This window comes from Frigoribacterium sp. CFBP9029, assembly GCF_034045305.1.
In the GTDB taxonomy this organism is placed as follows: domain Bacteria; phylum Actinomycetota; class Actinomycetes; order Actinomycetales; family Microbacteriaceae; genus Frigoribacterium.
In genome coordinates, this window is the sequence record NZ_JAXCWB010000006.1 from 111056 (window position 1) to 166750 (window position 55695).

The 55695-nt window shown below is 72.4% G+C and carries 53 protein-coding genes and 2 tRNA genes (2 of these 55 only partly in view); 21 read left to right on the top strand and 34 right to left on the bottom strand.

The annotated features are described in order from the left end of the window. From SOM11_RS10060 to SOM11_RS10080, 5 genes are all read right to left on the bottom strand, one after another. On the bottom strand, nucleotides 1–322 hold the 5' portion of the coding sequence (locus SOM11_RS10060; protein WP_192060728.1) for a response regulator. 377 nt of this gene lie to the left of the window's left edge; only the first 322 of its 699 coding nucleotides appear in the window; its start codon is at nucleotides 320–322; its stop codon lies beyond the left edge, outside the window. Then, nucleotides 319–2883, bottom strand: coding sequence for a sensor histidine kinase (locus tag SOM11_RS10065; RefSeq protein WP_320477927.1), 2565 nt, complete (start codon nucleotides 2881–2883; stop codon nucleotides 319–321). Before SOM11_RS10065 ends, SOM11_RS10060 begins: the two co-directional genes overlap by 4 nt. Before the next feature lie 186 nt (nucleotides 2884–3069). After that, nucleotides 3070–3159: transfer RNA gene (locus SOM11_RS10070), tRNA-Ser, on the bottom strand. Nucleotides 3160–3493: 334 nt separating this feature from the next. Beyond that, nucleotides 3494–5218 carry a glycoside hydrolase family 13 protein gene (locus SOM11_RS10075; RefSeq protein WP_320477928.1) on the bottom strand — a complete coding sequence of 575 codons (1725 nt, stop codon included), beginning with the start codon at nucleotides 5216–5218 and terminating at the stop codon, nucleotides 3494–3496. A 303-nt stretch (nucleotides 5219–5521) separates the two neighbouring features. Beyond that, a complete protein-coding gene (locus SOM11_RS10080; protein ID WP_320477929.1) occupies nucleotides 5522–6196 on the bottom strand; it encodes a TetR/AcrR family transcriptional regulator in 675 nt (224 codons plus the stop codon). 51 nt (nucleotides 6197–6247) lie between these two features. On the opposite strand from SOM11_RS10080, the gene SOM11_RS10085 reads away from it, so the two are divergent. Continuing rightward, nucleotides 6248–6721, top strand: a complete 474-nt coding sequence (locus tag SOM11_RS10085) for a GNAT family N-acetyltransferase (protein ID WP_192060732.1) — start codon at nucleotides 6248–6250, stop codon at nucleotides 6719–6721. A 716-nt stretch (nucleotides 6722–7437) separates the two neighbouring features. Here the strand turns inward: SOM11_RS10085 and SOM11_RS10090 are convergent. After that, nucleotides 7438–8742 carry a mannosyltransferase family protein gene (locus SOM11_RS10090; RefSeq protein ID WP_320477930.1) on the bottom strand — a complete coding sequence of 435 codons (1305 nt, stop codon included), beginning with the start codon at nucleotides 8740–8742 and terminating at the stop codon, nucleotides 7438–7440. Nucleotides 8743–8871: 129 nt separating this feature from the next. On the opposite strand from SOM11_RS10090, the gene SOM11_RS10095 reads away from it, so the two are divergent. Next, nucleotides 8872–9825: a manganese catalase family protein gene (locus tag SOM11_RS10095; protein WP_192060734.1), complete on the top strand. Its 954-nt coding sequence runs from the start codon at nucleotides 8872–8874 to the stop codon at nucleotides 9823–9825. 65 nt (nucleotides 9826–9890) lie between these two features. Here SOM11_RS10095 and SOM11_RS10100 read toward each other — a convergent pair whose 3' ends face one another. Next, on the bottom strand, nucleotides 9891–10454 hold the full coding sequence (locus SOM11_RS10100) for a TetR family transcriptional regulator (protein WP_192060735.1): 564 nt from the start codon (nucleotides 10452–10454) through the stop codon (nucleotides 9891–9893). 98 nt (nucleotides 10455–10552) lie between these two features. Between SOM11_RS10100 and SOM11_RS10105 the strand changes: the two genes are divergently transcribed. Beyond that, nucleotides 10553–12016 carry an MFS transporter gene (locus tag SOM11_RS10105; RefSeq protein ID WP_243215233.1) on the top strand — a complete coding sequence of 488 codons (1464 nt, stop codon included), beginning with the start codon at nucleotides 10553–10555 and terminating at the stop codon, nucleotides 12014–12016. A 161-nt stretch (nucleotides 12017–12177) separates the two neighbouring features. Here the strand turns inward: SOM11_RS10105 and SOM11_RS10110 are convergent, their stop codons facing one another. Then, the gene (locus SOM11_RS10110) at nucleotides 12178–12567 is read right to left on the bottom strand and encodes a phage holin family protein (protein WP_320477931.1); all 390 of its coding nucleotides are present in this window, start codon (nucleotides 12565–12567) and stop codon (nucleotides 12178–12180) included. 109 nt (nucleotides 12568–12676) lie between these two features. Beyond that, nucleotides 12677–13114 (bottom strand): Asp23/Gls24 family envelope stress response protein, encoded by a 438-nt coding sequence (locus tag SOM11_RS10115; RefSeq protein WP_320477932.1) that lies wholly within the window; start codon nucleotides 13112–13114, stop codon nucleotides 12677–12679. A gap of 251 nt (nucleotides 13115–13365) precedes the next feature. Between SOM11_RS10115 and SOM11_RS10120 the strand changes: the two genes are divergently transcribed. The 4 genes from SOM11_RS10120 to SOM11_RS10135 all read left to right on the top strand — a co-directional run bounded on the left by SOM11_RS10120 (nucleotide 13366) and on the right by SOM11_RS10135 (nucleotide 18170). Continuing rightward, entirely contained in the window at nucleotides 13366–13887 is a 522-nt protein-coding gene (locus SOM11_RS10120; protein WP_192060738.1) for an RNA polymerase sigma factor, read from the top strand. Then, nucleotides 13877–15157 (top strand): hypothetical protein, encoded by a 1281-nt coding sequence (locus SOM11_RS10125; RefSeq protein WP_243215235.1) that lies wholly within the window; start codon nucleotides 13877–13879, stop codon nucleotides 15155–15157. Before SOM11_RS10120 ends, SOM11_RS10125 begins: the two co-directional genes overlap by 11 nt. Beyond that, nucleotides 15154–16290, top strand: coding sequence for an NAD(P)-binding domain-containing protein (locus SOM11_RS10130; protein ID WP_320477933.1), 1137 nt, complete (start codon nucleotides 15154–15156; stop codon nucleotides 16288–16290). The genes SOM11_RS10125 and SOM11_RS10130 overlap by 4 nt, the downstream gene beginning before the upstream one ends. Nucleotides 16291–16475: 185 nt before the next feature. Next, entirely contained in the window at nucleotides 16476–18170 is a 1695-nt protein-coding gene (locus SOM11_RS10135; RefSeq protein ID WP_320477934.1) for a ribonuclease J, read from the top strand. A 254-nt stretch (nucleotides 18171–18424) separates the two neighbouring features. Here the strand turns inward: SOM11_RS10135 and SOM11_RS10140 are convergent, their stop codons facing one another. Next, nucleotides 18425–18793, bottom strand: a complete 369-nt coding sequence (locus tag SOM11_RS10140) for a DUF4406 domain-containing protein (protein ID WP_243215237.1) — start codon at nucleotides 18791–18793, stop codon at nucleotides 18425–18427. Between the two features lie 56 nt (nucleotides 18794–18849). Here SOM11_RS10140 and SOM11_RS10145 point away from each other — a divergent pair, with 56 nt between their 5' ends. Next, nucleotides 18850–19614, top strand: a complete 765-nt coding sequence (locus SOM11_RS10145; RefSeq protein ID WP_320477935.1) for a DeoR/GlpR family DNA-binding transcription regulator — start codon at nucleotides 18850–18852, stop codon at nucleotides 19612–19614. A 14-nt stretch (nucleotides 19615–19628) separates the two neighbouring features. Here SOM11_RS10145 and SOM11_RS10150 read toward each other — a convergent pair whose 3' ends face one another. Then, nucleotides 19629–19931, bottom strand: a complete 303-nt coding sequence (locus SOM11_RS10150; protein ID WP_320477936.1) for a hypothetical protein — start codon at nucleotides 19929–19931, stop codon at nucleotides 19629–19631. Nucleotides 19932–20014: 83 nt separating this feature from the next. Here SOM11_RS10150 and SOM11_RS10155 point away from each other — a divergent pair, with 83 nt between their 5' ends. From SOM11_RS10155 to SOM11_RS10165, 3 genes are all read left to right on the top strand, one after another. Beyond that, nucleotides 20015–20641, top strand: coding sequence for an ABC transporter ATP-binding protein (locus tag SOM11_RS10155; RefSeq protein ID WP_243215239.1), 627 nt, complete (start codon nucleotides 20015–20017; stop codon nucleotides 20639–20641). Continuing rightward, nucleotides 20638–22134, top strand: coding sequence for a DUF6297 family protein (locus tag SOM11_RS10160; protein ID WP_320477937.1), 1497 nt, complete (start codon nucleotides 20638–20640; stop codon nucleotides 22132–22134). Before SOM11_RS10155 ends, SOM11_RS10160 begins: the two co-directional genes overlap by 4 nt. Before the next feature lie 145 nt (nucleotides 22135–22279). After that, nucleotides 22280–23059 (top strand): type II CAAX endopeptidase family protein, encoded by a 780-nt coding sequence (locus SOM11_RS10165; protein ID WP_320477938.1) that lies wholly within the window; start codon nucleotides 22280–22282, stop codon nucleotides 23057–23059. Nucleotides 23060–23128: 69 nt separating this feature from the next. Here SOM11_RS10165 and SOM11_RS10170 read toward each other — a convergent pair whose 3' ends face one another. Together SOM11_RS10170 and SOM11_RS10175 are read right to left on the bottom strand one after the other, a co-directional pair. Then, nucleotides 23129–24451, bottom strand: a complete 1323-nt coding sequence (locus tag SOM11_RS10170; protein WP_320477939.1) for a type IV toxin-antitoxin system AbiEi family antitoxin domain-containing protein — start codon at nucleotides 24449–24451, stop codon at nucleotides 23129–23131. 52 nt (nucleotides 24452–24503) lie between these two features. Next, nucleotides 24504–25205, bottom strand: coding sequence for an alpha/beta hydrolase (locus tag SOM11_RS10175; RefSeq protein WP_320477940.1), 702 nt, complete (start codon nucleotides 25203–25205; stop codon nucleotides 24504–24506). 164 nt (nucleotides 25206–25369) lie between these two features. Between SOM11_RS10175 and SOM11_RS10180 the strand changes: the two genes are divergently transcribed. The 4 genes from SOM11_RS10180 to SOM11_RS10195 all read left to right on the top strand — a co-directional run bounded on the left by SOM11_RS10180 (nucleotide 25370) and on the right by SOM11_RS10195 (nucleotide 30828). After that, entirely contained in the window at nucleotides 25370–27526 is a 2157-nt protein-coding gene (locus tag SOM11_RS10180; protein ID WP_320477941.1) for a serine hydrolase domain-containing protein, read from the top strand. Between the two features lie 104 nt (nucleotides 27527–27630). Then, nucleotides 27631–29082, top strand: a complete 1452-nt coding sequence (locus SOM11_RS10185; RefSeq protein ID WP_320477942.1) for a histidine kinase — start codon at nucleotides 27631–27633, stop codon at nucleotides 29080–29082. After that, complete coding sequence (locus SOM11_RS10190) at nucleotides 29079–29771, top strand: response regulator transcription factor (protein WP_320477943.1); 693 nt, start codon at nucleotides 29079–29081, stop codon at nucleotides 29769–29771. The genes SOM11_RS10185 and SOM11_RS10190 overlap by 4 nt, the downstream gene beginning before the upstream one ends. Before the next feature lie 151 nt (nucleotides 29772–29922). Then, nucleotides 29923–30828, top strand: coding sequence for an NmrA family NAD(P)-binding protein (locus tag SOM11_RS10195; protein WP_320477944.1), 906 nt, complete (start codon nucleotides 29923–29925; stop codon nucleotides 30826–30828). 573 nt (nucleotides 30829–31401) lie between these two features. On the opposite strand, the gene SOM11_RS10200 is transcribed toward SOM11_RS10195, so the two are convergent. From SOM11_RS10200 to serS, 8 genes are all read right to left on the bottom strand, one after another. Further along, nucleotides 31402–32499 (bottom strand): phosphate ABC transporter substrate-binding protein PstS, encoded by a 1098-nt coding sequence (locus SOM11_RS10200; protein WP_320477945.1) that lies wholly within the window; start codon nucleotides 32497–32499, stop codon nucleotides 31402–31404. A gap of 190 nt (nucleotides 32500–32689) precedes the next feature. Then, nucleotides 32690–33460, bottom strand: coding sequence for an SCO1664 family protein (locus SOM11_RS10205; protein WP_320477946.1), 771 nt, complete (start codon nucleotides 33458–33460; stop codon nucleotides 32690–32692). After that, the gene (locus SOM11_RS10210; protein WP_320477947.1) at nucleotides 33457–34092 is read right to left on the bottom strand and encodes a DUF3090 domain-containing protein; all 636 of its coding nucleotides are present in this window, start codon (nucleotides 34090–34092) and stop codon (nucleotides 33457–33459) included. Before SOM11_RS10210 ends, SOM11_RS10205 begins: the two co-directional genes overlap by 4 nt. Nucleotides 34093–34246: 154 nt before the next feature. Then, entirely contained in the window at nucleotides 34247–34933 is a 687-nt protein-coding gene (locus SOM11_RS10215; protein WP_320477948.1) for an MSMEG_4193 family putative phosphomutase, read from the bottom strand. A 68-nt stretch (nucleotides 34934–35001) separates the two neighbouring features. Then, nucleotides 35002–36021 carry a glycoside hydrolase family 6 protein gene (locus SOM11_RS10220; protein WP_320477949.1) on the bottom strand — a complete coding sequence of 340 codons (1020 nt, stop codon included), beginning with the start codon at nucleotides 36019–36021 and terminating at the stop codon, nucleotides 35002–35004. 158 nt (nucleotides 36022–36179) lie between these two features. Beyond that, nucleotides 36180–36264, bottom strand: a tRNA-Ser gene (locus SOM11_RS10225). A gap of 224 nt (nucleotides 36265–36488) precedes the next feature. Continuing rightward, nucleotides 36489–37325: an HAD-IIB family hydrolase gene (locus tag SOM11_RS10230; RefSeq protein ID WP_320477950.1), complete on the bottom strand. Its 837-nt coding sequence runs from the start codon at nucleotides 37323–37325 to the stop codon at nucleotides 36489–36491. Then, nucleotides 37322–38587, bottom strand: a complete 1266-nt coding sequence (serS, locus tag SOM11_RS10235) for a serine--tRNA ligase (protein ID WP_320477951.1) — start codon at nucleotides 38585–38587, stop codon at nucleotides 37322–37324. Before serS ends, SOM11_RS10230 begins: the two co-directional genes overlap by 4 nt. A gap of 62 nt (nucleotides 38588–38649) precedes the next feature. Between serS and SOM11_RS10240 the strand changes: the two genes are divergently transcribed. Next, entirely contained in the window at nucleotides 38650–39702 is a 1053-nt protein-coding gene (locus SOM11_RS10240; protein WP_192060761.1) for a diacylglycerol/lipid kinase family protein, read from the top strand. Between the two features lie 70 nt (nucleotides 39703–39772). On the opposite strand, the gene pheA is transcribed toward SOM11_RS10240, so the two are convergent. Next, nucleotides 39773–40732, bottom strand: coding sequence for a prephenate dehydratase (gene pheA, locus SOM11_RS10245; protein WP_243214965.1), 960 nt, complete (start codon nucleotides 40730–40732; stop codon nucleotides 39773–39775). 69 nt (nucleotides 40733–40801) lie between these two features. On the opposite strand from pheA, the gene pgm reads away from it, so the two are divergent. Next, complete coding sequence (gene pgm, locus SOM11_RS10250; protein WP_192060763.1) at nucleotides 40802–42421, top strand: phosphoglucomutase (alpha-D-glucose-1,6-bisphosphate-dependent); 1620 nt, start codon at nucleotides 40802–40804, stop codon at nucleotides 42419–42421. 104 nt (nucleotides 42422–42525) lie between these two features. Here pgm and SOM11_RS10255 read toward each other — a convergent pair whose 3' ends face one another. Together SOM11_RS10255 and SOM11_RS10260 are read right to left on the bottom strand one after the other, a co-directional pair. Then, on the bottom strand, nucleotides 42526–42765 hold the full coding sequence (locus SOM11_RS10255) for a hypothetical protein (RefSeq protein WP_192060764.1): 240 nt from the start codon (nucleotides 42763–42765) through the stop codon (nucleotides 42526–42528). A gap of 4 nt (nucleotides 42766–42769) precedes the next feature. Beyond that, nucleotides 42770–43588: a M15 family metallopeptidase gene (locus tag SOM11_RS10260; protein WP_320477952.1), complete on the bottom strand. Its 819-nt coding sequence runs from the start codon at nucleotides 43586–43588 to the stop codon at nucleotides 42770–42772. Nucleotides 43589–43955: 367 nt separating this feature from the next. Between SOM11_RS10260 and SOM11_RS10265 the strand changes: the two genes are divergently transcribed. From SOM11_RS10265 to SOM11_RS10275, 3 genes are all read left to right on the top strand, one after another. After that, a complete protein-coding gene (locus SOM11_RS10265; RefSeq protein ID WP_320477953.1) occupies nucleotides 43956–44585 on the top strand; it encodes a MarR family winged helix-turn-helix transcriptional regulator in 630 nt (209 codons plus the stop codon). Nucleotides 44586–44781: 196 nt separating this feature from the next. Further along, on the top strand, nucleotides 44782–44931 hold the full coding sequence (locus SOM11_RS10270) for a hypothetical protein (RefSeq protein WP_192060767.1): 150 nt from the start codon (nucleotides 44782–44784) through the stop codon (nucleotides 44929–44931). Continuing rightward, nucleotides 44931–45056: a hypothetical protein gene (locus SOM11_RS10275; RefSeq protein ID WP_256415641.1), complete on the top strand. Its 126-nt coding sequence runs from the start codon at nucleotides 44931–44933 to the stop codon at nucleotides 45054–45056. The genes SOM11_RS10270 and SOM11_RS10275 overlap by 1 nt, the downstream gene beginning before the upstream one ends. A gap of 65 nt (nucleotides 45057–45121) precedes the next feature. Here the strand turns inward: SOM11_RS10275 and SOM11_RS10280 are convergent, their stop codons facing one another. Beyond that, nucleotides 45122–46111 (bottom strand): site-specific DNA-methyltransferase, encoded by a 990-nt coding sequence (locus SOM11_RS10280; RefSeq protein ID WP_320477954.1) that lies wholly within the window; start codon nucleotides 46109–46111, stop codon nucleotides 45122–45124. Between the two features lie 153 nt (nucleotides 46112–46264). On the opposite strand from SOM11_RS10280, the gene SOM11_RS10285 reads away from it, so the two are divergent. Then, on the top strand, nucleotides 46265–46549 hold the full coding sequence (locus tag SOM11_RS10285) for a GNAT family N-acetyltransferase (protein WP_192060769.1): 285 nt from the start codon (nucleotides 46265–46267) through the stop codon (nucleotides 46547–46549). Nucleotides 46550–46783: 234 nt separating this feature from the next. On the opposite strand, the gene SOM11_RS10290 is transcribed toward SOM11_RS10285, so the two are convergent. From SOM11_RS10290 to SOM11_RS10330, 9 genes are all read right to left on the bottom strand, one after another. Further along, the gene (locus SOM11_RS10290; RefSeq protein ID WP_192060770.1) at nucleotides 46784–47833 is read right to left on the bottom strand and encodes a lipoate--protein ligase family protein; all 1050 of its coding nucleotides are present in this window, start codon (nucleotides 47831–47833) and stop codon (nucleotides 46784–46786) included. A 10-nt stretch (nucleotides 47834–47843) separates the two neighbouring features. Further along, nucleotides 47844–48710: an alpha/beta hydrolase gene (locus tag SOM11_RS10295; protein WP_243214980.1), complete on the bottom strand. Its 867-nt coding sequence runs from the start codon at nucleotides 48708–48710 to the stop codon at nucleotides 47844–47846. Between the two features lie 152 nt (nucleotides 48711–48862). Then, a complete protein-coding gene (locus SOM11_RS10300) occupies nucleotides 48863–49495 on the bottom strand; it encodes a PepSY domain-containing protein (protein WP_320477955.1) in 633 nt (210 codons plus the stop codon). 221 nt (nucleotides 49496–49716) lie between these two features. Then, nucleotides 49717–51237: a HAMP domain-containing sensor histidine kinase gene (locus tag SOM11_RS10305; RefSeq protein ID WP_320477956.1), complete on the bottom strand. Its 1521-nt coding sequence runs from the start codon at nucleotides 51235–51237 to the stop codon at nucleotides 49717–49719. Beyond that, the gene (locus SOM11_RS10310; RefSeq protein ID WP_192060774.1) at nucleotides 51230–51907 is read right to left on the bottom strand and encodes a response regulator transcription factor; all 678 of its coding nucleotides are present in this window, start codon (nucleotides 51905–51907) and stop codon (nucleotides 51230–51232) included. The genes SOM11_RS10305 and SOM11_RS10310 overlap by 8 nt, the downstream gene beginning before the upstream one ends. A gap of 197 nt (nucleotides 51908–52104) precedes the next feature. Beyond that, nucleotides 52105–52857 carry an SDR family NAD(P)-dependent oxidoreductase gene (locus tag SOM11_RS10315; protein WP_243214995.1) on the bottom strand — a complete coding sequence of 251 codons (753 nt, stop codon included), beginning with the start codon at nucleotides 52855–52857 and terminating at the stop codon, nucleotides 52105–52107. A 191-nt stretch (nucleotides 52858–53048) separates the two neighbouring features. After that, a complete protein-coding gene (locus tag SOM11_RS10320; protein ID WP_192060776.1) occupies nucleotides 53049–53621 on the bottom strand; it encodes a helix-turn-helix domain-containing protein in 573 nt (190 codons plus the stop codon). 167 nt (nucleotides 53622–53788) lie between these two features. Continuing rightward, complete coding sequence (locus SOM11_RS10325; protein WP_320477957.1) at nucleotides 53789–54235, bottom strand: hypothetical protein; 447 nt, start codon at nucleotides 54233–54235, stop codon at nucleotides 53789–53791. A gap of 162 nt (nucleotides 54236–54397) precedes the next feature. Beyond that, nucleotides 54398–55695, bottom strand: the 3' portion of a protein-coding gene (locus SOM11_RS10330) for an ABC transporter substrate-binding protein (RefSeq protein WP_243215001.1). 37 nt of this gene lie beyond the right edge of the window; 1298 of the gene's 1335 nt are visible here — the last part of the coding sequence; its start codon lies beyond the right edge, outside the window; it ends in the stop codon at nucleotides 54398–54400.

The following is a 55695-nucleotide window of genomic DNA, read 5'->3' on the forward strand; positions in this document are numbered from 1 at the left end:
GCAGCTCCTCCATCGCGAACGGCTTCGTCACGTAGTCGTCGGCGCCGGCGTCGAGCGCCTCGACCTTGTCGGCCGCGTCGGTGCGACCCGACACGACGAGGATCGGCACGGTCGACCAGCCGCGCAGCCCCGCGATGACCTCGACGCCGTCGAGACGGGGCATTCCGAGGTCGAGCATCACGAGATCGGGGTGCTCGGTGGCGGCCAGGTCGAGGGCCGTCCGGCCGTCGCCCGCGGTGACGATCTCGTAGCCGCGCGCGCCGAGGGTGACCTTCAGCGCCCGCAGGATCTGCGGGTCGTCGTCGGCGATCAGGATCTTCACGGTGCCTCCTCGCCGACCGTAGCCGATGCGGTCGACTCGACCCGCGCCTCCGGCGTAGGGATTCCGTGAGGATGCGCGACGGAGACCGCGGCGAGCGACACGACCATGGTCAGACCGCCGCCCGGGGTGTCGTCGAGCGACAGCGTGCCGCCCATCGCCTCGACGAAGCCCTTGCTGAGCGCGAGCCCGAGACCGAGGCCCGCGGCGTTGTCGGTGTCGCCGAGCCGCTGGAACGCCACCATGATCTCGTCGCGCCGATCGGCCGGCACACCCGGCCCACGGTCGACGACCCGGATCTCGACGCGGCCGCCGAAGACGCTCGACGAGATCCGCACCCGCTCGTCCGCAGGCGAGTAGCGCAGCGCGTTGTCGAGCAGGTTGACCAGCACGCGCTGCAGCAGCACGGTGTCGGCGCGCACCGGCGGCACCGCGACGCGAAGCGACAGCTCGACGTCGACGGGGCCCAGCCCCAGCTCGTCGAGGGCGCCCATCACGACCTCGTCGACGTCGACGTCTGCCGGGGTGACGGCCAGAGCGCCCGCCTGCACCCGGCTGACGTCGAGAAGGTTCGTCACGAGGGTCGAGAGCGAGTCGAGACTCTCGTGCGCGGTCGACAGCAGCTCGTCGCGGTCGGCGTCGCTCCAGCGCACGTCGCTCTGACGCAGCCCGCTGACGGCCGCCGTCGCCGCGGCGAGCGGTCGGCGCAGATCGTGTCCGACGGCCGCGAGCAGCGCGCTGCGCATGCGGTCGACCTCGGCGAGCGGCCCGACCTCGCCGGCCGTGCGGCTGAGGGCGGAGTGCTCGAGCGCCGCCTCGACCTGCGCCGCGACCACACCGAGCAGACGCCGGTCGGCCGCGGTGACGTCGCCGGTCACCTCGAGAGCGGTCCCGTCGCCGACCGGGAGGCGCGTGACCGGGCCGACCACCGCCTCCTGCCCGGTGCTCTGCAGCTCCCGCTCCCCCGAGCCCGAGTCGGTCACGATGCGCACACGGCTGAGCCCGAAGGCCTCGCGGGTGCGCGTGATGACCGCCTGCAGCGCCCCCTCGCCGCGGATCACGCTGCCAGCGATCGTCGCCAGCAGCTCGGTCTCGGCGAGGGCACGGGCCGCCGCCCGCGATCGCCGCGCGGCCTGGTCGACGACCCAGCTGACCAGCGTCGCATTGACGAGATAGAGCACGACCGCCAGCAGATGCAGCGGTTGAGCGATGGTCAGGCTGTAGATCGGGGCGATGAAGTAGACGTCGAGGATGATGCCCGACAGCAGCCCCGCGAACAGCGCCGGCCAGAGACCGCCGGTCACCGCGACGACGAGCACGAGCAGCTGGAGGAGGAGGACGTCGCCGGCGATGCCGTCCTCCGTCCGGTTGTTCGTCAGCAGCCAGGTGAGCAGCGGCCCGCCCGCGAGGGCGAGCACGAAGCCGGCGATCACCCGGCGGGGCGAGAGGGCGCCGCCGAGCCGGGGCAGGCGCGATCGACCGCCCGCAGCCGAGTGGGTGACGATGTGCACGTCGATACGACCCGACTCGCGGATCACCGTCGCCCCGATGCCGGGGCCGGTGAGCGCCGTGGCGAGACGCCCGCGACGACTGACCCCGATCACGAGCTGCGACGCGTTCGACGCCCGGGCGAAGTCGACGAGGGCGCGCGGAACGTCCGAGCCGACGACCTGGTGGTACGTGCCCCCGGCCTTCTCGACCAGGGCGCGTTGTGCCGCGAGGGCGCCGGGCTCGCCCTGCGCCAGACCGTCCGGGCTGCTGACGTGCACGGCGATCAGCTCGCCGCCCGACGACCTCGCGGCGACCCGCGCGGCCCGCCGGATGAGCGTCTCGCCCTCGGGCCCGCCCGTGAGCGCGACGACGATGCGCTCGCGCGCCTCCCAGTGGCTGTCGATGCCGTGCTCGTCGCGGTAGGCCTTGAGCGCGCTGTCGACCTCGTCGGCGAGCCAGAGCAGGGCCAGCTCGCGAAGGGCCGTGAGGTTGCCGAGCCGGAAGTAGTTCGACAGCGCCGCGTCGACCCGGTTCGCGGGGTAGACGTCGCCGGCCGCCAACCGGTCGCGGAGCGCCTGCGGGGCGAGGTCGACGACCTCCACCTGATCGGCGGAGCGGAGCACCGCGTCGGGCACGGTCTCACGCTGCCGCGCACCCGTGATCTCCTCCACGACGTCGCCGAGCGACTCGATGTGCTGCACGTTGACCGTCGACACGACGTCGATGCCCGCGTCGAGCAGTGCCCGCACGTCGTGCCAGCGCTTCTCGTTCGTCGAGCCGGGGGCGTTCGTGTGCGCGAGCTCGTCGACCAGCGCCAGCTCGGGTCGCCGCGCGAGCACCGCCTCGAGGTCCATCTCGTCGAGCACGACGCCCCGGTACGTCCGCACGCTGCGCGGGACCACCTCGAGGTCGCCGATCATGGCCTGCGTCGCCGCACGCCCGTGGGTCTCGACGACGGCCACGACCACGTCCCTGCCCTCGGCGGCGAGCCGCGCGCCCTCCTCGAGCATCGTGTACGTCTTGCCCACCCCGGGCGCGGCCCCGAGCAGCACCCTCAACCGACCCTGCGTCATGCGGCCAGCATCGCACCTCCGGCGGTGCGGGCGGTGCGGGCCGGTGCACGAGCGGGCGGTGCGTTCGGTGCGTGCGGTTGCCCGTGCGGCCGGTGCGTGCGGGCCGCGCTCGGTACCGGCATCACGGGGGGAAAGCGAAGGACCCCGTGAACTGATCTGGCGAGATCACAACTCAACGGGGTCCAGCGGAGCCGGTGGGATTTGAACCCACGGTTCCCACAAAGGGAACTCCACCTTAGCAGGGTGGTGCACTAGGCCGAACTATGCGACGGCTCCATCACGCGCCGCAGAGCGAACGCGCTTCGGAAAGCATACCCGGAGTCGGAGTGGATGCCGAACCGCGCCTCCTCGGCGATGTCACGGCACCCGCGGCGGCGGATTCACCCGTCTATCCCCCGTTCCGACGGATCGATCGATTTTGTCCCCCCAACGGCGGACCAATAAAGTACCCCTTGCTGCCTTGCGGTGCCGCACCTGATCCCGGCACCGCAGGGCTTCATGTGTGCCGGTTCGGGCCGCCGCATGAATCCCCGATCGCCCCGCCGAGCTGGTTACTCGTCGGGGCGATCTCTCCTCCGCACCGGAGGCCGGCCGAGGAGGCGCGGGTCGCCTACGCCCGCAGCCAGACCGCCGTCTCACCCGGCAGCACCGCGTCGGCACCATTGCCGGGGCCCTCGCCGGCGTCACCCAGCGGGCCGCTCGCGACGAGCACCTCGCCGGTCGGCATCGCCACAGGGGTCGGGCCGAAGTTGCAGACGACGTGCCAGCCGCCGGGGCGGGAGAAGTGCAGCACCTGAGGCTCCGCACCGGCCACGGCACCGGTGTCGGCCACCGCCTCCCAGGTCAGGGTCTCGTCGGTCTGCAGCTCGCGCCGCGCCGCGAGCGCCGCGCGGTAGAGAGACAGGGTCGAGGTCGGGTCGCCCTCCTCGGCCTCGACCGAGAAGTCGCGGAACCACGTCGGCTGCGGCAGGTGCGCCGGGCCGGGGCCGAAGCCGAACGACTCGCCCGTGCGCTCCCACGGCAGCGGCACGCGGCAGCCGTCGCGACCGACGTCGACGCCCGGGTTGCGGAAGAACGCCGGGTCCTGGCGCTGCGACTCGGGGATGTCGCCGACCTCGGGCAGCCCGAGCTCCTCGCCCTGGTAGACGTAGGCCGAGCCCGGCAGACCGAGCATGAAGAGCGACGCGGCCCGCGCGCGCCGCAGACCGCGCTCGGCGTCGACCTCGGACGCGTCGCCTCCGGCGAGCAGCCACTCGGCGCCCTGCTTGATCTCGCGCCCGGCGAGGGGCGGCAGACCGTAACGGGTCGGGTGACGCACCACGTCGTGGTTCGAGAACACCCACGTGGTCGACGACCCCGACTCGTCGGCCGCCTTGAGGTTGTACGTGATGATGTCGTGGAACGCCGTGGCGTCGAAGTCGGCCTCGAGCAGGTCGAAGTTGAACGCCTGGCCGAGACCCTCGGCGCTGGCGTAGCGGGCGCGACGCGACGGCTCGACCCAGGCCTCGGCCACGGCCGTGCGGGGCGGATCGTACGAGTCGAAGACCTCGCGCCACGTGGCGTAGATCTCGTGCACCTCGTCGCGATCCCACACCGGGTGGTCGCCGTCGGCCTTCGGCAGGGCGTCGAGCTCGGCCTTCGAGGGCAGCACCTCGGGCAGGCTCTTGGCGAGACCGTGGGCGACGTCGACACGGAACCCGTCGACACCGCGATCCGACCAGAACCGCAGCGTCGTCAGGAAGTCGTCTCGCACCTCCTCGTTGTCCCAGTCCCAGTCGGGCTGTTCGCTCGCGAACGAGTGCAGGTACCACTGACCGTCGGCGACGCGGGTCCAGGCCGGGCCGCCGAAGATCGAGGTCCAGTCCGACGGCGGCAGCTCGCCGTCCTCGCCGAGACCGTCGCGGAAGATGTAGCGGGCACGGGCCGGCGAGCCGGCGGGCGCCGCCAGGGCCTCCTGGAACCAGACGTGCCGGTCGGAGGAGTGGTTCGGCACGAGGTCGACGATCACCTTGATGCCGGCGCCGTGCAGCGCCGTGATCATCTCGTCGAACTGCGCGAGGGTGCCGATCTTCGGATCGACTTCGCGGTAGTCGTCGACGTCGTAGCCGCCGTCGGCGAGGGCAGACGGATAGAACGGGCTGAGCCAGACCGCGTCGACGCCGAGGGCCGTGAGGTAGGGCACCTTCGCGGTGATGCCGGGCAGGTCGCCGATGCCGTCGCCGTTCGAGTCGGCGAAGCTGCGCGGGTAGATCTGGTAGACGGCGGCCTGGCGCCACCAGGTCGGGTCGTCGGTCAGCAGCTCGGTCGCGGGCGTGGTCTGGAGCGTGTCGGTCATCGTGGAGCGGCGTCCTTTCGTGGGTGGAGCGGTGGGCGCGGGCACGCCGTCGTATCCTGGTTCGCGAACGCGGCGTCGGTGCCGCGGTCCGAGTCGTCCAGGTGTCTGGATTGAGACTCTAGATCGCCGTCCTGGCGGTCGCCGACACGGGCGCGGGCGTTGGCGCTGGCACGAGCCGGCACGGCGCGGGGCGGCTCGGCTCGGCGGGGCGGCGGGGCGCGGGCCGGCACGGCTCGACTCCGCGCGACACGGTGCTGTGCGGCTCCGCACCAGGCGGTGCTACCCGGGGCAGGCTCGCCGAGCTCAGCCGGGGAGGCGCCGGCCGAGAGCGTCGGACACGGCCCGGTCGAGCACCGCGCGTTGTCGCGCCGGAGGCCATCGCTCGGGATCGCCCGCCGCCAACGACGAGACGCCCTCGACCGCTGCGGCGAGCGCGGCAGCCCGCACGGTGACGTCTCCTGCGGCGCCGCCTCCGATGGCGCCGTCTTCGGAGGCGCCGTCTTCGGTGGCGCCGGATTCGGTGGCGTCGACTTCGGTGGCACGTACCTCGTCGGCCGCCGTCAGCAGTCGCGCCAGCCGGTCGGCGAAGGCCCCGCTGTTGTCCGCGTGGCGCTCGACCAGCACAGGGTCGCTGAGCGCGGCGGCCAGGAACCCGATCCAGACGCGGGCCTCGGCGAGGGTCGCCTCGTCGGTCGGCAGGGCCGCTGCGACCACGGCCCGCAGCGCCGCCGCCGGGTCGCTCGCGTCGGACTCGACCCTGTCGGCGCGGAGCCTGGTGCGTTCGTGCAGCACATCGCGCGCGTGCAGCAGGAGGGCCTGCTTGTTCGGGAACGTGTGGAGGACGAGCCCCGTCGTGCACCCGGCCCTCTCGGCGACCGCCCGCAGCGTGAGGCCCACGGGCCCCCGGTCGGCGAGCGTCGTGAAGACGGCCTCGGACAGGCGGAGGCGGGTCGCGTCGGTGTCTCGGGTGCGAGGCATGACACACAGCGTAACGCCTGTTACCGTAACGATCGTCACGAAAGGACGAGCATGACCTGGCAGATCGAGACCATCCCCTTCGACCACCCCGAGGCCGACCAGCTGCGCCGCGCCCAACGCCGCGAGCTCGACGCCCGATACGGCAGCGACGACCACGAACCGGGCGCGGTCCCGACCGCCTCCGACGTCCCGGTGTTCATCGTCGCCCGCGACCCCGACGGTCGGGCGGTCGCCTGCGGCGGCCTCCGCCCGCTCGACGACGCCGTGGTCGGCCCGGACACCGTCGAGATCAAACGCATGTTCGTCGAGCGGACCGCTCGCGGCTCGGGTGTCGCGACCGCCGTGCTGCGGGCGCTCGAAGACGCCGCCCGGGGGCTCGGAGCCCGACGCGTCGTGCTCGAGACCGGCACCCTGCAACCCGACGCGATCCGCTTCTACGAGCGCGAGGGGTACGAGACCATCCCCGGCTTCGGCCCCTACGCCGGCGCCGACCTCTCGGTCTGCTACTCCCGCGACCTGCGCTGATCCCGCGTCGGCAACTCCTGCCTCCTGACGCGCGACACGGCGACACGCGGCACCGGCGCCACCCAGCGCCGCACGGAGCCGGAGTTACCGACCGCCCCCGCACGAGCACCAGCCACCGCGAGCACGCGCGCACCGGAAGTCCCGAGCGCCACGAGCGCCCCGAGCGCACCGTGAGCACCGCGGCCCCCGACACCCCCGCGTCGGCAACTCCTGCCTCTCGTCACGCACCACGGCGACACGAGGCACCGGCGGCACCCGGCGTTGCACGGAGCAGGAGTTGCCGACCACCCCCGCCGACCCCGCCAGCACGCGCACACCCGAGCATCGCCGCCCCCGACACCCCCGCGTCGGCAACTCCTGCCTCCCGTCACGCACCCCGGCGACACGCGGCACCGGCGGCACCCGGCGTCGCACGGAGCAGGAGTTGCCGACCACCCCCGCCGACCCCGCCAGCACGCGCACCCCGAGCATCGCGAGCAACGCCGCCCCCCGACGACCCGGCGCGCGTCGGCAACTCCTGCCCCCTGACGCGCTGGCCGCCCCGACGCGTCGCCCGGGCTCTCGTTCGCGCACGAGTCCGGAGTTGCCGACGGGACTACGCATCCCCAGACCCCGGCCGCCAGCCCAGGGGCGGGGCCCAGGCCAGGGCGGGAGTCCGACTCGCGGGTCGTGTCGCACGAGCACCGGCTCCTCAGGGCCGTCGCGTCCGGCCCCCGCTACGGGTACCCGACGAACCAGAGCAGCACCACGGCGACGGGCTGCAGGGCGATGCCGCCGACGAGCAGGGACCTCCGGAGGCGCGGCGACGGTGCGATCGCGGGGTGCCCGAGCAGCGGCGCGATCGGCATGAGCAGCCGCGGCAGACTCTGCTGCGGCAGGAACACCGCCACGAGATACAGCACGTAGGCCGCCGAGTACGACCAGACCTCGATGCCGAGCGACCGGGTCGAGCGACGGGAGAAGAACCACGCGACGGCCGCCAGCACGCCGACCACGACGACCGCCCCGGCCACGCCCAGGAAGGTCGTCGCCATCACGAACCACGGCGTCAACGGCGCGAAGTGCTGACGCCCGACGAATCCGACCCACCACGAGAGCTCGGTGTCGAGGTAGGCCCCCGACCGCCCGGTGACGACGTCCGCCACGACCGGCCACGCGAGACCCGCCGCCGCCACGACGAGCCCGGTGACGACGAGCGAGACCTGCTCACGCCTCCCGAAACCGTCGCGCGCCGAGTCAGCCCCGGGCGCACCCCGCGCAGCCCGCGCAGTCCCCGCACGCCGCACAGCCCACGCACCCCGCGCACCCCACGCACCCCGCGCACCCCGCGCACCCCGCACACCCCGCGCGAAGCGCACGACCCCCGTCACGGCCAGCGCCAGCGCCAGCGCCAGCACGCCGGGCCGGGTGAACGCCGCGACGACGGCGAACGGCATCATCAGCAGGTACCGCCGACGGATCATCATCAGCAGCGCCGCGAAGACGAGCAGCAGCATGAGGCTCTCGGCGTAGGCGACCTGCAGCACGAACGAGGTCGGTCCGAAGCAGAACAGGGCGACGGCCCAGAGGGCGTTCGGGGCGCCGACGGTCTCGGCGACGATGCGGTGCAGGAGGACGGCGGCACCGCCTCCGGCGATGGTGGCGACGACCAGTCCGATGGCGAAGAACGAGTTGCCCGCGAGGTCGACGCCCAGCACGGCGGCGATGCCCCGCACCAGCATCGGGAACACCGGCAGGAACGCCCACGGGTTCGGCTCGACGCGACCCCGCCCGTCGACCGGCAGCTCGGTCGGATACCCCTGCTGCGCGATGGTGCGGTAGAAGCTGGCGTCCCACGATCCCGAGAACGAGGCGAAGCCCGGGTCGGCGCGGTGGCTGGCGAACTCCCACCCGCGGGTCGTCGCGAGCGCGAAGAGCCCGCCCAGCCAGGCGCTCGACACCAGCCGGGACAGGGCGTAGAGGCCGAGCACGACGAGCAGGGGCGGAGCCGACCTCACCCGGGTCGCGACGGTCTGCAGCACGCAGCGAGCCTAGGGCGTCGCCGAACGGGGTACGCCTCCGCTGAGAAGCTGGTGCACGACGCCGCGAGACCCCCCGAAGGAGGCGCAGGGTGACCGAGGCGGCACGTGCCGCCACGATCAGGAGGCGACATGTACTTCCACGCACAGACCTGGATCAACGACATCGCCGACGGCGAGCCCGACCCCGCCGCGGCGAACGCGCTGCAGGAGGGCCTCGGCGGCCAGTTCGGCGAGATGCGCACCATGATGCAGTACCTCTTCCAGGCGATGAACTTCCGGGGCGCGGCGGCGAAGCCCTACCGCGACCTCATCCAGGGCATCGGCACGGAGGAGATCAGCCACGTCGAGCTGATCGGCACGACGATCTCGCGCCTGCTCGACGGCAGCCCCGACTACACCGGCAAGCTCACCGACCCGCTCGACACCCCCGGCGCGGGCGGCGCCACCCCGCTGAACATCGCGCTCGACACGGGCAACATCCACCACTACCTGGTCGGCGCGCAGGGCGCTCTGCCGGTCGACTCGGTCGGCAACCCGTGGAGCGGCAGCTACGTCTACAACAGCGGCAACCTGCCCCTCGACCTGCTGTACAACCTCATGCTCGAGTCGACGGGGCGCCTGCAGAAGAGCCGCATCTACGAGATGACCGACAACCCCGTCGCCCGCAAGACGGTCGCGTACCTCATCGTCCGCGACCAGGCTCACGAGAACGCCTACGCCAAGGCGCTCGAGACCCTCGGCGTCGACTGGGGCAAGCTGCTGCCGATCCCCAAGACGAACGCCGAGAAGTTCCCCGAGGTGAAGGAGCTGCTCGACCTCGGGCTGCAGAGCAAGCAGTACACGTTCGATCTCGACGGCAAGTCGGAGGCCGGCAAGATCTTCCAGGGCTCGTCGCCGTCGAGCGACGGCACCGAGCTCGTCTCGAACGAGCAGGCACCCCAGGGCGCCCCCTCGACCATCGCGCCCGAGCGCCTCGAGGAGTTCGCGCCGGGACTCGACAAGGATCTGCTGGCGCTCATCCAGCAGACCGCCGAGATGGAGCTCGACGAGATCGAGGGCTTCTACGGACCCACCGCCAAGTAGCCGGCTGCGAGGCCCGCTCCGGGCGTCGGTCGCTCTGCGGCCGACGCCCGAGCTGTGGGGCGGGTCTAGGCCGAGCCGAGGAGGCGCGCGACGGCCTCGCGCACGATCTCGCGCTGCACGGCGCGATCGGGCCCTCCGGCGGCGGCGTGCGGCAGCCCCGGCAGCTGCAGCCACGCCGTCGCGATCGAGAGCACCAGAGCGAAGACGTCGTCGACCGACCACGCCACATCGTCGCCGATGAGGCGGTCGAGATGCCCGACGGAGGTGCGCCTCACCTCGTCGAGGACGGCGAACGACGACGCCCAGTCGTGTCGCTGCTCGAGACGGGCCCAGCCGAGCAGACGGTGGTTCTCGGGATGCTCGACGAGATGATCGTAGATGGCGACCGCGAAGTCGGGCGCGGTGGCGAAGTGCGGGGCGGCGGCGACGCCGAGCTCGGCGAACGAGTGGTTCAGCACCGCGGTGAACAGGGCCTCCTTGTCGCCGAAGTGCGCGTAGAGACGCTCCTTGCTGCAGCCGGCGGCGGCGGCGATGCGGTCGACGCGGGCGCCGGCGAGGCCGTGCTCTGCGAACTCCGCCGTCGACGCCGCGAGGATGCGGCGGCGGGTCTCGTCAGCGTCGTAGGCCATGAGATGACCGTAGCCGCTTACGAGCCAACCAACCAGTAGGTAGTATCGATCCGTCCACGACGGCCGCTCGTCGTGCGGCACCCCGATCCAGGAGAACAGTGACCACCTCAGAAGCAACGCCCGCCACCGGTGCGACCCGCACCGCGCCTCCTTCGCCCCGCCGCTGGTGGGTGCTCGTCATCGTCGGGCTCGCGCAGCTCGTCGTCGTGCTCGACGGCACGATCGTCAACATCGCCCTGCCCCAGGCCCAGGCCGAGCTCGGCCTGAGCGACGAGAACCGCCAGTGGGTCGTCACGGCCTACGCCCTCGCCTTCGGCGCCCTGCTGCTGCTCGGCGGGCGCATCGCCGACTTCTGGGGTCGCAAGCGCACCTTCATCGTCGGCATGATCGGCTTCGGTGCGGCCTCCGCCTTCGGCGGCCTCGTCTCGACCGGCGAGCTGCTCGTCACGGCGCGCGCCCTGCAGGGCGTCTTCGCCGCGCTGCTCGCCCCCGCCGCCCTCGCGGTGCTCACCACCACCTTCGACCGCGGTCGCGAGCGCAACACCGCGTTCGCCGTCTTCGGCGCGATCTCGGGTGCCGGCGCCGCCGTCGGCCTCGTGCTCGGCGGGGTGCTCACCGAGTTCGTCAGCTGGCGCTGGTGCCTGCTCGTCAACGTGCCCATCGTGATCGTGGCCATCGTGGCCGCGGCGCTCGTCGTGCGCGAGAGCAAGGCCGAGGGCGACAACCGCCTCGACGTCGCCGGCACGATCGTCGTCGCGCTGGGGCTCGCCTCGCTCGTCTACGGCTTCACGCAGGCCGAAGACGGCTGGGACTCGGCCGTGGTGATCGGCTTCATCGCGCTCGGCGCCGGGCTGCTCGCCCTGTTCGTGCTGATCCAGAAGCGCAGCGACCACCCCCTCCTGCCGCTCGGCGTGCTCACGAACCGGGTGCGCGGCGGGGCGTTCCTGGTGCAGCTGATCGTCGGCAGCGTCATGATCGGCGCGCTGCTCTACCTGACCTTCCACCTGCAGATCGTGCTCGGCTTCGGCCCGCTCGAGGCCGGTCTCGCGACCCTGCCGATGACCCTCGTCATCATGGTGATGGCCCCGATCCTGACGAAGCTGCTGCCGGTCGTCGGCCCGCGCATCCTCATGATCGTCGGCCCGATCGTGGCCGCGGCCGGCCTGTTCTGGCTGTCGTTCATCACCGTCGACGGCGCCTACGCGACGCACGTGCTGCCCGCGCTGATCGTGATGGGCGTCGGCCTCGCCGGCATCTTCGTGCCGATGCAGAACCTGGCCCTCGCCGGCGTCGCGCCGCACGAGGCCGGCGCCGCGAGCGCCACGTCGAACGCCATGATCCAGATCGGCGGGTCGATCGGACTCGCGGTCTACACGAACCTGTACGCCTCGGCCGTGGCCGGCAGCGACCTGCAGGGGCTCGGCGGGCTCGTCGACGGCTACCAGGCCGCCTTCGTCGGGGCCGCGGTCGCCGCCCTCGTGGCCGCGCCGATCAGCTTCTTCATGATCCGCGGCTCGAAGGAGGACCTGCTGCCCTCGGGCCCCGTCGTCCACATGGGCTGAGCCCGGACCGGCCCCGCCTCGCCTCGCCTCGCCTCGCCTCGCCTCGCCTCGAGAGCCCGGGTCGAGGAGTCATGACACGCCGCGCCTCCTCGGGGGACGCGGCGTGTCGTGACTCATGGACGGACGCGGGCTGGCCCGGTGCCGAGGAGGCGCGGGTCGGCTCAGTGCCGCCGGGTCAGGTTCTTGACGGTGTCGGCCGGCACCGGGGGCACGCCGCGCTTCAGGGCGCGCAGGCCGCCGGCGAGCACGAGGGCGGCCGCGACGGCGAAGACGGCGAGCACGACGAGCGTCGCCGACCAGAGCGGCAGGACGAGCGCGAGGACCGTGACACCGGCGGTCGCGGCGAGCGCGACGGTGATCAGCGCGAGGACGACCCCCACGACGACGAGGACGATGCCGGCGCGAGCATCACGCGCCCGCCCGGCGATCTCGTCGCGGGCCGCGCCGATCTCGGTGCGGACCGCCCGGATGACGGGGTCGATGGCCTTGCTGCCGATCTGGCCGCGGAGGCGGTCGGCGAAGGAGGTCTCGGGGGTGCTGTCGTCGGTCATGGTGGCTCCTGGTTCGAGGGTCTGAGGGCAGACGGACGGCCCCCGCCGAGGGTGGGCGGGGGCCGTCCGGAGGGTCACCGGCCGTGCGGCCGGAGGGTGTCGCGAGCGACTACTGGACGCGGCTCTCGTCGGAGTCGTCGTTGTCGTCCGAAGGGATGTGCACGTCGGAGACGGTGACGTTGACCTCGGCGACCTCCATGCCGACGACCTGCGTGATGGCGTCGGTGACGGCCTTGCGGACGTCGTCGGCGACCTTCTGCAGCTCGACGGGGTACTCGGCGACGATGACGATGTCGGCGGCGACCTGCTTCTCGCCGACCTCGACGGAGACGCCCTGGCCGCGGTCCTGCTGGTTGACGACGTTGCGGATGGCGCCGATGGCACGGGCTGCGCCGTTGCCCAGGTCGTGGACCCCGGGCACCTCGCGAGCAGCGATCCCCGCGACCTTCGACACGACGCCGTCGACGATGGTGTTCTTGCCGGCCGCGTCGGAGGCGGTGTGCTTGGCGGCGGCGGTCCCGGTCGTGGCGGGGGTGACGTTGCTCATGATCTCTCCTTGTTTCGTTCCTGACGATGCGGGGCGAGCGGCCCGGGCATCGAGTCCGTGAAGCGGACACATCATTCAGACGCATCCATCGGGGCAGGGGTCACGCCCCCTCAGCGAGCTTCCAGACAGACGCCGCCGAGCACTCGTTTCGCGGCCAAGCGGGCTCGGAAGAGGGATTCCGACCGATTCGGTCAGGATCGGCGTTTACGCGACACTCCTCTAGTGAGGGGGTGGATGTGGATCCGCACACGATGAGCGACGCTGACCTGATCAAGCGCGCCGCGACCGGCAGCAGACAGGCGCTGTCCGCGCTGTTCGACCGGTACGCCACGACGGTCACGCGGTACGCGTGGGCTCTGGCACCGAGCCGCATGGACGTGGAGGAGATCGTGCAGGACACCTTCGTCACGCTCTGGAAGAAGAGCAACGGGCTGACCCTGCCGACCGACTCGCTGCTGCCGTGGCTGCTGGTGGTCTGCCGCAACCACGCTGCGAATCAGCGCCGCAAGCTCGCCCTCGCGGCGGCGGATGCGCTGCCCGACGACCTCGTCGCGCCCGATGGGGCCGAGGCGCGCGAGATGCTGCGCTTCGTCCGCGAGGCCATCGACGCCCTCTCGCCCGACGACCGCGCCATCTGCGAGCTCTGCCTGATCGAGGGCCTCTCGTACCGCGAGGCCGCCGACCGTCTGGGCATGACCGTCGGGGCGGTCACCAAACGGGTCTCCCGAACACGCTCGCGACTGCGAAAGGCGGTGACGCACGATGAACACTGAGCCCCCCACCGGTGACGACCTCACCCGCATGCTCGTCTCGATGAAGAAGGACGTCCTCGAGCGGGCCGCCGACACGACCCGTCGTCGACCCGGTCGGCGCTTCGGCATCGCGTTCGGACTCGTCGCCCTCATCGGACTGGGCAGTGCCGGCGGCGCCGTCGCGATGGGCTTCGTGCCGTCGCCCTTCGAGGGTCTCGCGCAGCCCGAGCCGTCGGCTTCCGTCTCGGCTCCCCCGGCCCCGACGCCCACCGCGACCCCGACGCCCGAGCCGAGCGCGCCTCCTTCGACCCAGCCGGTCGGCGGCACGCCGCAGCCGTATCTGCCGATGGACTGCGCGACCCTCGCGACCGAGTCGTCGCTGACGTCGCTGCTGCGCGCGCCGGAGCTCGCGCAGGAGGAGGGCCTGGTCTTCACGCCCCGTGACGCGTCGCTCCGTCAGAACGGAGTCCAGACCTGCCAGTGGACGTCGTCGAGCGAGGCGGACTTCGCCGTGTTCGAGGTCGACATCAGCCTCGACGACCCGGCGTCCGCCGACGCCCTCGCCGCCAAGCGGGAGGGCGGCGCCGGCGCCGACCTCGGACTCGGTGACGACTCGGCCCTGGCCTGCGGTGACGCTCTCCGCTGTGCAGCCACCGTCGTCGTCGGTGACTACTGGATCGAGGCCGGCTACGAGCAGTCGCAGGAGTTCGGCGGCGACACGACCGATCTCGTCGTGGCCCAGCTCGGACGGATCGCCGACGTCGTGCGCCCCCTCGAGGCCAGGGCGCCGTGGGCCGCCGACGCCGCCTCGCGACGCTGGGTCGCGACGGGTGACTGCTCGACGCTCGACCTGGTCACGCCCCTGGGGACGATCTTCGCGGACCCGTCGCTGGACGCATCATGGTCCGAGGCCAGCCCGGACGGTCGCAACGCGCTCGTCGCCGCAGCCTCCGACGAGTACGACTGCCGGTCGGAGGGCACGACTCAGGACGACGACGGCCTGCCGATCTACACGAGCATCCAGGTGAACGTCTCGGCCGGAGCACGGTGGGGTTACGAACGGTTCCGCGAGTACGCCGTCGCCGGACCGGGCGCATCCGACGGGTTCACGACGGTGACGGTGACGGGTGCCGAAGACGGGCTCCTCCAGTGCGACGGGATGTCGAGCATCTGCTACCTCGACGTCCTCGTCGACGACTCGTGGATGCGCGTGATCTACGAGGGGCCCGTCGACGCCGGTCAGGCTCCGCGACTCGTGCAGGTCGCCGAGAGCGTCATCGCCGCGCGATGAGCGCACGGAACGCGACCGTCGTCGTCGTGGGCGGTGGGCAGGCGGGGCTGTCGGCCGCCCACCACCTGCGGCGTCGCGGCTTCACATCGGCGCTCGACGCCCGCCCGACCGACGCCCCGGGCGACCGCACCTTCGTCGTCCTCGACGCCGACCGGGCCCCCGGAGGCGCGTGGCAGCACCGCTGGGAGTCGCTGCGGATGGCCACGGTGAACGGCATCTTCGACCTGCCGGGCATGCCGCTGCCGCCGGTGGACTACGGCGAGCCCAGCCGCCTCGCGGTCCCCCGGTACTTCGCCGCCTACGAGGCCGCCGAGGGGCTGCCGATCGTACGCCCCGTGCACGTCGACCGGGTGCGCGCGGTCGACGACGACCCCGACGGCGACCTGCGGGTCGACACCACCGCGGGAGCCTGGGAGGCGCGGGTCGTCATCAACGCCACCGGCACCTGGAACGCACCCCGCGTCCCCGACCTGCCGGGGCGCGACGTCTTCACGGGCAGGCAGCTGCACACCCGCGACTACGTCTCCGCCGACGAGTTCGCCGGTCTCCGGGTCGCCGTGGTCGGCGGCGGCATCTCGGCGGTGCAGCTGCTCGACGAGATCAGCCGCGTGGCCACGACGCTCTGGTACACGCGTCGCGAACCGGTGTTCCTCGACCACGACTTCACGCTGAGCCTCGACGGCGTCGACGTCGAGCGCCGGGTGGCGGCCGACGCCGCGGCCGGGCGCGAGCCGGCCAGCATCGTGTCGTACACCGGCCTCGGCTGGACCTCGTACGCCGTCGAGGCCCGCCGGCGGGGCGTGCTCGTCCGTCGCCCGATGTTCGCGGCGCTCGGTGCACGGCACGTCATCGAGTCCGACGGCTCGAGCACGAGCGTCGACGCGGTCGTCTGGGCCACGGGGTTCCGCGCCGATCTGAGGCACCTCGACGGTCTCGGGCTGCGCGGCCCGCTCGGCGGCGTGCCGCTCGACGGGACGGCCGCCCGACTCGACCCCCGCGTGCACCTGATCGGCTACGGCCCGTCGCAGTCGACGATCGGCGCGAATCGCGCGGGTCGGGCGGCCGTCACCGCGGTCGCCCGCCGCCTCGCCGACGAGGGCGGTGCGGCGGACAGCGGGGGCGTGCGAAACTAGGAGCCTCGGCCCTCGACGGCCCGCGACGCGTTCGCGCCCTGACTTCTCGCACCACCCGAGATCGCTGGCACCTGATTCCCGATCTCCGCTCCATCATCCGCATCATCAGCACCACCCGTACGACCACGCGCACCTGGCCCAGAGGTGCGGCCCGCAGAACCCACCTCAGAGACAGAAGATCCTCTATGCAGACCACCAAGCACTCCCTCGACCTCAAGAAGCCCCAGCCGCTCAAGCGCGGCGCCCTGCGCGTCACGCCGCTCGGCGGCCTCGGCGACGTGGGTCGCAACATGACCCTCTTCGAGAACAAGGGCAAGCTGATCGTCGTCGACTGCGGCGTGCTCTTCCCCGAAGAGACGCAGCCCGGCATCGACGTGATCCTGCCCGACTTCACCCCGCTGCGCGACCGCCTGAAAGACGTCGAGGCCATCGTGCTGACGCACGGTCACGAAGACCACATCGGCGGCGTGCCCTACCTCCTCAAAGAGCGCCCCGACATCCCGCTGATCGGCTCCAAGCTCACCCTCGCGTTCATCACCGCGAAGCTGCAGGAGCACAAGATCACCCCGATCACGCACGAGGTCGCCGCGGGCGACCGCCACCAGGCCGGCCCGTTCGACCTCGAGTTCGTGGCCGTGAACCACTCCATCCCCGACGGTCTGGCCGTCGCCCTCCGCACGAGCGCCGGCATCGTGCTGCACACGGGCGACTTCAAGATGGACCAGTTCCCGATGGACAAGCGGATCACCGACCTCAACCACTTCGCCCGTCTGGGCGACGAGGGCGTCGACCTCTTCATGACGGACTCCACCAACGCCGAGGTGCCCGGCTTCACCACCGCCGAGAAGGACCTCGGCGCGGCGATCGACCGCGTCTTCCGCGAGGCGCCCAAGCGCATCGTCGTCTCGAGCTTCGCGAGCCACGTCCACCGCATCCAGCAGGTGCTCGACACCGCTCACAAGCACGGCCGCAAGGTCGCCTTCGTCGGTCGCTCGATGGTGCGCAACATGGGCATCGCGTCCGACCTCGGCTACCTCAACATCCCCAAGGGCCTCGTCGTCGACCTCAAGCAGCTGAGCAAGATGGCCGACAACAAGATCGTGCTGATCTGCACCGGCTCGCAGGGCGAGCCGATGGCCGCGCTGTCGCGCATGGCGAACCGCGAGCACATCATCAAGGTCGGCGAGGGCGACACCATCCTGCTCGCCAGCTCGCTGATCCCCGGCAACGAGAACGCCATCTACGGCGTCATCAACGGCCTGATCCGCTGGGGCGCCACGGTCGTGCACAAGGGCAACGCGAAGGTGCACGTCTCGGGTCACGCCAGCGCCGGCGAGCTCACCTACTGCTACAACATCGTCAAGCCGAAGAACGTCCTGCCCGTGCACGGCGAGTGGCGCCACCTCACGGCGAACGCCGACCTCGCCGTCGCCACCGGCGTGCCGGAGGACCGCGTGCTCGTCGTCGAGGACGGCGTCGTGGTCGACCTCGACCGGGGCCGCGCCAGCATCGCCGGCCGCATCCCCGCCCCGTACGTCTTCGTCGACGGCGCCACCATCGGCGTCGCGACGGAGGACGCGCTGAAAGACCGTCTCTCGCTCGCCGAAGAGGGCCACATCACCGTGCTGGGCATCTTCGACGAGGGCACCCAGAAGCTCGTCGACCCGGTCGAGTTCCTGCCCCGCGGCTTCGTGGAGGAGGCCGGCTGGATGTCGCAGGCCGAAGACGTCGCGACCAAGGCGCTGGCCGAGGCCACCGCACGCGGTCATGTCGACGGAGCCGGCGCCGAGAACGCCATCGCCGACGGGCTGAGCCGCTGGTTCCTGCGCCGTCACCGTCGCACCCCGGTCATCACGACCGTCGTCGTCGACGCCGACTGATCACCCCTGTCGCATGAAGAGGGCCCCGGCATCAGCCGGGGCCCTCTTCCGTCGTCAGCGCCGGCCCAGGCGGGCCGGGTGAAGCGCCCCAGGGCGCCCGGTTCCTGGCAAAGAGCCTGGCGGAGTAGAGGAACGGCTGTCGTGCAACTAGACAGGGGTCAGCCGAACCGGTCCTCTTCGGGTGAGAACCGGCGCCGACTCTTCGGGGAGTCGATCGGCGAGGCGGGCGGCACGTAGGGGTACGCGCCCCCGCCTCACCTCACCCCGGGCACGTCGGCCAGGTCGTGGTAGACGGGCAGGCCGCGGGCCTCGGCGATGGCGACGTCCTGATCCGCCCCGCGCGACGAGCCGGGGAGGCGCAGCACGGCATCGCAGCGCTGCAGCAGTCTCTCGGCGGTCGGGTACATGACCTGCGCGGCCAGCGGATCGGTCGGCCCGGAGGCCCCCGCGCTGCGGAGCACGGGCAGAGCGACCCATTCGCCGATCACCGGCAGGTGACCCGCCTCGAAGAGCGGCCACGCCGCCGTCTCGAGACGCTCGAGGTTCTGCTGCATCAGAGCGGGGTCGCCGTCGGTCCCCGACGCGTACGGGCCGGCGATGAGGATCATGAGTGAAGTGGTCATGCCCGTACACTAGGGCAAACACGAACAAACATGCACAATCGTGAAAGAGTGAGAACATGTGGGCAGCAGAACGACGAGACGTGCTCCTCGAGCGGTTGCGCCGCGACGGGCGCATCGTCGCGAAGGAGATCGCGGTCGAGCTCGGCCTCTCCGAGGACAGCATCCGACGCGACCTCCGCGAGCTCGCCTCCGAGGGGCTGCTGACCCGCGTCTACGGCGGCGCCGTCTCGGCCTCGCCCGCCGTCGCCGACTACGCCACCCGGGCCGACATCGCGACCGACAGCAAGCGCCGGGTCGCGGCGGCGGCTCTCGATCTGCTGCAGCCCGGGGCGACGGTGATCCTCGACGGGGGCACCACGACCCTCGATCTGGTCCGCCTCCTGCCGACGACCCTCGAGCTGACGATCGTCACGCACAGCCCGACGATCGCGGCCGCGCTCCTCGAGCACGACGCCGACGTGATCCTGATCGGCGGTCGGCTATTCAAGCACTCGGCGGTCGCGATGGGCGCGGCCGCGGTCGAGTCCGCGTCGCGGGTGAACGCCGACCTGTTCCTGCTCGGTGTGACGGGCATCCGCGCATCCACCGGTCTCACCACCGGCGACCCGGAGGAGGCGGCGATGAAGCGGGTCCTCGCCTCGCGGGCCGCCGAGACCTGGGTGCTCGGCAGCGGCGAGAAGATCGGCGCCGCGTCACCGCACCAGGTGCTGCCGCTCGATGGCGTCTCCGGTCTGGTGCTCGACGTGACGGGCGGCGGCGAGGCCCTCGCCGACCTCCGTGAGACCGGCACCCGCATCGTCGAGGCCGGCGGGCGGGCCTGACGACCGGGCCCGGGTCAGGGCGTCGTCGTCGGTGCCACGCGCTCGAGCAGACGCAGCAGCTGATCGGCGACGAGCACGGGGGCGGTCACCGAGAACGGGGATCCGGACTCCGCCCGCACGGTGAAGCGGGTGCCCTTCGACTGCACCTTGTGCGACCACTCGCGACCCTCGGCGATGTCGACCGACCGACGCACCTCCGAGTCGGACATCCAGTGGCGGATCTGGACGAAGGCGCCGAAGTCGCAGGCCATGTACGAGTGACCCTCGTGCGACCACTTGAAGCAGCTCAGCATCTCCATGGTCAGAAGGTAGGGCACCCCATCGCTCCGCCGAAAGCCAGCACGACCTAACCCGTCCCGCCGAGCGGCGGGCGGCGGGGCCCGGCCGCTACCCTCGACGCATGATCGATGCCGACGGAGTGGCTGTCGCCACAGGCGGATCGACGCTGCTCCCGCCCGTCTCGGTCGTCGTCGGCCCCGGGGAGGCGCTGGTCGTCCGGGGCGGGAACGGCGCGGGCAAGACGACGCTCCTGCGGGTGCTGGCGGGCTCGCGTCGACCGACGAGCGGAGTCGTGCGCATCGACGGCGACGCCGTCGATCCGCGCGATCGCGGCTTCCGCCGACGCGTCGCCTCGATGATCGGACTGCCGCCGATGGCACCCGATCTCACGGTCGCCGACCACGTGCTGCTCGTCGCCGCCACCTGGGTCGACGAGTCGACCGCCGGATCGCTCGCGGGGTCGGTGCTCGCCGAGCTCGGCCTGAGCACGCTCGGGCGCAGGTTCCCGCACGAGCTGTCGTCGGGACAGACGCAGCTGTTCGGCCTCGCCCTCGTGCTCGCCCGGCCGTTCGACGTCCTCATCGTCGACGAGCCGGAGCAGAGACTCGACCCCGAGCACCTCGAGGTCGTGGGCCGAGCACTCCGCGCCCGCCGCGACGGCGGTGCGACGCTCGTCGTCGCCACCCACAGCCGACCGCTGGCCGAGGCGATCGGCGACCGCTTCCTGCAGCTGGACCCGGCGGCATGAGCCCGCGCCCCCGCTCGGCCGTCGCGATCTGGCGCGCACGCTCGACCACGACGACCGGCGACCGCCTCTACCTCGGCTACCTGCTCGTCGCGGTGGCCGGAGTCGTCGTCGCCCCGCTCGCACGCGCGCTGTGGCAGGGCCTCACCGGCGCGGAGGGCATCGCCGCCCTGACGGCGTCCACCGCGCCCGCGTCGGCGGGCCTGATCGTCGCCGCCGTCTGGGCGGCCGCCCTGCTGCTCGGGCGGGAGCGCGGGCCCGCGCTGCTGCCGCCGTTCCTCCTCCATGCCCTGGCGACCAGCGACCTGCCCTATCGCGTCGTCTTCCGCGGCCCGCTGCTGAGATGCGGGGCGCTCGTGGTCGCGATCTGCACCGGCGCAGCGGGCCTGACCGGCGCCTCCCTGGCTCATCGGGGGTTCGCGAGCGCCGAGCAGGCCGTGGTCTTCACGATCGTCGGGGCGCTGGTCGGCGTCGTCGCGACCGCGGCCTGGCTGGCCGGGCAGACGCACCCGCGGGTCGCCCTGCCCGTCGCGATCGGCATCGTCGCCCTCGCGAGCGGCGGCCTGTCGTCGCCCGCCCTGCAGGCGAGCACCCCGTGGGGCTGGGTCGGCCTGGCCTACCCGCTCGGCACCGCCCCTCCTCCGCCCGGGGCTCTGGCCGGGCTCGTCGCACTCGCCCTCGTGGCCATCGCCGTGGTTCCGGCCCTGCTGTCGCGGCTGCGCCCGGCGGAGACGGCGGTCCAGGCGGCGCGGTGGCAGGCCGCGACGAGCTCGGCCCTGGGCACGGAGTTCGGGGCGGCGGCGACCGTCTACCAGAAGGCGCCCCACGTGGGCCGTCGCGTGCGGGCCGTGCGACCGGGGCACGGTCTCGGCGTCGCGTTCTTCGTGCGCGACGCGATCGGTGCCGCCCGCACGCCCGGTCGACTCGTCGTCGGGCTGATCGCCCTGGGGGTCGGCGGACTGCTGCTCGGCTACGCGGTGGTGTCACCCGGCCCCGGCTGGCTGCTCGGTGCTGCGGCCGGGCTGATCGTCTTCGCCGCGACGGGGCCGCTCACCGACGGCATCCGGCACGCCGCAGCGGTGGCGGCCGACGCGCCGCTCTACGGCATCGGCGACGGGAGGCTGCTCGTCTCGCATTCGATGCTCCCCCTCGCGGTCGTCGTGCTCGTGCTCGTCTCGGCCGCGGTGGTGGTGTCGCTCTCGGCGGCGAACGGAGCCCCGATCCTCTCGGCGATGGCGCTCGGGGTGACGACCCTGCTGTTCCGGGTCGGTCAGGCGCTGAAGGGCCCGTTGCCACCGGTGCTCCTCACCCCGATCTCGTCGCCGATGGGCGACCCGATGGCGGCCGTCCGCGTGCTCTGGGCACTCGACGGGCTGCTTTTCGCCGCTGTGATCGGCGCCGCGGCGACGGTCGGGCTCGACGCGCCGCTCGCCCTCCTGGCCGCTGCGGGCCTCGTCGCCGGTGTCGTCGCCCAGCGCTGGCGCCACCGGGCCTGACCCCTCCCGCCGAGCGGCGGGCGGCGGGCGGCGAGCGGCGGGCGGCGGGATCTCATCCGTCCGGTCGAGTCGCGGCGGCGACCCGTCGCCCACACTGGGGTCGCGGCCCCGACGCGCCGACCGGACGCCGACGAGAAGAGGACCCGTGAGTCACGAGCACGCCCCGACGGCGCCACCCGCACCTCCTGCCGCCGTCGACCGGCGCGACGTCCGTCCGCAGGGCGTCGACGGAGGCATGCTCCCGTCGCTCCGCCCCCGCGCCACAGTCGCCCTCGTCGCGATCCTCCTCGCCGCCACGGTCGTCCTCTTCGGGGCCGTCGTGCTCGGGCTGCTGTTCGTCCCCGGTGCGCGCGCGGCCGCCGTCCCCGTGCTGGCGGCGGCGCTCGTCGCGCACCCCGTGGTGATGCTGCTGACGCTGCATCTCGGTCTCCGCCGTGCGGGGAGCGGATGGCGCGACGTCGGTCTGCGACGGCCCACCGCTCGGATGCTCCATCTGCTCTGGCAGATCCCGTCGATCTTCGTGCTGCTGCTCGCAGTCCAGGGTGCCGCCGTGGCGATCACGGGGGCTCCCGCCGGCCGGGGCGACGCCGTCGACACGCTGTTCGGCGGGACGAGCACGGTCCAGATCGTCGCGACGTTCGTCGGGGTGGCCCTCCTCACCCCGCTGTGGGAGGAGGTCGTCTTCCGCGGGCTCGTCCACGGCGGGATGCGGCGGCGCCTCGGCCCGCTGCCGGCGTCGCTGATCAGCGCCGCGATCTTCGCCGCCTGCCACGGCGTGCCGATCCTGCTGCCGTACATGCTCCTCCTCGGCCTGTCGCTCGCCTACCTGCGCGAGTTCCACCGGACCCTCTGGGCACCGGTCTGCATGCACGTCGTCCTGAACACGGCTGCGACCGCCGTGACCCTGGCGGCCGTCTCGGGCTGAGCAGCGACATGATCGTGCTCCCAGAGGAGGACCGCGTCGAACCCGCCCGCCTCATCTCCGCTTGACGCGCTACGCCCACGTGCTCCGAACGGGGTCCCATCGGCCAGACGTCACGGAGCCGTCGAGGACCGGCGCGACCATCCGGTTCGCCAGCGCCTCGGCTTCCTGCCAGGTGAGCTCGAGATCCGGGGCCTTCTTCGCGACCGTGGCGAACGTGCCTCGGATGGAGCTGGACGCATCGATCGCAGTGAAAGGATCCAGGTGACGAGTGGCTGACTGAACGTCGAGCGCCTCGCGCAGCATCTCCTCCTCGTCGATCGTCTCGCGGTCGACCTCCCCGCTTCGCGCACGGCCCTCCGGTCGCCCTCCCGTCTGCACCGCAGTTCGCGCGCTGTGCTGCGCGAGGTCGCGCAGCATTGCCTGGATGGCTGGCGGCAGGGCGATCTCAGGCAGCGCCGCGCTGGGGAGCTTCACGCGGGGAGGATACGGCGACAGGTATCCCCTCAGGGCTTCGCGGGTGGGGGCTGTCAGCCGCCGCACCTGTTCGTCGAGCTGCTTGCGGAAAGGGGCCATCATCCGCTCGGCCTGTTCGTCGAGCTGCTCTCGCAGGGGCGCGAACGTGTCGGGGCCCATTCCTTCGACAGATGCGTTCAGCTCGAAGAGGATCGGGGCGAGGGCTTGCTGCATCTGCTGGCCGAGCTCAGCGCTCAGGCGTTCCGTGAGGTCGGTCCTGACGACGAGGTCCTTGAGGCGTGCCGCGTCGACGCCGGCGAGCGTCCGCAGCTCGGCATACACGTCGGTGCCGTTCGCGTGACCCAGTCGCTTCGCGTGGGCATCGAGGTGTCGGACGAGAGCCGGGATGTCGAGGTCGTCGTCGGAGCGTTCCGCGTCGCCCAGAGCGTCGGCGACGAGGGAGAGGTCGCCCTCGTCCAGGAGATCTGCGATCGTGCGCTCTCGGGTGGTGACGGGAAGGCCGTCGAGGATCATCACGTCGGCCCGAGACAGGTGGCGCCGGCTGTAGCGCACGTCGTCGTGCGCGGTCTGACGGCGCTTCGCCGTATAGAGCAGGTACGGGGCCGGGTAGAGGTCCCCGATCTCGTGGACCCACGCTGCGGCGGCGCCACCGACGACGACATCGGGGTCGACGAGTCGATCGCGGGCGATGGCTGCAGGATCACTGGCCAGCCACGCGGCCCGAATGTCATCCAGACGATCCGTCGGCACACCGGGCAGCCGGTAGACGCCCGGTCGCATCCGTTCGAGCGTGCCTGCCTTCTCGCGTCGCGCGATCGTGCTTCGAGCGATGCCCTCGCCGTTCGCCTGGACAGCAGTGAGCATCCCCCACTGGCCCGCGGTGAGGCCGGCTAGACGACCCTCCGCTGACACAGACATGCTTAGAGTGTACGCGCTAGCGCAACAAATTCAGCATGCCGAAGCGGCCGTCTCACCCTCGGCGGGGCGACCCCGCTGCGACGGCGAGCACCGTGGCGATCGTCCGCGGCAGCGCCAGCACCCGGAAGTGCCCGCCCGCCGACAGCCGTACGTTCTCGGCCCCCGGCAGCTCGCTGCCCTCGGGGATGTGCGGATCGAACTCCCCGTAGATCGAGACGATGCGGCTGTTCACGCTCTCGTCGCGTCCGAGCAGCATCGTCGTGGCGTCGCGGGGCGAGAACGCGCGGAGGGTCGACAGCGGCAGCCAGCGGGCGTACCTCGACCCCGAGAAGGGCGCGCAGATCGCCACCATCGTGTCGACCCGGCGGTCGGGGTCGAGCCGGGCCATGACGTACTTGCCGATCAGACCGCCCTTGCTATGGGCGACGATGACCACGTCGCGGAGATCGTGCCGCTCGAGGTGGGCCGCGACGTCCCGTGCCGCCGCCTCGACCGGGCGGCCGTTCCAGCGGAGCGCCGACAGCACGTGCACGGGATGCCCCTCGGAGTGGACCCGCGCGATCAGCGGACGGAGGAACGCCCAGGTCTCCCAGACGCCGGGCACGACCAGCACGGGTCTCCCGTCGCCCGCGAGGTACTCGGCCTCGCCCCTCGGTGCGAGCACCGCGCGCAGCTGCCAGTGCGCGGCGTAGGCGTAGTCCCGCACCCACCAGACGAGGAGGCGCGCGAGACGGAGCGGGGACGGCGCGGTCACGGGGATGGGGCCTCCAGAGACGACTCGACGGGCGCAGGGGTCGCCCCGGAGTGTAGGCGCGGGTCGGGGGCGACGCGCGGGCCGGCCGCCTACGACTCAGGTCGTAGGCGATGTCCCGACCTGCGCCTCCTGTGCGGCGCGGCCGCGACGGCGAGCGTAGAGGTATGACAACGACACCGACCATCCGACCGCCGCGGCGTCGCCCCCGCGCGCCGCGCCTCCTGCCCCGACTCGCCGCCGCGACGGCCGCCGTCGCCCTCGCCCTGCCGCTCGCCGCGTGCTCCGCGGGGGCCGCGAGCGGCGCGACCGCCGACACCGCGCCTCCCGCCCCTCCCCGCCACCAGCCCGGCGGGCACACCCTGACCGCCGACGACGTCGACGGCTGGCTCGACGGGGCCGTCGGCTCCGCGCTGCAGACGACGGGGATCCCCGGGGCGTCCGTGTCGGTCGTCTCGGGCGGCGAGCTGCTCACCGCACGGGGCTACGGCGTCGCCGACACGGGCACCGAGAGCGGGACGGTCGTGCCCGTCGACCCCGACGAGACCCTGTTCCGCGTCGGCTCCGTCTCGAAGGTCGTCTCGGCGACGGCGATCATGCAGCTCGTCGAACGCGGCGACCTCGACCTCGACGCCGACGTGCAGCAGTACCTCGACTTCGACCTCGACACCCCGAAGGGCGCGATCACCCTGCGGCACCTGCTGACGCACACCGCGGGCTTCGAGGAGGTCATCTCGGGCCTGATCGGCACCCCCGGCAGCGAGGTGTCGCTGCACGACGCCGTCTCGGCCGCGCCGCCCGCGCAGGTCTACGCGCCCGGGACGACGCCCGCCTACTCGAACTACGGCGCCACCCTCGCCGGCTACATCGCCGAGCGGGTCGGCGGCGAGCCGTTCGCCGAGCTGCTGCAGCACGACGTGTTCGAGCCGGCGGGGATGACCTCGTCGTCGTTCGAGCAGCCGCTGCCCAACGCCCTCGACGCCCGCCTCGCGAAGGGCTACCCCGACGACTCGAAGCCGGCGTCGCCCACGGAGGTCGTCAACGCCGCCCCCGCCGGCGCGATGACCTCGAGCGCCACCGACATGGCCCGCTTCATGCTCGCGCACCTCGGCGAGCTGCCCGACGGGGCCTCGCTGCTCGGCGACGACGCGCTCGCCGAGATGCACCGCCCCGCCCTCGACTCCGACGACCTCGGCACCCTGGCCGCCGGGCAGCGCATGGACCTCGCGTTCTTCGACGACAGCACCCCCGGCGTCCCGGCCTTCGGGCACGACGGCGACACCCAGGTGTTCCACACGGCCATGCGGATCTTCCCCGAGCACGACGCGGGCATCTTCATCACGATGAACGGCAGCGGGCGCGCGGCGACCGACTCCCTGGACCTGCGGACCACCGTGCTGCAGGGCTTCGCCGACCGCTACCTGCGCGACGCGGGTGAGAGCACGGGCGGCAGCGCAGACGAGAGCGCCGACGAGAGCGACAGCCGAGGAGGCGCGGGTGCGGTCGCGGAGAGCGGCTCCGACGCCGAGTCGGCCGGCTCCGACGCCGCCGCGCTGGCGGGCACGTACGTCTCGTCGCGCTCGCCGGTGACGAACTTCGGGTCGCTGCTGGCGCTCAGCGGTCAGACCGTCGTCGCCCCGCGCGCCGACGGCACCGTCTCGGTCACCCCGAAGCCGCTCGGGGTCACCACGGGCGTCTACGAGCAGATCGAGCCCGACCTGTGGCGCGAGGTGGGCGGAGACGCCGTGCTCGCGACGCGGACGGACGACGCGACCGACCCGGACGCGACCGTGACCGCCATCTCGTGGGGCGCCTCCTTCACCATGCTGCGGGCGGAGCCCTGGCAGGCGGCGTCGGTCGCCCTGCCCCTCGTCATCGCCTCCGTCGTGGTGCTGCTGGTGTCGCTGATCGTCTGGCCCGCGACCGCGCTCGCCGGTCTCGGGTCGCGCTCCCGCCGTGGCACCGCCCCGGTTCCGGGCACCGCCGTCGCGCCCCGCACCGCACCGCGCCGTCGCGACCGGACGCTGCTGCTCTCTCGGCTCGGGCAGGCGTCGACGATGCTCGCCCTCGTCGGCTGGGCGGTCGTCGCCGTGCAGGCCATGTCGTTCGCCGAGGTGTCGGCCACGACCCTGCGGGTGCTGCAGGCGCTTCAGCTGCTCGGCGTGCTGGCCGTCGTGCCCGCCGCGATCGTCGCGTGGCAGGCCGTCCGGGCACGACGCGGCTGGGCGGTCGTCACCGGCCGGGTGCTCGTCGTCGTCGCGCTCGTCGCCCTCGCCGGGTTCGCGTTCGCGTTCCGCCTCATCGCTCCGAGCGTGAGCTTCTGATGCACGGGCCGACGACTCCTCCACAGGGCACTCCGGGGCGCGACCGCTCACCGTCGCGGTCGGACGGCGCCACCGCGCCGACCGGCACCTGGCATGCTCGGACGATGACATCGCACCAGGCCGCCGACGCCGGGGCCCTCGACGCCCGGGCAGTCGACGCCGGGGCACGCGACGCCAGCGCCCTCGCCCCCGGCGCCGGCACCGGCCCCGGTGTCGCGACGACGCGGCGGGTGCTCGGTCGCCTCGGGGTCCGCTCCCCTCTCGGTCGCGACATCGTGCTCGCCGCCGTGTGGGGCGTGGTCACCCTCGCCCTGCTCGGCGGGCTCCTCGCCACCGGCGAGCTCGGCGTCGCGCCGCGCGGGCCCTCGAGCCCGCAGATCACCGTGATGGTCGTGCTGGCCGTCGTCCAGTGCGCGCCGCTCGCGCTGCGACGGGTCAGACCGGTCGCCGTGCTGCTGGTCGTCGCGGTCCTTCAGGCCGGTCTGCTGGCCGTCGTGCCGTCGGGCATCGCCCTCTGGACGGCTGCGCCCGTCGTCGCCGCCTACACGGTGGGCTCGCTCCGGTCGACGCGCGTCGCCGTCGGGGCGTCGCTCGGGGCGATCGGCGTCGCGACCGTCGGGGCCGTCGTCGGCGCGACCGACGTCGTCGCCCGGCGACTGGGCGGCGGCGACGCGGTCTCGACGCCCGGCGCGCAGCTGTACGGCGAGGGGGCCTCCGGCGTCGTCGTCGAGGTCCTCGCACTCCTCGCGACGGGCGTGCTCGTCATCGGGGTCAGCGCGGCCGTCGGCTCGTGGGTCGCCCTCCGGCGCAGCCACGACCGCGACGCCCGGGCGCGGGCCGCCGAGACGGTCGAGCACCAGGCGACGCGCACCCGCGAGGCGGTCGCCGCCGAGCGCACCCGCATGGCGCGCGAGCTGCACGACGTCGCGGCCCACCATCTGACCGGTCTTGTGGTGCAGGCGGGGGCGGCCGAGCGACTGGTCGACGCCGACCCCGACCGCGCGAAGGAGTCGCTGCGGAGCGTGCGGGCGCAGGGCCGCGAGACCCTCGACGCCCTCCGGTCGATCGTCGGGATCCTCCGCGAGACCGGCGACGACGCGAACGGCACCGTGCCGGTGCCCGGTCTCGGCGACGTGCCCGGCCTCGTCGACTCGGCCCGCGCCTCCGGAGCGGTCGTCGAGGTCCGGTCGCAGGGCACCCTGCCCGTGCTGGCGCCGCTGGCCGACGTGACGGCGTTCCGCACCGTCCAGGAGGCGCTGGTCAACGCCCGCCGCCACAGCCCCGGCGCGGTGGTCGAGCTCTCGATCGACGCGACCGCCGAGCGGCTGACCATCGTGGTCGAGAACGATCTGCCCGCCGACGGCGGCACGGAGCACACCCCCGGGTACGGACTGGTCGGCATGCGCGAACGGGCGGCGCTGGTCGGCGGAGCGCTCGAGGCGGGCGTCGCCGCTCCGGCCGGGGCCCGTGCAGCCGGGGCCGCACAGCGCTGGCGCGTGCGGCTCGAGCTGCCCGTCGAGGCCGACACCGAGGTCACCCCCGGGGAGCCAGCGTGATCCGCGTCGTGCTGGTCGACGACCAGGCCATCGTGCGGACGGGGTTCCGGGTGGTGCTCGAGACGTCCGGCGGGATCGAGGTCGTCGGCGAGGCGGCAGGCGGGCGCGAGGCCGTCGAGCTGGTCCGCCGGGTGCGACCCGACGTCGTCGTGATGGACGTCCGCATGCCCGCGGGCGACGGCATCGCGGCGACGCGGGCCATCGTCGGCGGAGGCGACCCCGCGCCGGGCTCCGTGGGGCAGGAGGCGCGGGTCGAGTCCCCCGCGCCTCCGGCCGTCCTCGTCGCCACCACCTTCGACCTCGACGAGTACGTGTTCGGCGCGCTCGAGGCCGGGGCCAGCGGGTTCGTGCTGAAGGACGTCGAGCCCGACGAGTTCGTCGCCGCCGTGCGGAGCCTCGCGGCGGGGCAGGCCGCCATCGACGGGGCGACGACCCGCCGGGTGATCGCCGAGTTCACCCGGCGCCGCCGCACGACGGCCGTCGAGCCCTCGCCCGACGTGCTCACCGAGCGCGAGCAGCAGATCGTGCGGCTGCTCGGCGACGGGCTCTCGAACGACGAGATCGGCGACCGGCTCGTCGTCGAGACGAGTACGGTCAAGTCGCACCTCACCCGCGTCATGACCAAGCTCGGCACACGCGATCGGCTGCAGACCGTCGTCTGGGCGTTCCGATCGGGTCTGCTGCCCTGAGCGCTCCCCGCGACCTCCGCCGCGCCTCCCGGATCCCGCCGGCCCGACCCGCGCCTCACCGATCCCAGCCCTCGCCTCCCCGACCCGCGCCTCCCCCACCCGAGCCCTGGCGACCACCCGTCGACCGGCCGACAGATTGCGATCCGCAGCCATGACCACCACCCTCCTCGTCGCCGGCGCCACCGGAGACCTCGGTCGCCGCATCGTCCGCGAACTGCTCGAGCACGACGTCCACCTGCGGGTCCTGACCCGGCCCGGCAGCGACACGGCGGCCACGCTGTTCGGCGCCGACGACCGCGTCGACGTCGTCACCGCCGACTACACAGACCATGCGGGGCTGGCCGCCGCGGTCTCGGGCGTCGAGGTGGTCGTCTCGGCGGTCAGCGGCGTGCGGCCCGTGATCGTCGACGCGCAGCGGGCGCTGCTCGCAGCCGCCGTGGTGGCGGGTGTGCCGCGCTTCATCCCGTCGGACTACTCGGCCGACTACCGACGCATCAGCCCCGGCACCAACCGCAACTTCGAGCTGCGCCGCGAGTTCGCCGCCGACGTCGACGCCGCGCCGATCCAGGCGACGTCGATCCTGAACGGCATGTTCACCGACCTGCTGACCGGCGACGCGCCGATGATCCTCTTCGACCGCCGCCGGGTGCTGTTCTGGTCGTCGGCCGATCAGGTGCTCGACTTCACCACGAAGGACGACGTCGCCCGGATCACCGCGCTCGCGGCGCTCGACCCGCAGGCGCCGCGCGTCGTCGAGGTCGCCGGATCGCAGGTGTCGGCACGGGAGGTCGCGGCGACGATGACCGAGCTGACCGGCACCCCGTTCAAGCTCCTCTGGGCCGGGACGACGGGCACACTCTCGGCGATGAGCTCGATCGGGCGACGGCTGTCGAAGAGCGGCGACGAGACGTTCCCCGCCTGGCAGGGGATGCAGTACTTCGTCAGCATGTTCAGCGGCCAGGCGCAGCTGCACCACGTCGACGACGACCGCTACGGCCCCCACCGCTGGACGACGGTGCGCGACGTGCTCGAGCAGCACCTCGCGGCGCGCCCCTAGCCCGCGCGCTGCCCGGGGGGTGCTGATCCGCTGCCCGGCCGACCCGCGCCTCCTGACCCGCGCCTCCTGATCCGATGGGGGTGCGGCGGGTTCCCGTCATCCGCGGCGGGTCAGCCCTGACCCGCCCGCGATGACACGAACCCGCCCAACCCGCAGCACGCCGCCCCGCCCAACCCGCAGCGCGCCGCCCGGCCGGCCCGCGCCTCCTGACCCGCGCCTCCTGATCCGATGGGGGTGCGGCGGGTTCCCGTCATCCGCGGCGGGTCAGCGCTGACCCGCCCGCGATGACACGAACCCGCCGAACCCGCACGGCGCCGCCCCGCCCAACCTGCAGCACGCCGCCCGGCCGACCCGCGCCTCCTGACCCGCGCCTCCTGATCCGATCGGGGTGCGGCGGGTTCCCGTCATCCGCGGCGGGTCAGCGCTGACCCGCCCGCGATGACACGGACCCGCCGCACCCGCACGGCACCCCGCGACGCACCCGCACGGCACCCGCGACGCACCCGCACGGCACCCGCGACGCAGCGAGGCCGCCACCCCGCAGGGGTGACGGCCTCGTGCTGGAGCGCGGTGCTACTTGATGAGCTCGATGGCGCTGGCGACCTCGGTCGACAGCTCGCTCGAGATGGGAGCCGAGCCGGCGGCGTCGGCGGCGACCTGCTGGCCGTCCTCGCTCGTGACGTAGCTGAGGTACGACTTGACGAGCTCGCCCTGCGCCTCGTCCTCGTACGACTCGCACGCGATCAGGTAGCTGATCAGCACGATCGGGTAGACGCCGGCCTCGGTCGAGGTGCGGTCGAGCTCGATGGCGATGTCGCCCTCGCCCCGGCCCTCTTCGCGCGGCGAGGCGTCGACGATGGCGGCGGCCGCGTCGGCCGAGTACTCGACGAACTCGTCGCCGACCTTGATCTTGGCGACACCGAGGTCACCGGCGCGCGAGGCGTCGGCGTAGCCGATGGTGCCGTCGCTGTTGGTGACGGCGTCGATCATGCCGGTGGTCTGGTTGGCGCCCTCACCGCTGTCGAGGGGCCAGACTCCGTCGGCCTCCTCGGTCCACACGTCGGGGGCCGTGGCGTGCAGGTAGTCGGTGAAGTTCTCGGTGGTGCCCGAGTCGTCCGAGCGGTGCACGGCGGTGATGGCCGTGCTGGGCAGCTCGGCGTCGGGGTTGTCGGCGGCGATCTCGTCGGCGTCCCACGTGGTGATCGAGCCGTTGAAGATGCCGGCGATCGTGGCGGGCGAGAGGTTGAGCTCGTCGACGCCCTCGACGTTGAAGATGACGGCGATGGGCGAGACGTAGGCGGGCAGCTCGACGATGTCGGTGTCGGGCGTGCAGCCGGCGAAGGTGCTCGACTCGAGCTCCTCGGCCTTGAACGCGCGGTCGGAGCCGGCGAAGTCGGCGGCACCCGAGATGAAGCTCTCGCGCCCGCCGCCCGAGCCCTGCGCGTCGTAGTTGACGGTGACGCCCTCGTTGGCGGTCTGGAAGGCGGCGACCCAGGCCTCCTGGGCCGACTGCTGCGACGAGGCGCCGATGCCGGAGATCGTGCCGGACAGGTCGGAGGATGCGCTCTCGGAGGGGCTGGTCGAGCCGCCTTCGTTCGAGGCGCAGGAGGCGAGGAGGACGGTGCCGACGGCGGCGATCGCCAGGACGGTACCAGTGCGCTTGAGTTTCATCGGGTTCCTTCGTGAGGTGCTGAAAGCAAGGGATTCGAGGTGCTCAGAAGAATCTGACTGCAGCTCGTGTCTCACTCACGTCCTGTCCGTGTCCTGTCGGTGAACGGACGGTCTCAGCACGGTCACGATCCGACACGCGGGCTCAGAACGGCTCCGGCTCAGAACAGCGCGGGCTCAGAGCAGCGTCAGCTCAGAACAGCGGCCAGGGCACCGCCGACGACTCCCCCGACGGTGCGGGGAACCGGCCCGCGCCGAGCAGGGTCTCGAGGCGCGCGATCGTCGCGACCCGCGCCTCCTCGGTCAGCAGGCCGGCCAGCTCGACGCCGAGGTCGCCGTCGAGGTCGGTGCGGAGTCGTCGCAGCGCCGCGGTCTCGTCGTCGTCGAGCTCGTCGCCGATCCAGCCCCAGAGGACGGTGCGGAGCTTGTGCTCGACGTGGAAGGTCAGACCGTGGTCGACCCCGTGGCGGCGGCCGTCGGCGAGGGCGAGCACGTGGTCGCCCTTGCGGTCGGCGTTGTTGACGACGACGTCGAACACGGCCATGCGGCGGAGCGCGATGCTGTCTTCATGCACGAGCGAGACGGGCCGGTCGTCTTCGTCGGAGCCCTCGAGCACCGTGCGCCAGCCGGTTTCGGGCACCTCGTCGGTCGGCAGCAGGTCGACGGCGGGGTGCCCGGGGTCGATCTCGCACCAGAGCTGGACCATGCCGGGCCCGTGCGGTCCGTCGCGCAGCCAGGTGCGCGGCACGATGTCCCAGCCGAGCGCCTCGGAGACGAGGTGGGCGGCGACCTCGCGCCGGGCGAGGTCGCCGCCGGGGAAGTCCCACAGGGGGCGTTCGCCGCGACTCGGCTTGTAGACGACCTCGCGGTCGCCGATCAGCCCGACGAAGGTCGCGTTCGAGGCCGTGGTCAGTCGCGCCGTGAGCTCGAGCTCGGCGCCGTCGAGGTCGACCTCGTCGCTCACCAGAGGTCGCCGGCGGGGCAGTCGTGGCCCTCGGGGTCGAGCGGGTTGCCGCAGCGTGGGCAGAGCGGACGACCGGCGCGGACGATGCCGAGCGTGCGGGTGGCGAAGGCCCTCGCCGTGCCCACGGGGATGCGGACGCGCAGCAGCTCGGCGGGCTCGACCGCCTCGGCCAGCATGGCGAGCTCGGGGTCGTCGGCGGACGGCTCGAACGAGAACCCGTCGAGACCGCCGCCGGAATCGGGCTCGGAGTCGTCGGACTCGGTGCCGTCGTCTTCGATCAGGGGGAACGCCTCGATGACCACCTGCGCGGTCGACGGGTCCCAGCCGAGGCTGATGGCGCCGGTGCGGAACTCGGGGGCGACGGGCTGGTCGAGGGGCTCGTCGTCGAGCAGCTCGACCGGTGTGTCGGTGGGGATGGTGACGGGGTTGCCGCGACCCTCGGCCGCCTTGAGCTCGTCGAGCAGCTCGTCGACCTTCTCGGCGAGCACCGCGGCCTGCTGCTTCTCGAGCCCCACGCTGACGACGCGGGCCCCGGCACGGACCTGCAGGTAGAAGGCGCGTGCCCCCGGCTGACCGATGGTGCCGACGACGAAACGGTCGGGCCAGTCGAATCCGTGCACGATTGTTGGCATGCGCTCATCCTACGAGCGTGACCCGCCGAGTGACCCGGGAGGCGCGGTGCCGGTCAGGAGGCGCGGTGCCCGTCAGGAGGCGCGGTGCCCGTCAGGCGCGACCCGCACCTCCTGAAGGCGCGCGGCGCGGCCCCGTCAGGAGGCGCGGCGCCGGTCAGGCGTGCCCCGCACCCCCGCCCACGGGTGCGTCGCCCGTCGGGGCCGCCGCCCGGAGCCACGACAGGTCGCCCGAGTCGGTGTTCGTCGCGATCACGTCGGGCCGGTGCGCGCCGTACCGGACGATCGAGACCGAGGCGGGGCCGACCGAGACGCGCTGGAAGAGGTCGAGGTGCATGCCGAGCGCGTCGGCGAGCACCGACTTGATGATGTCGCCGTGGCTGACGGCGACCCAGACGGCGCCGGGCCCGTGCTCCGCCTCGATCTCGGCGTCGCGGCGACGGATCGCGGCGACCGCCCGCGACTGCATCGTCGCCATCGCCTCGCCGCCCGGGAACACGACGGCGGAGGGCTGCGACTGCACCACCGACCAGAGCGGCTCTTTCGCGAGGTCGCCGAGCGCGCGACCCTGCCAGTCGCCGTAGTCGCACTCGGTGATGCCCTCGTCGAGCGGGCTGTCGAGCGGCCCCTGCTGGCGGTCGATGATGAACGAGGCGGTCTGGCGGCACCGGTCGAGCGGACTCGACACGACCGCCACGACCGGGACGTCGGCGATGCGCTCGGCGGTGCGGGCCGCCTGCTCACGGCCGACGCGGTCGAGATCGACGCCGGGCGTGCGACCGGCGAGCAGACCGCTGGCGTTCGCGGTGGTGCGGCCGTGCCGCACGAGGAGGACTGTTGCCATACCCCGGAGCCTACGGGCGACCACCGACGGGCGGGTTCGCTGCCGAAGCACCCGCTGCCGGCGCACGGCTACGGGCGGTTGGCCACCAGGGCCGTCGCGTACGACGGGAACCACACGCCGGCGGCCGGGCCGCCCCCGCACGGGCCATCGCTGGCGCCCGGCGTCTTGATCCAGAGCTGGGCGTCGAGCTTGCCCGTGCCGCTCGTGCGGTGCGGGTTCACGCCGAGCCCGGCGCCGGGCGCGTTGCACCAGGTGCCCTTCCAGCCGCGTCCGTTGCGGGAGACGTCGATGACGTAGTTCGCGCCTCCTACCGCCTTCGACACCTTCTGCGCGTAGGCGTTCTCGGCGGCGACCGGGTAGTAGTTCGAGACGTTGGTCGCGAAGCCCCGGGCGACGCCGACCCCCGCCGCGACGAGCCGCTTCGCCATGACGTCGGCGGGCACCCAGTTCGAGTTGCCGGCGTCGATGTACGAGGGGACCCCGGCGTTGCTCAGAGCCGTGACGGCCTTCTTGATCAGGGCCTCACGACCCGTCGCGAGCTCGGGGCAGCTGCTGAGGTGGGCGAGCGCGTCGGGCTCGACGATCACGACGGCCCTGTGGCCCTTGAGGGTGTCGGCGATGCGCTGGTTCCAGGCGAGGTACGCGGTGGACGACGCCGCGCCTCCTCCCGAGTAGCCGCCGCAGTCGCGGTTCGGGATGTCGTACGTGACGAAGACGGGGGTCGTGCCGGCCTTCTTCGCCTCGGCGAGGTTGTAGCGGACGACCTCGACGAGCTGCGCGTCGGTGTACCACGAGCCCAGCCAGATGGCGACGGACTGCCCGGCGATGGTGCGGGCGGCGGCGGCGTCCTTCGTGCGGCCCTGCTTCGCCAGGGCGTCGGCGGCGCGCGAGGCCTCGCTCGACTTCTGCACGTAGAGCCCGCCCGCGTAGATCGTGCTGGTGGGGGCGGTCTTGATCGTGGCGCGCGTGACGGTGGCCGTGCCGGTCGTCGCGGCGTCAGCCGACGAGGCCGGGACGATGGAGGCGAGGCCTGTGGCGAGAACGAGTGCACCGACGGCGACGACGCTCGCGAATGCGAGACGGGTCATGGGATGGATCCTTGCGGGGTGTCGGGCCTCGGGTGTGGGCGGATGTGCTCACGGCCTCACCAAGTGCACCATGTCTCGTCGCGCGGCGTAGCCCCGTCTTCGGGGCACAGCGGATATCGGACAGCCGTCCGCCGAGGAGGCGCGGTGCCGGTCGGATGCGGAGGGCGTGGGATTCGAACCCACGAGACATCTCTGCCCACTTGTTTTCAAGACAAGCTCCATCGGCCGCTCGGACAGCCCTCCCGGCGCCGGGCTGACTACACCGCCACCGAGTACACACGCCGCCACAGGAATCGATGGCGGGGTGTTGAGTCCGTGGCGCGGAGGGAACCCCGGCGACCGCCGCCGAGTCTACCGGACGGGGCCGGGGCGCTAGGGGGCGACCACGAGCGCGAAGGCGGGCGTGTGCGGCCAGGCCGGGCGGGTGCCGACGCCCGTTCTGGCCGGACTCGCCCGGGTTCTGCGACCTAGAGCGTCGCGAGCGCCGTCGCCAGGCCGTCTTCCAGGTCGCTGCCGGTCTGCTCGCTGGCGACCTCGACCACGTCGTCGGGCGCCTGACCCATGGCCACGCCGCGACCCTCGGCCGAGGCCCAGCGCAGCATGTCGATGTCGTTGCGTCCGTCGCCGGCCGCGAGCACCCGGTCGCGCGGCACGTCCAGCCACTCGCGCACCCGCTCGAGCGCCGTGGCCTTCGTCACGCCGTCGGGCGCGATGTCGAGCCACGCCGTCCACCCGACGTTGTAGTTCACCTTCGACAGCCCCATGCGCTCGACGACCTCGAGGAACTCGTCGGTGCCGTGGTCGGGCGACACGACGACGACGCGGGTCGCGGGGCGCTCGCCCAGCCGCTCGAACTCGACCTTCTCGGCGTTGCCCGCGGCCTCGATCACCGGGAACGTGCCGCAGTAGCGCATCACCCCGTCGCGATCCTCGACGGCGTAGCCGCCCTCGGACAGGTTCGAGCGGATCGTCGTCAGCACCTCGGTGGGATCGAACTCCTCGACGAAGACCTGCCGGTAGCCGGTCGGCGCCGTCTCGTCACGGCCGAGCGTGATGGCCCCGTTGGCGCAGACGACGTAGTCGGAGACCAGACCCAGCCGCTCGAGCACCGGCAGCGTCATCGACACCGAACGACCGGTGGCGATCATCACCTGGTGGCCGTCGGAGGCCAGGCGCCGGATCTCGTCGGAGACCGCGTCGCTGATCGTGCCGGTCTCTTGCATGATGGTGCCGTCGATGTCGAGGCAGACGAGCCACTGCTCGTCGTCGGGCAGAGCCGCCGCAGCGGCCGAGGCGTTCGTCATGCGACCGGCTCGATGATCTCGAGGCCGCCGAGGTAGGGGCGCAGCGCCTCGGGCACCACGACCGAACCGTCGGGCTGCTGGTGCGTCTCGAGGATCGCCACGAGCCAGCGCGTCGTCGCCAGCGTGCCGTTCAGCGTCGCGACCGGCGCCGTCTTGCCGCTCTCGGTGCGGTAGCGGATGTCGAGGCGACGTGCCTGGAAGGTCGTGCAGTTCGAGGTGCTGCTGAGCTCGCGGTAGGTGCCCTGCGTCGGCACCCAGGCCTCGATGTCGTACTTGCGGGCCGCGCTCGAACCGAGGTCGCCGGCCGCGACGTCGATCACGCGGTAGTGCAGACCGAGTGCCTGCATCATCTGCTCCTGGAATCCGACGAGCGCGAGGTGCTCGGCCTCGGCCTGGTCGGGGTGCACGTAGGTGAACATCTCGAGCTTGTTGAACTGGTGCACGCGCAGGATCCCGCGGTTGTCGCGACCCGCGGCGCCGGCCTCGCGGCGGTAGCAGGTCGACCATCCGGCGTAGCGGATCGGCCCCGACTCGACGTCGAGGATCTCGTCGGCGTGGTACCCGGCGAGCGCGACCTCGCTCGTGCCGGTCAGGTAGAGGTCGTCGGCGGGCAGGTGGTAGACCTCGTCGGCGTGGGCGCCGAGGAACCCGGTGCCGGCCATGATCTCGGGCCGCACGAGCGTGGGCGTGATGAGCGGCGTGAAGTCGTTCTGGAGGGCCAGGTCGAGCGCCATGTTCATCATGCCGAGCTCGAGTCGGGCCCCGATGCCCCGCAGGAAGTAGAACCGCGAGCCCGACACCTTCGTGCCGCGCTTGATGTCGATCGCCCCGAGCTTCTCGCCCAGGTCGGCGTGGTCGAGCGGTTCGAAGTCGAACTCGCGTCGGGTGCCGACCTCGCGCAGCGTGACGAAGTTCTCTTCGCCGCCCGCGGGGACCCCGTCGATGATCGGGTTGCCGATCGCCCGGATGGCGCGGTCGAAGACGGCGTCGGCCTCGGTGGACTCGGCCTGCGCGGCCTTCACCCGGCCGGCGAGCTCCTGAGCCTGGGCGACCAGCGCCTTCTTCTCGTCTTTCGGAGCCTTCGCGACGGTCTTGCCGAACGCGTTCTGCTCCGCTCGCAGCTCCTCGAACGCCGCGATGGCCGCCCGGCGGGCCGTGTCGGCCGCGACGGCGTCGTCGACCGCCGACTCGGACTCACCCCGGGCACGCTGACTCGTCTTGATGAGGTCGGGGGCGTCGCGCAGCAGCTGGGGATCGATCACGCGACCATCCTAAAAGAGATTCGCCGCGCCTCTCTCGGTCCGGCGTCGCCTAGGTTTGCTGCATGACGACCTCCTCCTCCCCCGCCGAGAGGCCCTCGTCGACCGAGGCCCCGTCGGCCGCCTCCGAGGGTGGGGCGGGTCGCGATGCGACCGCCGTGCGGACGGCAGCCGTGGTCTACAACCCGATCAAGGTCGACCTGAAGACCATCCGCGCGTCGGTGCTCCGGCACCAGGACGACGCCGGGTGGGGCCCGACGCGGTACTACGAGACGTCGAAGGAGGATCCAGGAGGCGCGGTGACGGCGACCGCGCTCGCCGACGGCGCGTCGATGGTGATCGCGGCCGGCGGCGACGGCACGGTCCGTGCGGTGGCCGAGGCGCTGCGCGGGTCGGACGCCTCACTCGCGCTGCTGCCCTCGGGGACCGGCAATCTGCTGGCCCGCAACCTGTCGCTCACGCTCGACCGCCTCGACGACTCGATCGCGACGGCCTTCCGAGGCCGCGACCGTGACATCGATCTCGGCGTCGTGGACATCGAGCGCGAGAACGGCGACCGCGAGACCAAGGTGTTCGTCGTGATGGCGGGCGTCGGGCTCGACGCCAAGATGCTCGCGAACACGAACGACGAGCTGAAGAGACGGGTCGGCTGGCTCGCCTACGTCGACGCCATCGCCCGGGCGCTGCGCGACGACAACAAGATCGACGTGCGGTACCAGCTCGACGACGGCGAGACGAAGACGATGAGCGCGCACACGATCATCGTCGGCAACTGCGGCCTGCTGCCCGCGAACATCATGCTGCTGCCCGACGCCGCGGTCGACGACGGCATCTTCGACATCGTGGCGCTGAGGCCCGAGGGCGTCATCGGCTGGGCGCAGATCTGGATCAAGATCGTGTGGGAGAACGGGGTGCTGCGGCGCAGCCACGTCGGGCGCCGCATCATGGCCGCGAACTCGCGCGAGGTGCGCACGCTCCGCTACAACAAGGGGAAGAAGCTCGTCGTGCGACTCGAGAGCGCCCAGGACTTCGAGATCGACGGCGACTCGGTGGGCAAGGCGGTCGCGCTGCGCGCGGTGGTCGACCCCGGGGCGCTCACGGTGCGGGTTCCCGCCTAGCCGCGCTGGGGCCGCCGCGCCGGTGCCCGCTCAGCCGCGCTGGCTCTGGCGGCTGCGCCCGCGCCGCCCGCTACGCCGGGTCGACGCCCGACACGAGGCCGCGCAGCCAGTCGCGGGCGTCGACGAAGGCCTCGTCGTCGTACCGGGGCGACACCTCGACAGGCGAGCCGTCGGCGCGCGGGTACGAGCCGAGGAACGTCACGTTCGGGCTGAACCGCTTGAGCCCGAGCAGGGCGTCGGCCACGCGTTCGTCGAGCACGTGACCCTCGAGGTCGATCACGAACCGGTACCGGCCGAGGGCGTCGCCGATCGGTCGGGACTGGATGAGACTCAGGTTGATGCCCCGGGTCGCGAACTGCTCGAGCATGTCGACCAGGGCGCCGGCGCCGTCGACGGGCAGCTCGACGATCAGGCTCGTCTTGTCGGCGCCGGTCGCCGGCGGCACGGGGACGGTGCGGCTGACCAGCACGAAGCGTGTGACGGCGTTCGCGTTGTCGCCGATGCCCGTCGCGAGCACCTCGACGTCGTGGTGGGCGGTGATGCCGGGCGGTGCGACGGCGGCGTCCGCCTCGCCCTGGCCGCGGTCGGCGCGCAGCAGATCGGCCGCGGCCGCGACGTTCGAGCTGGCCGGGATGTGACCGTGGCCGGGCAGGTTGGCCTCTAGCCAGAGGTGGGTCTGGGCGTAGGCGACCGGGTGCGCGTTGACGACCCGCACCTCCTCGAGTCGGGTGCCCGGCCGGGCCACGAGCACGAAGTCGACCCGCACCAGGTACTCGCCCACGATGCGGAGGCCAGGCACGGTCGCCAATGCGTCCTGAGTGGCGCTGACGCCGCCCTCGACGCTGTTCTCGATCGCGATCATGGCGGCGGTGCTGCGACCCGCGACGACGTCGGCGAGCGCCTCGCCCACGTTGTTGACGCTGCGCCATTCGGCACCCACGGCCTCGGGCACCTGCTTCAGCGCGGCCTCGGTGAACGTGCCCGCCGGGCCCAGATAGCTGTAGGTCGACGAGGAGGCGGTGGTCGGCATGTCCGAGAGCCTACTGAGGCCTGTGGAGACCCTGCGACGAACGTCGGCGGCTGGTGCCAGGATGACCTCATGACAGACCGAGCCGGAACCCCCGCCGAAGCCAGCGACCTCATCGACCCCGAAGAGGTCTCGGCCGCGTACTACGAACTCGTGCCCGACGTCTCGGACCCCGAGCAGAAGGTCGTCTTCGGCACCTCGGGTCACCGCGGCTCGTCGCTCGACTCGGCGTTCAACGAGACGCACATCGCCGCCATCACGCAGGCGATCGTCGAGTACCGCGCGGGCCAGGGCATCACCGGGCCGCTGTTCATCGGGCGCGACACGCACATCCTCAGCGGGCCGGCCGAGCGCACGGCGGTCGAGGTGCTCGTCGGCAACGGCGTGCACGTGCTCGCCGACTCCGAGGGCGGCTACGTGCCGACCCCCGCGCTCAGCCACGCGATCCTCGTGTACAACGCCGACCCGGCGCACACCGACAAGGCCGACGGCATCGTCGTCACCCCCAGTCACAACCCGCCCCGCGACGGCGGCTTCAAGTACAACCCGCCGCACGGCGGCCCCGCCGACAGCGAGGCCACGAACTGGATCGCCACCCGCGCCAACGAGATCATCGCCGCGGGCAACGTCGACGTCGTGCGCGGCGACGGCAGCCCGGGTCGGCACGACTTCCTCCGCGGCTACGTCGGCGACCTCGCCAACATCATCGACATCGAGGCCATCAAGAAGGCCGGCGTCCGCATCGGAGCCGACCCCCTGGGCGGCGCGAGCGTCGCGTACTGGGGCGCCATCCGCGACGTCTACGGCCTCGACCTGACCGTCACCAACCCCGGCGTCGACCCGACCTGGCGCTTCATGACCCTCGACTGGGACGGCAAGATCCGCATGGATCCCTCGAGCCCCTCGGCCATGGCCAGCGTCGTGCACCGCAAAGACGAGTTCGACGTGCTGACCGGCAACGACGCCGATGCCGACCGCCACGGCATCGTCACCCCCGACGGCGGGCTGATGAACCCCAACCACTACCTCGCCGTCGCGATCGACTACCTCTACACGCACCGCCCGCAGTGGCGCGACGACGCCGCCATCGGCAAGACGCTGGTCTCGTCGAGCATCATCGACCAGGTGGCCGAGTCGCACGGGCGACGCCTGTGGGAGGTCCCGGTCGGGTTCAAGTGGTTCGTACCCGGACTCGTCGATGGCTCGGTCGGCTTCGGTGGCGAAGAGAGCGCGGGCGCGTCGTTCCTCCGCCACGACGGCACCGTGTGGACGACCGACAAAGACGGCATCCTGCTCGCACTGCTCGCGAGCGAGATCCTCGCCGTCACGGGCAAGACGCCCTCGCAGCTGTACGCCGAGCTCGTCGAGAAGTTCGGCGACCCCGTCTACCAGCGGGTCGACGCCGCCGCCTCGAAAGACCAGAAGGCCCGCCTCGGCAAGCTGAGCGGCGACGACATCACGGCGACCGAGCTGGCGGGCGACCCGATCACCGCCAAGCTCACCGAGGCACCCGGCAACGGCGCGTCCATCGGCGGTCTCAAGGTCGTCACCGACAAGGCGTGGTTCGCCGCCCGCCCGTCGGGCACCGAAGACGTCTACAAGATCTACGCCGAGTCGTTCGAGGGGCCCGAGCACCTCGCCCGCGTGCAGGCCGAGGCCAAGCAGATCGTCGACGCCGCGCTGCAGGGCTGAGCCGCGCCTCCCGCACCGCCCGACGGGCGTGTTCGCGACGGACGGGCGACTTCGGTCGCCCTTGTCGGACGAACACGTCCGTCTTGCTGCCCCGAGACCGCGCGTCAGTCGTCTCGACGGGCGCGCAGGCGACGCACCGTGTCGCGGGCCGACAGGACGATGCCCCAGAAGATCACGATGATGCCGACCGGCACGCCGAACAGGGCGATCCCTTCGATCCGTCCGCGCCAGTCCCAGTAGCTGAAAGCGAGGAACGCCCCCACGCCGAGTGCGACGAAGACCAGGCCGATGATGACGAGCTGTCGACCTGTGGCGGGCTTCTCGTCGGCGGGCGGACGTCGCATGGGGTCAGCCGGCGTAGCCGGGCGCTGCGGGCAGGTCGAAGAACTCCTCGAGGGTCGTCACGCCCGTCTCGTGCATCTCGGTCGAGAGGTCCGTGCCGATGTACCGGAAGTGCCACGGCTCGAAGGTGAACCCGGTCACCGCGACCTTGTCGGCGGGGTACCGCAGCAAGAACCCGAAGCGCCAGGCGTTCGCCGCGAGCCACTTCCCCTGCGGGGTGTCGCCGAAGCACGCCTGCAGCGCGCAGCTGAGGGGCACGGGGCTGATGTCGAGCGCGAGCCCGGTCTGGTGCTCGCTGAACCCGGGGCGGGCGCTCTGCGCGTCGGCCTGGGTCTGCCCGAGTCGCTGCACCCAGCCGTCGTAGACGCTGACCTGCGTGTCGTACGACCGGTACGCGCTCTGGACCTGGAACGCCCCCGCACCCTCAGCCTCCCCCGCGGCGAACATCTCGACGACCGCGTCGGCGACCTCGGCGCGCAGCGTGGGCGGGTTCTGACTCTGCACGTCGGGCGTGACGAGATCGGTCGGCGCGTAGTCGACGGGGTCGAGCGGACGCAGCTTGTCGCTGACGACCCAGAGGCTCGAGGGGTCGTCGATCGACCGCGCGGACCTGTCGAAGGCGGGCGTCGTCGGGGACGCAGGAGGCGCCTCCTCGGTCTCCGAGGGAACCGGCGTCGCCGCCGTGGGCGTCTCGGACGGGCTGGGCGAGGCCGGAGACGAGGGCGCGGGAGTCGCCGCCGAGCACGACGCGAGCAGCGCCGCGGCGACGATCGCGGCGAGGGGCAGCAGGATCGCCGTGCGGGACGAGAAGGGGCGGGAGGTCATCGCGTCGAGCCTAGTTCGTCGGCTCGGCGGCGATCAGGAGCCCGCCCCCACGTCGGGTCCGGGGCGGGTCCGGACCGGGCCGGCGTCGGGCTCGCGTCGGGTCCGCATCAGGCTCGCGGCGGGTGCTCGTAGGGCGCGGGTCGGAAGCTGGAGGTCGCCTCGGTATCCCTCGCCGCGGACCGAACCGGCGCCGCAAGGGGGTAGCGTGTTCCTTGCTGGAGGTGCTAGCCACCTCCCCGGTCGTCTCATCCCCGGCGTACCCTGCCCGTGAAGCTCACGCGGGAGGTGCGACGACCACAAGGGCCGCCCCTCGTCTCGAGGTGTGGCCCTTGGCATGTCCGCCGCCGGTGAAGCTAGTCTCTCTAGCATGGCGACCAACAGACCCTCGGCCCTCTACGACGCCACCGGCTACTGGTACACGAGCAGCGCCGAAGAGCGCGGGGTCGAGGTGCTCAACGCCCTGCGCCGCTACCGCTCCGCCGAGTCGGACATGCGCAAGCGGACCCGCGACTCGATGGGCATGGGCGACACCGACCTGGCCGCTCTGAGATTCCTGGTGCGGGCGTCCCGCCGCGGCGAGGACGTCAACGCGAAGGACCTCGCGACGCATCTCGGCATCACCTCGGCCTCGACCTCGGTCCTGATCGCCCGACTGGTCGCCAGCGGGCACCTGCGGCGCAACCCGCACCCGACCGACCGGCGCGGCGTGCTGCTGACCGTCACGAACGACTCGCACGTCGAGGTCCGCTCGACGCTGTCGGCCATGCACCGACGCATGATCGTGACGGCCGAGTCGATGTCCGCCGACGAGCAGGCGGTCGTCGCGTCGTTCCTCGACTCGATGTCGGAGGCGCTGTCGATCGACGACCACGCCGCCGAAGCGGAGAGCCCGGCCGACGGCCCGGCCGACAGCTCAGCCAACGGCCCGGCCGAGCACCCGGCCCAGAGCACGGCCGGGAGCCACGAACCGACCGACTCCGAGAACCGTATCCGCTGAACGAATCGAGCCGGGGAGTGTCTAGACAACCTAGGCACCCTCTGCCAGTCTCATCGGACGGCCCCGATTCACGGCGGGGCCACCGACCCCGGTTCACGGCCGGAGTCGCACGGATCGGCCCCTGGTCGACCCGTGACCGCAGCACCGATCACGATGGATCAGCCGGCATCGCAGGGATGCCAGAAACGAGCAGGACATGACTGCACTCACCCCGACGCCTCGAGGACGTCGCTCGAACCCGATCGACGCCGGCCACGACACGACGGTCGTCGTCATCGTCGTCGCCGCTCTCGGCACGGTGGTCAGCCTCGGTGCTGCCGTCGGCACCGCCCTCGGACTCCTCTGATGAACGCCCAGATGCTCCAGTCGCTCACGCACGAGCAGCTGGTCGCGGTCGTCCGCGGCACCGTCTCGGCCGGTGGCGCCCACGCCGTCGACCACGGTCAGCAGATCACGCAGACCGCCGCCTGAACCCCTCCTGCTAAGCGCCGGGCCTGCGGCCTCGACCTCCCCGCGACAGGGGCGGTCTCACGAGGTCAGTCCGCCTCGGCGACCGTCGTCCGTGCCGGCTTCGCGGTGGCCGGCTTCGCGGTTGCCGGCTTCGCGGTCGCCGGCTTGCGAGCGGCGGCGGGCTTGCGAGCGGCCGGCTTGCGCGTCGCGCGGGGCTTGACCACGGTGACGTCCGCCTGCGGGAGCCGCCTGCGCATCACGGCCACCGCCTCCTCGTTGCTGTCCACCAGCACGAAACGCCGGCCGAGCGACTCGGCCACGGCTCCGGTCGTGCCGCTGCCGGCGAAGAAGTCGAGCACCCAGTCGCCCTCGCGGCTCGACGCCTGGATCATGCGTCTCAGCACGCCTTCGGGCTTCTGCGTCGGGTAGCCGGTCTTCTCACGGCCCGTCGGCGACACGATCGTGTGCCACCAGACGTCGGTCGGCAGCTTGCCCCGCGCGACCTTCTCGGGAGTGACCAGCCCGGGAGCCATGTAGGGCTCGCGGTCGACCGTCTCGGAGTCGAAGTGGTACCGGGCAGGATCCTTCACGTAGACGAGGATCGTGTCGTGCTTGGTGGGCCACCGGTTACGGCTCTTCGCGCCGTAGTCGTACGCCCAGATGATCTCGTTCAGGAAGTTGTCGCGACCGAACAGCACGTCGAGCAGCACCTTCGCGTAGTGCGCTTCGCGGTAGTCGAGGTGCAGATAGAGGGTGCCGTCGGGGGCGAGCAGGCGCCAGGCCTCGGCGAGTCTCGGCTCGAGGAACGACCAGTAGTCCTCGAAGCGGTCGTCGTAGCGCATCAGGTCGCCGCGGATCCGCTCGTACGCGACGCCCTTGAAACCCGTGACGGCGGTCACCGAGTCGTCGGCGCTGCGGACCGAGGTGGTCGTCCGCCGCTTCTGCGCCCGCCCCGTGTTGAACGGCGGGTCGAGGTAGACGACCGTGAACGCCTCGTCGGGCAGTCGCGGCGTCACCTCGAGGTTGTCACCCTGGACCACGAGGCTCGAGGAGGCGCTGGTCCAGTTCAGGGGCATGCCCCCATTCTGTCGCGTGCCGGGCCCGGCTCCGCCCACCCTCGCCGCGCCTCCTGCGGGCCGGCCCCGACCGGAGCGGAGTGGGGCGGAGGGGGACGGAGGGCGACGGAGGGGGCGAGGGCGGGTCGGGGGCGGCGGGCGTAGCGTGACGGGATGAACGCCGTAGTAGAGAACCGCCCGGACCAGAACCAGTACGCCCTCGTGGAGGGCGACACGACCGTGGGCTTCGCCGCCTACGAGATCGTCGGCGACGAGATCCGCTTCACGCACACCGAGATCGAGCCGAGCCGACGCTCGACCGGCCTCGGCGCGCAGCTGGTGCAGGGCGCGCTCGACGACGTGCGCGAGAACAGCACCCGCCGCGTCGTCCCGCTCTGCCCGTTCGTGGTCGACTACATCGACGAGCACGTCGACTACCGCGAGCTTCTCAACCGCTGACCGGGCCGCCCGCCCGTCGGCGCCGTCGCCGGCGGCGACCACGGTGGTCAGATGGCGCCCCTCGCGGCCGCACGAAGGGCCGTTTCTGCCCACCGTCGCCGCCGGCACTCGCCGCCGAACCCCACGGTGGTCGGATGACGCCCTTCGCGACCGCATGAAGGGCCGTTTCTGCCCACCGTCGCACCCAGCGCACGCCGCCGGCGACCCTCGCGGCCGGACGGCGCGCGGGGGCGCTCAGGGGACGCGGCGCAGCCACTCCGGCGTCGCGAACTTCGTCGTCACGAGCTGCTCGGCCTGAGCCAGCTCGTCGTCGGTGACGCGACCCGTCGTCGCGCCGTACAGCCCGGCGAAGGTCTGCTTGAGCCGCTCGATGATCTCGGTGCGGGGCAGCCCGGTCTGACTGCGCAGCGGGTCGACGCGCTTCGCCGCGCTGGTCGTGCCCTTGTCGCTCATCTTCTCGCGGCCGATGCGCAGCACCTGCACCATCTTCTCGCCGTCCATGTCGTACGACATCGTGGCGTGATGCAGCAGGGCGCCGTTGCCGAGGCGCTTCTGCGCGGCCCCGCCGATCTTGCCCTTCGCCGACGTGATGTCGTTGAGCGGCTGGTAGAACGCGTCGATGCCGAGCGACTTGAGCGCCGTGATCACCCACTCGTCGAGATACGCGTACGAGTCGGCGAAGCTCATGCCCTGCACGAGCTCGCCCGGTGCGTACAGCGAGTAGGTGACGATCGACTCGGCGTCCATGAACATGGCGCCGCCGCCGCTGATCCGACGGACGACCTCGAAGCCGTGCGTCGCCGCGTTGTCGAGGTCGACCTCGTTCTTCAGCGACTGGAAGCTGCCGATCACGACGGCCGGCTGGTTCCACTCCCAGAAGCGCAGGGTCGGGCCGCGGCGACCCGCGCCGACCTCCTCGGTCAGCACCTGGTCGAGCGCGAGGTGCATGTTGGGCGAGACCGGCTCGTCGTGGATGATCTGCCAGTCGTAGTCGCGCCAGTCGGTGGCCTTCGAGAGACTGCGGCGGACGGCGACCGCGATGGCCTCGGGGCTGAAGCCGAGCAGCACCGCGTCGTCGGGCAGACCTCGACGGATGGCCGCGGCGATCGTCGCCGCATCGGACTCGACCGGCAGGCCGTTGACGGCCCGGTCGATGGCGTCGAGCGCCGTGTCGGGCTCGAGGAAGAAGTCGCCGGCGAGCCGGAACCCGGCGATGCGCCCGTCGCCCACCTCGAGATCGACGACCACGAGCTTGCCGCCAGGGACCTTGTACTCACCGTGCATGAGTCGCAGCCTAGGCCACGCGGTCGTCGAGCCACCGGACGAGATCGGCCACGACCTCGTCGCGGTTCGTCTCGTTGAAGACCTCGTGCCGGGCGCCGGTGTAGACGATCAGCTCGACGTCGCTGAGGCCGCTGCGACCGAGGTACGCCGACGCGAGCCTGCGGGCGCTCGCCTCGCCGCCGAGGGTGTCGTCGCTGCCCACCAGGATGAGCAGCGGCGGGTCGGAGTCGAGCGATCGCGACGGCCGCCCGAAGAGCCGCAGCGCGTCGCGGTAGCCGAACAGCTTCGCCACGGTCGCGACGGTCATCAGGGGGTCGGCGACGGCGCGCTCGATCACCGCGGTGTCGCGGCTGAGCCATTCGAACCCGGTGCCGCCCTCGTGCGCGTGCCGGGCGTTGAGGTCGCCGCCGTTCATGCTGCCCGGCATGCGGTAGGCCGTGCCGCTCAGCACGACGGCGTCGAAGAGCGACGCCTGCCGGTCGACGATCTTCTGCATCATGAGCGACCCCCACGAGTGCCCGAGGCCGACCAGCGGCAGACCGGGCTCGTCGGCCCGGATGATGCCCGTCAGCTGGGTGATCGCCTCGATCGTGCCCGCGAGACCCGACGGGCCGAGACGACCGAGCTTCGTGTGATCGCCGCCCCACTGGCCGAGCCCGGTCTCGCCGTGCCCGAGGTGATCGTCGGCGTAGACCGTGTAGCCGGCCCGCACGAGATCGTGGGCGAGCGCCTCGTAGCGCAACGCGTGCTCGGCGACGCCGTGCGCGATCTGCACGACGGCCTTGGGCGTGGCCGCACGCCACACGTAGTAGTGGACGGTGACACCGTGCTGATCGACGAAGGTGTGATCGCCGCGGGCGGGGATGAACTGGGGCACGGGGTCATCCTGCCAGTCGGGTACGACATCGGGCGGGCGCCGCCGGGTACGACATCGGGGCGGGCGCGGCCGGGAGGGAGGGGCGGAGACCGCAGGAGGCGCGGGTCGGCATCGGAGCCGACCCGCGCCTCCTCGGCTGCGGAGCCCGTCGGTCAGCGGCGGGGCGAGTCCACGTCGGTGCGCACCACGCCGAAGTCGGCGTCGAGGTCGACGTCGACCTCGGTGCCGTCGTCGAGGCGCACGTCGACCTCGTAGGCCACGTCGCGGTCGTCGCTGCGGTCGGCGTCGGTGACGACACCGCCGCCCGCGGCCTCGATCGCGGCGGCCGAGGCGCGGTCGTAGTCGGCCCCGGTCAGCTCGGCGTCGTCGCGGTCGCCCGTGGTGGGCGCGCCGGAGGCGGAGCCGGTCGCGACGTCGTCGCCGTCGCGGTCATCCGCGTCGACGCTGCCGGTCGAGCCCGTCGAGCCGGTCGAGCCGTCGTCGTCCGAGTCGCCGCGGTCGTCGACCCGGCTCGACACGACGGCGCCCTCGCCGTCGAGCAGCACCGAGACCTCGCGGCCGTCGTCGCGCGTGACGTCGACCTCGTAGCCCTCGAGGCCGTCGTCGAGGCGGTCGACGTCGGTCACGACGCCGCTGCCGACCTCGGCGAGCGCCGCCTGCGAGACGGACTCGCGGTCGGACGCCGACACGCGGTCGTCCAGAGTCGACGCGACGGCGATGCCGCCACCGGCGAGGACGATGACGGCCGCGGCCGCTCCGGCGATGATCATGGTCTTCTTCTTCACGGTGTCTCCGATCGTGGGGCCCTGGGGCCGGCTTCCGACGCGGCGGGGGCGCCGGTCGAGCTGATGACATCACTCTGGATCGGGGGCCCTGAAGCGACACTGAAGCCCGCTGAAGAACCGTTCAGGAGGCGCGGGTCAACCCGTTCAGGAGGCGCGGTTCGGCCTATTCACAAGGCCCGGGCCGACAAGTCAGGAGGCGCGGTTCGGCCCGTCCCGTCCGCTCAGGCCGCGCCGGCGGGCAGGTCGACGACGAAGCGCGCGCCGCCCAGCGGGGACTCGCCGACCGTGACCGTTCCGCCGTGCACGCGGGCGATCTCGCGGACGATCGCGAGCCCCAGGCCGCTGCCGCCCGAGTCGCGGGTGCGGGCCTCGTCGAGTCGCACGAACCGGTCGAAGACGCGCTCGCGGTCGGCCGGCGGCACTCCGGCTCCGTCGTCGTCGACCGTCAGCACGGCCCGCCCGTGCCGCTCGACCAGCCACACGGCGACCCGCGTCTCGGCGTGCCGGGCGGCGTTGGCGAGGAGGTTGCGCACCACCTGGCCGAGCAGCCCCTCGTCGCCGTCGACCCGCGCCGGGCCGACGCCGGTCGCGTCGACGGCGAGACCCGGTGTCGCCCCGCGCAGTCGCGCCGTCTCGGTCACCACGAGGTCGTCGAGGTCGACGGGGCGACGGGTGACGCCGAGCGCTCCCTCGTCGGCGCGAGCGAGGACCAGCAGGCCTTGCACGAGCCCGGTGAGCCGCGCCTCCTCGGTCATCACCGTGCCCGCGAGCGCGGCGCCGTCGATGCTCTCGGGGTGCAGCAGGGCGACCTCGGCGTGCTGGCGGATGGTCGCGAGGGGCGTCTTCAGCTCGTGCGAGGCGTCGCCGACGAAGCGGCGCTGGGCCGCGGCCGACGACTCGAGCCGGGCCAGCATGTCGTTCAGCGTGCGGGCGAGTCGGGCGACCTCGTCGGTGCCGCCGGGGTCGGCCACACGCCGATCGAGCTGCGCGGCCGTGACGGCGTCGACCTCGCGGCGCATCGCCTCGACGGGGCGGAGCGCCCGGCCGACGACGAGCCAGGTCGTCACGGCCAGCACCAGCAGAGCGACCGGGATCGCGACCCCGAGCGTGACGAGACTGGCCGAGGAGGCGGCCCGCGCCTCCTCGAGGGATCTCACGGCGACGACGGTGACGGTCGCCGCGGGGTCGGCGCTCGTGTCGGCGTCGGCGTCCTCCGCGTCGGAATCGGCGTCGGAGTCGGTATCGGAGTCGTCGTCGTCCGAGTCGACGGAGCCCGAACCCGAACCCGAGCCGGAGCCGGAGCCCGAGCCCGAGCCGCTCGAGGCGTCGTCGCCCGGTCGGGTCGCCGATTCGGTCGCCACGACGTACGTGTCGCCGTCGATCCGCGCCGTGGGGCCGAGCGCCGACGGGTCTCCGACGCTGCCGTCGGTGAGGTGCTCGAGCAGATCGTCGTCTCCCCCGGCGGCGAGCAGGGCCCCGGTGCGGTCGACGACGAGCACCGCTCCGTCGTCGGTGTCGCCCGCAGCGGCCGTCGCGGGCGCGGTGCCGGCCTCGATCGCCGACGCGACCCGGTCGGCGTCGGTCTGGGCCGCCGACCGCGGGGCGTCGTCGAGCACGGCCCGCTGCACGAGCGCGAAGACCAGGGTGAAGACGCCCAGCGTGAGGGCGACCGCGAGCACCGCGGCCACCGTGATCCGCAGCCGGAGGGAGGCGCGGCGCCCGACCGCGGGCCCGTCAGCCACCCTGAGCCTCCAGTCGGTACCCGGCGCCGCGCATCGTGACGATCGCCTCGCGCCCGAACGGCCGGTCGACCTTGTTGCGGAGGTGCCGCACGTAGACCTCGACGATGTTGGGGTCGCCCTCGAAGTCGTCGTTCCAGACGCCGTCGAGCACCTGGCGCTTCGTGACGACCTGCCCGACGTGCCGCATCAGGAACTCGAGCACCGCGAACTCGCGACTGGTCAGCTCGACGGCGGTGTCGCCGCGGTGCACGGTGCGCGAGGCGGGGTCGACGCGCAGGTCGCCGGCCTCGAGCACGACCGGGCGTTCGCGGGCGCCGCGCCGCACGAGCGCTCGCAGTCGCGCGAGCAGCACGACGAACGAGAACGGCTTGGTGAGGTAGTCGTCGGCGCCGGTGTCGAGCGCCTCGACCTGATCCCACTCGCCGTCCTTGGCGGTGAGCATGATGACCGGGGTCCAGTCGCCGCCCTCGCGCATGGATCGGCAGACGGCGTAGCCGCTCATGCCCGGCAGCATGATGTCGAGCACGACGGCGTCGTAGCTGCCCTCGCGGGTGCGCCAGAGGCCGTCGGTGCCGGTGGCCGCGACGTCGACCGCGATGCCCTCGGCCTCGAGCCCCAGCCGGAGCCCCTCGGCGAGCGCGGCCTGGTCTTCGACGACGAGCACGCGCACGGGGGCCTCCTGACGGCGCGCCGAGTGCGCGACCCGCCCATTCTGACGGGCCGGCGCTGAAGCAGGCCTGAAGCGCGCCTCCTCGGCCTCCGGTCGGCGGACTCGAGGAGTCGTGACACGCCGCGGGCGCTCGGGGTGCGCGGCGTGTCGTGACTCCTCGACGCTGGGAGGCGGAGGAGGGGCGCAGGAGGCGCGGGTCAGCGCGCCGAGTAGCCGCCGTCGACGAGGTGGTAGCTGCCCGTGATGAACGACGCGTCGTCGCTGAGGAGGAACAGCACGAGCGCCGAGACCTCCTTGTCGGTGCCGAGTCGGCCGGTCGCGTGCTGCGACTCGAGGTAGGCGAGCGCGTCGCCGTCGAGCGACGAGCGGACGAGCGGGGTGTCGATGAACCCGGGCCCCACGGCGTTGGTGCGGACCCCGCGGGCCGAGTACTCGAGGGCGGCGACCTTGGTCAGACCGACGAGGGCGTGCTTGCTCGCGACGTAGGCGGCGTTCTGCGCGATGCCGACCGAGCCGAGCACGGAACTCATGTTGACGACGGCTCCTCCGCCGGCCTCGACCATGGCGGGCAGCTGGTAGCGGAGGCCGTAGAAGACGCCGTCGAGGTCGACTCCGCGGACGCGATCCCACGCGGCGATGTCGTAGTCGCCGATGTCGGCGGCCGGGGCGCCGATGCCGGCGTTGTTCACGGCGAGGTGGAGGGCACCGTAGGTCGTCTTCGCGAACTCGACGGCCGCCTCCGACTGCTCGGCCTTCGCCGTGTTCTGCTCGAAGGCCGCGGCGGTTCCGCCGGCTGCGACGATCTCGTCGACGACGGACTGCGCCGCGTCGAGCTTGATGTCGGTGACGACCACGGAGGCGCCCTCTGCGGCCAGCGAGCGCGAGATCGCGGCGCCGATGCCGCTCCCGCCGCCGGTGACGAGTGCGGTCCTGTTGTCGAATCGAGCCATGATGCGTGCCTTCCGTCGTTCGGGGCCGGCCGTCGGGGCCGGTCGGGCTCGTCGATGAGCCCACCCTTCGAACCATACGCCCGCATAGGTTTCCGAGCAACACGTGTCGCCCAGCCCGGTGCTCGATCGGAGCGAAAGGCGATCTGAGGGCACATCCTCCCGCTCAGCCCACATGCCCGCCGGGCTTCGCCTCAGGCGCCGCGGTGCCCGGGGAGGTGCGCTCGCTCGCCGTCGTGGTCGAAGATCGTCAGCACCTCGACCGGCCCCTCGTGCGCCTCGATCGCGTGCGGCGTCATCGTCGAGAACTCCGCCGCCTGCCCCTGCCGCACGAGGATCTCCCGCTCACCGAGACGCAGCCGCACCGTGCCGCTCAGCACCGTGAACCACTCGTAACCCGGGTGCACACGGGGCTCGCCGACCTCCCGCTCCGACGTGATGCGCATCTTCGCGATCGTCACGCCCCGACGATCGCGCTCCCGAGACAGCAGCCAGACGGTCAGGCCTGCGCTCGCCTCGGGCTCCGGACGGATCACGACGTCGTCGTCGCCCTCGGGCTCGACCAGCTGATCGAGCGTCGTGCCGAGCGCCTGCGCGATGGGCACCAGCTGGTCGAGCGCGATGCGCCGGTGCCCGGTCTCGATCCGACTCAGCGTCGACGTCGACAGGTAGCAGCGCGACGACAGCGCCTCGAGGGTCCACCCCCGGGCCACACGCAGCCCGCGGATCCGCTGGCGGACGACCTCGTCGATCATGTCTTGCGTCATAGGCAAGACCCTATGCCAGATCCGCAGCACTCAGCCCGGCAGCCGAGCAGCCGAGGCGAAGCGGCTCGATGAGTCACGACACGCCGCCGCCCCGGCAGTCACACGGCGCGTCGTGACTCATCGACGCCCGGATGGCACGGAAGGAGGCGCGGTGCCGGCCGCCCGCCCTACTCGGCGCCCTGAGTCGCCTGGCGGATCAGAGCGACGAGTCGCGCCGTCGAGTCGTCGTCGATCGCGGTGTAGGCGAACGACGTGGCCCAGAGCGACCCCTCGTCGAGCGTCGCGGCGTCTTGGAACCCGACCGTGCTGTACCGCGTGCCGAACTTCGCACCCGGCTGGAAGAACACGACGATCTTGCCGTCGGGCCCGGCGTACGACGGGAACCCGTACCAGGTCTTCGGCAGCAGCTGCGGCGCCTGCTCGAGCACGATCGCATGGAGGTTCTCGGCGAGCAGCCGCTCCGACTCCGTCATGGCGGAGTGGGCGTCGAGCACGCTCTGCAGGTCGGCCGCGGCTTTGTCGGCCGCCTTCTGCTGCTTCGCCTCGGCGCGGAGCTCGGCGGCCCGCTGCTTCATCGCCGCCTTCTCGGTCGCGCTGAATCCATCGGTCGCCATGGTGACTCCTCGCTCGTCGTGTGCGATCAGTGTGCCGCACCCGCGCCTCCTCGGCGAGGTCGACCCGCGCCTCCTCGGCTCCGGCTCCGACCCCCGGGCGCACGACGGCGCCCGCGTCGGAGGAGGACTCCCCCGGCGCGGGCGCCGTCACTGCAGGTGCTGCTACTTCACGGCGATCGACTGCGCCTCGAGGGCGGCGATCGTCTTCTCCTGGCCGCTCTCGAGGGCCTCGAGCAGGGTGCCGTCGCCCGAGGCGGCGGTGCCGAAGCCGTCGGAGATGTCGCTGTAGGTCTGCGTCATCGTGGGGCCCCAGGTGAAGGGCTGGATGTTCTCGGCCGCGGTCGCGAACTCCTCGTAGATGGCCTGGTCGCCGTAGAACTCGACGCCCGAGGTCAGGGCCGGCAGCTCGGCGCCGGTGCTCGAGGCCGGGTACAGGTTGGCCTCCTTGTTGAGGGCGTCCAGCGCCTCGGTCGATGTGTTCAGCCAGACCAGGAACTGCGAGGCCTCAGCGGGGTGCTCGCTGCCCTTGAAGACGACGTTCGACGATCCGCCCCAGGCGGCCGACGCGGTCTCGCCCTCCTCCCACTGCGGCATGGGCGCGACGGCCCACTTGCCCGACGTGTCGGGTGCGCCGCTCGAGATGGTGTTCGCACCCCAGACGGCCGAGACCCAGGTCCAGTCCTGATCGGTGTTGTAGGCGTTGTTCCACTCGTCGGTGAAGCTCGGCAGGGTCGTGACGAGGTCCTTCGAGATGAGGTCCTGCCAGTAGTCGGCGACCTTGGTGGAGGCCTCATCGGTCATGTCGACGCTCCACGTGCCGTCGCTCGTGTCGAACCACTGGCCGCCGGCCTGCGAGACGAGACCGGCGAACTGGTTCACGTCGCCCTTGGCGAAGTTCGTGATGCTGCCGCCCATCTCCTTGATCTTCACGGCGTCCTCGGCGTACTGCTCCCACGTGGTGGGGACGTCGAGTCCGGCCTGCTCGAAGAGGTCCTTGCGGTAGTAGAGGGCCATGGGGCCCGAGTCCTGGGGGATCGCGTAGACGCTGTCGTCCTCGCCGAAGGTGACCTGGTTCCAGAGACCGTCCGAGAAGTCGGCCTCGGCGTCGCTCACTCCCTCGCACGAGGCGATGTTCGCCAGGCCGTCCTGCACGCGGAACGCGGGGAGGGTGTCGTACTCGACCTGCCCGATGTCGGGCGCGTTGCCCGCCTTCAGCTGGTTGAAGAAGTTCTGGTAGGTGCCGCTGTTGCCGTTCGGCACGATCGAGACCTTGACCTGGACGTCGGGGTTCTCCTCGTTCCAGAGCGCGACGACCTTGTCCATGTTGGGGACCCAGGTCGTGAAGTTGAGCGTGACGGGACCGGACGACGCGTCGCACGAGGCGGCGTCGCCGGAGCCGGATCCGCCGTCGGAGCCGCTGCCGGCGCTGCAGCCGGCGAGGGCGATGGTCGAGACCACGG

What these genes read in the sequence shown, in the direction of transcription:
- SOM11_RS10065 (WP_320477927.1), bottom strand. Translation starts at nt 2,883, where the DNA reads ATGACGCAGGGTCGGTTGAGGGTGCTGCTCGGGGCCGCGCCCGGGGTG.
- SOM11_RS10075 (WP_320477928.1), bottom strand. Translation starts at nt 5,218, where the DNA reads ATGACCGACACGCTCCAGACCACGCCCGCGACCGAGCTGCTGACCGAC.
- SOM11_RS10080 (WP_320477929.1), bottom strand. Translation starts at nt 6,196, where the DNA reads ATGCCTCGCACCCGAGACACCGACGCGACCCGCCTCCGCCTGTCCGAG.
- SOM11_RS10085 (WP_192060732.1), top strand. Translation starts at nt 6,248, where the DNA reads ATGACCTGGCAGATCGAGACCATCCCCTTCGACCACCCCGAGGCCGAC.
- SOM11_RS10095 (WP_192060734.1), top strand. Translation starts at nt 8,872, where the DNA reads ATGTACTTCCACGCACAGACCTGGATCAACGACATCGCCGACGGCGAG.
- SOM11_RS10100 (WP_192060735.1), bottom strand. Translation starts at nt 10,454, where the DNA reads ATGGCCTACGACGCTGACGAGACCCGCCGCCGCATCCTCGCGGCGTCG.
- SOM11_RS10110 (WP_320477931.1), bottom strand. Translation starts at nt 12,567, where the DNA reads ATGACCGACGACAGCACCCCCGAGACCTCCTTCGCCGACCGCCTCCGC.
- SOM11_RS10115 (WP_320477932.1), bottom strand. Translation starts at nt 13,114, where the DNA reads ATGAGCAACGTCACCCCCGCCACGACCGGGACCGCCGCCGCCAAGCAC.
- SOM11_RS10120 (WP_192060738.1), top strand. Translation starts at nt 13,366, where the DNA reads ATGAGCGACGCTGACCTGATCAAGCGCGCCGCGACCGGCAGCAGACAG.
- SOM11_RS10125 (WP_243215235.1), top strand. Translation starts at nt 13,877, where the DNA reads ATGAACACTGAGCCCCCCACCGGTGACGACCTCACCCGCATGCTCGTC.
- SOM11_RS10130 (WP_320477933.1), top strand. Translation starts at nt 15,154, where the DNA reads ATGAGCGCACGGAACGCGACCGTCGTCGTCGTGGGCGGTGGGCAGGCG.
- SOM11_RS10135 (WP_320477934.1), top strand. Translation starts at nt 16,476, where the DNA reads ATGCAGACCACCAAGCACTCCCTCGACCTCAAGAAGCCCCAGCCGCTC.
- SOM11_RS10140 (WP_243215237.1), bottom strand. Translation starts at nt 18,793, where the DNA reads ATGACCACTTCACTCATGATCCTCATCGCCGGCCCGTACGCGTCGGGG.
- SOM11_RS10145 (WP_320477935.1), top strand. Translation starts at nt 18,850, where the DNA reads ATGTGGGCAGCAGAACGACGAGACGTGCTCCTCGAGCGGTTGCGCCGC.
- SOM11_RS10155 (WP_243215239.1), top strand. Translation starts at nt 20,015, where the DNA reads ATGATCGATGCCGACGGAGTGGCTGTCGCCACAGGCGGATCGACGCTG.
- SOM11_RS10160 (WP_320477937.1), top strand. Translation starts at nt 20,638, where the DNA reads ATGAGCCCGCGCCCCCGCTCGGCCGTCGCGATCTGGCGCGCACGCTCG.
- SOM11_RS10170 (WP_320477939.1), bottom strand. Translation starts at nt 24,451, where the DNA reads ATGTCTGTGTCAGCGGAGGGTCGTCTAGCCGGCCTCACCGCGGGCCAG.
- SOM11_RS10180 (WP_320477941.1), top strand. Translation starts at nt 25,370, where the DNA reads ATGACAACGACACCGACCATCCGACCGCCGCGGCGTCGCCCCCGCGCG.
- SOM11_RS10185 (WP_320477942.1), top strand. Translation starts at nt 27,631, where the DNA reads ATGACATCGCACCAGGCCGCCGACGCCGGGGCCCTCGACGCCCGGGCA.
- SOM11_RS10195 (WP_320477944.1), top strand. Translation starts at nt 29,923, where the DNA reads ATGACCACCACCCTCCTCGTCGCCGGCGCCACCGGAGACCTCGGTCGC.
- SOM11_RS10200 (WP_320477945.1), bottom strand. Translation starts at nt 32,499, where the DNA reads ATGAAACTCAAGCGCACTGGTACCGTCCTGGCGATCGCCGCCGTCGGC.
- SOM11_RS10210 (WP_320477947.1), bottom strand. Translation starts at nt 34,092, where the DNA reads ATGCCAACAATCGTGCACGGATTCGACTGGCCCGACCGTTTCGTCGTC.
- SOM11_RS10215 (WP_320477948.1), bottom strand. Translation starts at nt 34,933, where the DNA reads ATGGCAACAGTCCTCCTCGTGCGGCACGGCCGCACCACCGCGAACGCC.
- SOM11_RS10220 (WP_320477949.1), bottom strand. Translation starts at nt 36,021, where the DNA reads ATGACCCGTCTCGCATTCGCGAGCGTCGTCGCCGTCGGTGCACTCGTT.
- SOM11_RS10230 (WP_320477950.1), bottom strand. Translation starts at nt 37,325, where the DNA reads ATGACGAACGCCTCGGCCGCTGCGGCGGCTCTGCCCGACGACGAGCAG.
- SOM11_RS10240 (WP_192060761.1), top strand. Translation starts at nt 38,650, where the DNA reads ATGACGACCTCCTCCTCCCCCGCCGAGAGGCCCTCGTCGACCGAGGCC.
- pheA (WP_243214965.1), bottom strand. Translation starts at nt 40,732, where the DNA reads ATGCCGACCACCGCCTCCTCGTCGACCTACAGCTATCTGGGCCCGGCG.
- pgm (WP_192060763.1), top strand. Translation starts at nt 40,802, where the DNA reads ATGACAGACCGAGCCGGAACCCCCGCCGAAGCCAGCGACCTCATCGAC.
- SOM11_RS10255 (WP_192060764.1), bottom strand. Translation starts at nt 42,765, where the DNA reads ATGCGACGTCCGCCCGCCGACGAGAAGCCCGCCACAGGTCGACAGCTC.
- SOM11_RS10260 (WP_320477952.1), bottom strand. Translation starts at nt 43,588, where the DNA reads ATGACCTCCCGCCCCTTCTCGTCCCGCACGGCGATCCTGCTGCCCCTC.
- SOM11_RS10265 (WP_320477953.1), top strand. Translation starts at nt 43,956, where the DNA reads ATGGCGACCAACAGACCCTCGGCCCTCTACGACGCCACCGGCTACTGG.
- SOM11_RS10270 (WP_192060767.1), top strand. Translation starts at nt 44,782, where the DNA reads ATGACTGCACTCACCCCGACGCCTCGAGGACGTCGCTCGAACCCGATC.
- SOM11_RS10275 (WP_256415641.1), top strand. Translation starts at nt 44,931, where the DNA reads ATGAACGCCCAGATGCTCCAGTCGCTCACGCACGAGCAGCTGGTCGCG.
- SOM11_RS10280 (WP_320477954.1), bottom strand. Translation starts at nt 46,111, where the DNA reads ATGCCCCTGAACTGGACCAGCGCCTCCTCGAGCCTCGTGGTCCAGGGT.
- SOM11_RS10285 (WP_192060769.1), top strand. Translation starts at nt 46,265, where the DNA reads ATGAACGCCGTAGTAGAGAACCGCCCGGACCAGAACCAGTACGCCCTC.
- SOM11_RS10290 (WP_192060770.1), bottom strand. Translation starts at nt 47,833, where the DNA reads ATGCACGGTGAGTACAAGGTCCCTGGCGGCAAGCTCGTGGTCGTCGAT.
- SOM11_RS10315 (WP_243214995.1), bottom strand. Translation starts at nt 52,857, where the DNA reads ATGGCTCGATTCGACAACAGGACCGCACTCGTCACCGGCGGCGGGAGC.
- SOM11_RS10320 (WP_192060776.1), bottom strand. Translation starts at nt 53,621, where the DNA reads ATGACGCAAGACATGATCGACGAGGTCGTCCGCCAGCGGATCCGCGGG.
- SOM11_RS10325 (WP_320477957.1), bottom strand. Translation starts at nt 54,235, where the DNA reads ATGGCGACCGATGGATTCAGCGCGACCGAGAAGGCGGCGATGAAGCAG.